The sequence below is a fragment of the Mesorhizobium sp. CAU 1732 genome, from assembly GCF_039888675.1.
In the GTDB taxonomy this organism is placed as follows: Bacteria; Pseudomonadota; Alphaproteobacteria; order Rhizobiales; family Rhizobiaceae; genus Aerobium.
This window is the reverse complement of record NZ_JBDQQR010000003.1, coordinates 1-55,252: the sequence shown is the minus strand read 5'-3', so window position 1 is coordinate 55,252 and position 55,252 is coordinate 1. Positions and strand designations below refer to the sequence as shown.

The window sequence follows — 55,252 nt, the reverse complement described above, 5'->3', positions numbered from 1 at the left end:
CTGTCGCGTCGGTGGATCGACACAGAGCTCGGCGTGCAATCGCTGACGCCGATGGATTCGATCCAGGAGCGCACGCGCATCTGGTATCAGGAGACCGGACGGCGCATTCATTTCCACCTGATCGATCTCGCACGCGACTACGAGATTCTGAAGAGCTGGCTTGCGAGCGAGCGGCCGGACGCCATCGTGCATTTCGCCGAGCAGCGCGCCGCGCCCTATTCGATGAAGAGCGACCGGCACAAGAACTACACGGTCAACAACAACGTCAACGGCACCCACAATCTGCTCAACGCGATGGTGGAGGTGGGGCTGGACGCGCATCTCGTGCATCTCGGCACGATGGGCGTCTACGGCTACTCGACCGTCGGCGCGGCCATTCCTGAGGGTTATTTGCCGGTCGGCATCGACGTGATGTCGGGCGAGACGGTCAAGCAGGATATTCTCTATCCGTCCAATCCCGGCTCGATCTATCACATGACGAAGTGCCTGGATCAGTTGCTGTTCCAGTTCTACGCCAAGAATGACGGGTTGCGGGTCACCGACCTGCATCAGGGCATCGTCTGGGGCACCCATACCGAACAGACGCGCCGGCATGTGCAGCTCATCAACCGGTTCGACTACGACGGTGACTACGGCACGGTCCTGAACCGGTTCCTCATTCAGGCGGCGATCGGTTACCCGCTGACAGTGCACGGAACCGGCGGCCAGACGCGCGCATTCATCCACATCCAGGATTCGGTGCGCTGCATCGAACTGGCGCTCAAGTCGCCGCCGACGCGTGGCGACCGGGTGAAGATTTTCAACCAGATGACCGAGACGCACCGCGTCCGTGACCTTGCCGAAATGGTTGCCCGCATCGCGGGCGGCAGCGTTGCGTTCCTGCCCAATCCGCGCAAGGAAGCGGCTGAAAACGACCTCGTGGTGAAGAACGACCAGTTCATCGAACTCGGCCTCAATCCGATCACGCTGGAGGAGGGCCTGCTGGACGAGGTGATGGAGGTCGCGAAGAAATACGCCTACCGCGTCGACCGTAGCCGCATCCCGGCCGTGTCTGCCTGGACCAAGGACATCGCGCCGACCATCGAGCGCGATCCCGAAGGGAAGCGGCTGAAGAGCGTGGGATAGCGATTTGACGTCGGTACTGCCCCTCATCCCCCTGCCGGGACCTTCTCCCCGTGAACGGGGAGAAGGGGCTTGGCTGAGCCGTATCCGCTTTCCCTTCTCCCCGTTCACGGGGAGAAGGTGGCCGAAGGCCGGATGAGGGGCAGCACCGGCCTTGCAGATATTCGCCTACGTCACCCTCGTCACCAATGCCGACTACGTTCTCGGCGCGACGGCGCTCGCGCGTTCGCTGCTGGCGACCGGCACGACAGCGGACCTCGTCGTCATGCACACGGGCGGCGTGGACGATTCACACCTTGAATCGCTCAAGGCGCTCGGCGCGAAGCTCCACCGCGCCGACCTGCTGCCGACATCGGACGCCTTCAACGCGCGGCACCAGCGCGCGAAAATCCATGCCGAGAACCCGTTTACAAAGGGCCGCAAGCCGGATTTTCACACGCCTCTCGACAATTTCGCGAAGCTTCGGCTCTGGCAACTGGAACAGTACGACCGTGTCGTGTTCATCGACGCCGACGCGATCGTGGTGCGCAACATCGATCGCCTGTTTTTCTATCCCGAATTCTCCGCCGCGCCGAACGTCTATGAAACGCTTGCCGATTTTCACCGGCTGAATTCGGGCGTCTTCGTCGCGACGCCGTCGCGCGAGACGTTCGACGCGATGCTTGCCCGGCTCGACGCGCCGGACGCGCATTGGCCGCGCACCGACCAGACCTTCCTCCAATCCTACTTCCCCGACTGGCACGGGCTGCCGGTGTTCTTCAACATGCTCCAGTATGTCTGGTTCACCATGCCGGAGTTGTGGGACTGGAAGTCCGTGCATGTCGTTCACTACCAGTACGAAAAACCCTGGGAGCGCGACCACCCAAAGGCCGCGCAATTGCAGCCGCTGATCGATCTCTGGCGATCCTGCCTTGATGGCGCCATGCCGGACGTGGATTCTCTGGAAAATCCCTCGGTCGCACGGTGAACATGCCAAAATCGCTGGTTTCGGGAGGCACGGGTTACGTCGGCCGCTTCATCGTGGACGCCCTCATCGCGCGCGGACACGAGGTGACAGTTCTAAGTCGGCGTGAGCCGCGCGCCGATCTTTTCATCGCGCCGATTCATTTCATGACGGGCGAACTCGATCCCGGCCGTGATCAATCCCACGCTTTCCAAGGCATGGATCTGTTCGTGCACGCGGCGTTCGATCATCTTCCTGGCTTGTACCGGGGCGGGGAGGGCGACGATCCCGCAAGCTTTCGCACGCGCAATGTGGATGGATCGAAGGCATTGTTCGACGCCGCCCGCAAGGCCGGTGTTGGTCGTGCCGTCTTCCTGTCGAGTCGCGCCGTCTATGGCACGCAGCCGCCCGGCGCGCGGCTTTCGGAAGAGACGAGGCCCCATCCCGATACGCTGTACGGCGAGGCCAAGCACGCCGTCGAGCGGCATCTGCGCGAGATCGGGTCGACCGAGGCTTTCGCCGGCACGTCGCTGCGCGTCACCGGCGTCTACGGTCCGGCGGGGCGCGGAAAACCCGACGACAAATGGACGCCGATCATTCGCGACTGGCTGGATGGCCGCGCCGTCGAGCCCCGCGCAGGCAGCGAAGTGCATGGCGCGGACGTTGCGGGCGCCGTCCTCGCAATCCTCGATGCGCCCGCTTCTGCCGTTGCCGGGCAGATCTTCAACGTCTCCGACGTGATGGTCGATCGCACCGACATGCTCGCCATCGTCCAGCAGGCGACGGGTCATTCTACGCCGCTGCCCCAGCCGGCGGACAGTTCGCGGATCAACGTGATGGAGACGGACAGGATCGAAGCGCTTGGCTGGCGCCCCGGCGGGGTGAAGCGCCTGCGCGACACCGTTCTCGACCTCGTGGACAAGCTGGAGCCGGCACGCAGTCGGTAGGCCGCGCTGCGTCCATCACGGAAATAGCGGCGATTGCGCCATTTGCAGATGCAGCGCGCTGCCATCGTAAGGATGCGCCTCGCACACCGCTTCGTCCAGTTCGACGCCGAGGCCAGGTTCTTTTGATGGAATGACGTGCCCGTCCTGCCATTCGATCTTCGTCTTCAGAAGGTCGGCGTGGAAGCCGTCCCACTGCTTGAGCGATTCGAGGATCAGGAAGTTCGGCAGCGTCGCCGCAAGCTGGATGTTGGCCGCGCCGACGATCGGCCCGCAATAGCAGTGCGGCGCGATCTGGATGTGGTAGGCCTCGGCCATCGCCGCGATCTTCTTCGTTTCGAGAATGCCGCCGGAGCGTCCCAGATCGGGCTGTAGGATGGTCGCGGCGCGGTTTTCGATGATGCGGGCGAACTCCCACTTCGTCGTCAGCCGCTCACCGGTCGCGATCGGGATCGACGTGCCGCGCGCCACCTGCGCCATCACTTCCGGCATATCAGGCGGCACCGGTTCCTCGAACCACAGCGGGTCGTAGGGCTCGATCGCGCGCGCCATGCGCAGCGCGCCCGACGCCGTGAACTGCCCGTGCGTGCCGAAGAGGATGTCGGCCTTCGTGCCGACCGCCTCGCGGATCGCCTTCACCATGGCGGCCGACGTCTCGATGTCGACGAGGCGTGGCTGGTGGCCGTCGAAGGCGGTGTAAGGCCCGGCGGGGTCCAGCTTCACGGCATCGAAGCCCTGTCGCACATATTCGATCGCGCATTCGGCTGCGAGGTCGGGGTCGTTGTAGACGTTCCGTCCCGAGACGTCCTCGGTGTGGACGCTGCCTTCGTGCGGGTAGAGATAGGTGTAGGAGCGCAGCGTCTCGTGCACCTGTCCGCCGAGCAGCTTGTAGACCGGCTTGCCCGCTTCCTTGCCGACGATGTCCCAGCACGCCATTTCCAGCGCGGAGACGCAGCCCATCATGGAGATGTCGGGCCGCTGGCTGAAGCCGGACGAATAGGCGCGCCGAAAGAAAGTCTCGATGTCGTGCGGGTCCTGCCCCACGAGATAGCGTCCGGCACAGTCCTCGATCATCCGGGCCGTGACATGCGGCCCGAACGTGGCGCTGTAGGCCTCGCCATAGCCATGCACGCCGCCATCGGTCGTCAGCTTCACGAAGATGAAGTATTTGCCGCCGATGCCGGGGGGAGGATTGCCGACCACCCAGGTCTTCACATCGGTGATCTTCATGGCAAATCCTCCTGTATCAGTTGGGCGCCCTTCCAACCGGTCATGATCGCGGCCGCGTTTGTGTTGCCGGAAATCACGCTCGGGAACACCGACGCATCGATCACCCGCAGGCCCTCGAGACCGTGCACTTTCAGACGCGACGACACCACCGATGACGACACATCGGATCCCATGCGCGCGGTGGAGACCGGATGATAGACGGTGCCGGAGCGTTTGCGGAAGTCGTCGATCAGCGCCTCGTCGCTGGTGATCGACGGGCCGGGCAGCACCTCTTCGTCGATCATTTTCGACAGCGCGGGCGTTGCGGCGAGCTTGCGCAGGAATTTCACGGCAGCCAGCATCTCATCGACATCGTGGTTGGTCGAAAAGGCGTTGGCGACGATCTTCGGGTGCTGGTTCGGGTCGCTGGTGCGGATCATGATCGAGCCACGGCTGGTCGGGCGGCAGTTCGACAGGCCGATCGAGAAACCTGGCCATGGGTCGGGCGACAGGATCGGGCGCTCTCCCGGCCGTGGCAGCACGGTCGAGAATGCCTGGAAATAGAGCTGCATGTTGGGCCGCGCGATCGCCGGATCGGTGCGGAAGAAGCCGCCGCCCTGGTTCATGCTCATCGCAAGCGGCCCGTTGCGCAGGAGCAGATAGCGCATGCCGACCGCCAGCTTGCCCCACCATGGCCGCAGAAGCTGGTTCAGCGTCGCGGTTCTGGCCTTGAACGTATAGTTGATGCCCTGATGGTCCTGCAGGTGCGCACCGACATTGTCGTTGCCGTGAAGCACGTCGATGCCGAGGGATCGCAGATGCTCGGCCGGCCCGACACCGGACAGTTGCAGCAATTGCGGCGTGTTGATCGAGCCTGCCGACAGGATCACCTCGCGCCCCGCGCGCGCCTGATACGTCCGTCCGTTCTTCATATATTCGATGCCGACCGCGCGTCTGCCCTCGAACAGGATCTTCGTCGCCAGCGCGTTGGTCTCGACGCGCACGTTCTGCCGCTTCATGGCGGGCCGCAGGAAGGCTCGAGCCGCCGACATGCGACGGCCGTTGCGCGTCGAAATCTGGTAGACGCCGACGCCCTCCTGCCGCTCGCCGTTGAAATCGGCGTTCAGCGGGAGATCTACCTGCTGGCCGGCTTCGAGATAGAGATTACAGAGCGGATGCACGAAGCGCCGGAGGTCGGTGACGTGAACCGGTCCGCCTTGACCGCGCCAGTCATCCGCACCGCTTTCATTGTCCTCGATCGCCTTGAAGATCGGCAGGACGTCGTCATAGCCCCAGCCGGCGTTTCCGGCATCGCGCCATTCGTCGAAATCCTCGCGCTGGCCCCTGATCCAGACCATCGCATTGATCGAGCTCGACCCGCCGAGCAGCTTGCCGCGCGGCCAATGGTCGGCGTTGCCCGCGAGACCCTGATCGGGCTCAGCCTTGTAGTTCCAATTGACCGCGGGGTCGAAGAACGTCTTGCCGTATCCGAGCGGCATCTGGACGAAGAAGCGGCGGTCCGTGCCGCCGGCTTCCAGCACCAGCACGCTGTGCCGGCCGTTCGCCGAGAGGCGCTCGGCAACGACCGACCCGGACGAACCGGAACCGACGATGATGAAATCATATTGCTGCATGAAGCTTTTGCGGTGGTCGCTCTAACCCGTTGTTCCGGGTGCAGCTTAGCCTTGGGGCCTAAGGCGCGTCACGGGCGCATTCCGTCATCGCTTGTGAAAAAAGCGACTGGCGGATAGGTCATTGTGAGACAAGAGACTGAGGGGACCATCATGAATCGCAGCGACGTCAATCCAGTGGGCGAACTCACGCTTCGCACGCTTGCCATGCCCGCCGACGCCAATGCGGCGGGCGACATCTTCGGCGGCTGGGTCATGGCGCAGATGGATCTTGCGTGCGGCATCCGCGCCGCCGAGCGGGCCAAGGGGCGTGTCGTGACGGCGGCGGTCAAGGAGATGTCGTTCGCCAAGCCGATGAAGGTCGGCGATACGCTGTGCATCTATATCGACATCACCAAGGTCGGCCGGACATCGATGACGCTGCGCGTGGAAGCCTGGGCGCAGCGCTATCTGTCTGACCTGATGGAGCGCGTGACGCATGCGGATTTCGTGATGGTCGCGCTCGACGGCGACGGAAAGCCAAAGGCCGTGCCCGCCGAGGCCTAGCGCAGCGCCTCAGGCTCTTTGCGTGTCGAAGCGCATGCGCGCACCGTTGATGCGCTCGATGTTGTCGCGTGCCCACAGACCGAGCGCCCGCACGGGAACCAGGAGTTCCCGCCCCAGATCCGTCAGCTCATATTCGACGCGGGGCGGGATGGTTGCATAGACGGTGCGGGTCACCAGTCCGTCTCGCTCCAGGTTGCGCAGCGTCGTGGTCAGCATCTTCTGCGAGATCGAGCCCACCATGCGGCGCAGCTCGTTGAAGCGCATCGAGCCGTCGCCCAGTGTCTCGACCACCAAAACCGTCCACTTGTCACCGATGCGCGAGAGTATGTCGCTGACTGCGCGGCACGCGTCGGTCTCGTGAAGGTTACTCAGTGTCAATAAAGTGCCTCCTTGTGCATTGCGGCATTGGTCTCTTATGTAGCCCCAGTATCCAACGGATACCAGTTTTATGCCGAAAGGAAGCAAAAAATGGCAAAGCCTAAGATCGGGGTCGTCATCGGCTCCACCCGCCCCGGACGGTTCGGCGACAAGCCGGCCGAGTGGATTGTCGAGCGCGCAAAGGCGCTGGGTGAATTCGACGTCGAGCTGATCGATCTGCGCGACTTCCCGCTGCCGTTCTTCGACGAGCAGACGTCGCCGGCCTATGCGCCCTCCGGCGATGAAACCGCCAAGCTCTGGCAGAAGAAGGTCGCCTCGCTCGACGGCTTCATCTTCACCGCCGCCGAGTACAATCGCGGACCGACCGCCGTTCTCAAGAATGCGCTCGACTACGCCTATACCGAGTGGAACAACAAGGCCGCCGCTTTCGTCGGATATGGTGGCGTCGGCGGCGCCCGCGCGGTGGAGCAGCTTCGCCTGCATGCAGTGGAGCTCCAGATGGCGCCCATTCGCAACGGCGTCCACATCGTCTGGGCTGACTACGCACGCATCGCCAGCGGCGAAGTGACGTTCAACGATCTGCCGCATCTGGTGCAGGCTGCCGACGACATGCTCAAGCAATTGTCGTGGTGGGTCAATGCGCTCAAGACTGCACGCGGTTCCGACAGCGCGAGCGTCAAGGCCGCGTAAGGAATAGACGGCGCGGGGGTGACCTCCCTCCGCGCCGTGTTTAACTTTTATACCTGCGGTGTCCGTTCGCGGCGGGACTTGGCCTGCTTCGCCGCAAGGACCTTGTCGATCCGCCTTCCGTCCAGATCGACCACCTCGAACCGCCATCCCTGCACGTTCACATGCTCGCCGACCTGCGGCAGGCGGTGCATATGAGCCAACATGAAGCCGGCGAGCGTATCGAAATCGCGCTTGTCGGGAACGGAAATCCCAAGCGTTTCCGCCATCTCATCCGCTTGCATGTAACCCGCAAGCAGCCATGATCCGTCTTCTCGCTCGACAGCGACCGGTTCGTCTTCCTCGATATCCGACCTGAACACACCGACGATCGTTTCCAGAATGTCGGCCGGGGTCACCACGCCTTCGAAGTCGCCATACTCGTCATGGACGAGCGCTATCGGCATTTCCGCTTCCTTGAGCGTCGCCAGAATGTCCAGCGCATCCGCATAATCGTGGACGATCGGCGCCGTCTTCACATGGGCGGACAATTCGAACGGCTTGCGATCGAGCAGCGCGGCAAGGACGTTGCGCGTGCGAACGACGCCGATCATCGTGTCGATGCTGCCGTCCGCCACCGGGATGAGCGAGTGATTGCTGTCGATGAGCTTGCGACGCATGTTGGTGCGCGTGTCGTTGACGTCGAGCCAGTCGACTTCGGTGCGTGGCGTCATGATGGCGCGAACGCTGCGATCCGCGAGGCGCATCACGCCCGCAATCATCTTGCGCTCGTCGCTTTCCACCACGCCGTGGCTCTCCGCCTCGGCGATCAGGCTCGCGATCTCCTCGTCGGTGACCTTGGTGCCGCTTTCCTCGTGCTGGCCGAGAAGGCGCAGCACCGTCCTGCCCGAAATGTCGAGCAGCCACACCAGGGGGGCGGCCACGATCGAGAGGATGCGCATGGCAGGCGCGACCTTGGACGCGACCGCCTCGGGATTGCGAAGTGCGATCTGCTTCGGCACCAACTCGCCGATGATCAGCGAGCCGTAGGTGATCGCGGCAACCACCAGTCCCACGCCAAGCGTGCTGGCCATGCCGGCGGGAACACCGTTCGCGGCGAGGAAATTCGCCAGCCGCAGGCCCAAGGTGGCGCCGGAAAACGCGCCCGACAGGACGCCGACCAGCGTGATGCCAATCTGGACCGTCGACAAGAAGCGGCCGGGATTGCTGCCGAGCTTGAGCGCGGTCGCGGCACCCGCCACGCCCTTGTCCGCCATGGCGCTGAGGCGAGATGCGCGCGACGACACCACCGCGAGTTCCGACATGGCGAGAAGTCCGTTGACGCAAATGAGAACGACAACGATAGCAATTTCAACTGTGAGCATGCCGCATAGATAGCATCGTGAAATCGGTTCGCGAATACTATTCCGCGGGTGGACTGCAATTTTTGGTGCTTCCTGCGGATTGCAGCGTCGCGACGATGGCAAAACCATCGGTGCGGTAGAGATCCCCGCCGCCATTTCGGGCGTCCTGTGTCTCGCCACGACCCTCGACGATGACTTTCGACGCGATCGCACAGACCGAGGCGAGATCGGCCATCACCAGATCGCGCTCGGCATCGACGTCCGGCCCGATGTGGTGGGTGATTTCCCCGGTGTCATGGCTGATGCCGACGCCGCTGTCGAAGCTCGCGGAGCCCAGCCAGAGCAGCGTCTCGCCGGCTTCCTGCTCGATCTGCCAGAAACGGACGTGATGGCGCTTGTCGGGGCTGACGCCATCGGGTTTCTCGAAGGCGAGATCCTGGCGGCGTCCATCGAAGATCAGCGTGCTGATCGGCGCATCCGCATAGGGCCGATCGAGCGCGACGCTCAGCCCGATCTCCAGGCTGGAGCGCAAGGTGATCGGATCGGCCGGTCGCCATCCTGCCGCGGCCATGGCGGCGAGAACCTCGGCTCGGGTTCCGACCAGCCCGACATTGATGGGATCGCCGAAAATACCCTGCGGCGTCTCGGTCAGCATGGAGGATACGGGCAGGACACGACCGGCGTCGCGGTCGGTCCAGTATCGAGGCAGCGCCAGATAGGCGACCGTGACATAGAGTAACGCCAGGGCAATGACAGTCAGCGCGATCCGACGCGTAAACCGGCTGTGACGTCTCTCGCTGGGCGCTACCGGAGGCTGATCCATCCGGCATCATACCTGAATCAGCGGCAGGCGACGTAGCCGTTCCGGCGGTTCTTGATGTCGAAGTGGAAGTGGTCCGCGTGATCGGCGTCGTAGCCGGGGCCCAGCACCGTCGTGAAGTATTGGCAGCCGCCGCTGCGCACGTTCCTCAACAGGCTCTTTTCACGGAATGCGAACCAGCCCGGCTTGCGCACGTCGATGTCGCGGCCGTTCTTGAGCTCGATGCGCATGACGTCGAGCGCGTTGCCCTTGGAGTGTTCGGACGCGACGCCACCTGAACGGCGGATGTTGCGGCAGGAGTAGCTCGAGCCCTGATGGATCGTCTGAACGCCCGACAGGTATTTCCAGCGGGCGGCAGAGGCGAGCTCGTTCTTTGTCCATGAGGCGAACGCGACGGCCATCGCGCAGGTCAGCGTCGCATGCGGCTTCATCGCGATGTTGCCGGAGAGTTGCTGGACCTGCACGGGGTAATCGATCTGGCAGGCGCCGCCGTCATTGATCGGCGCGAGATCCTTGTAGGTCACGCCCAGCCGGCGAAGCTGCTTCCTGCACGCGACTTCGTCCGCGGGCATGGACATGCCGGGTGCCGCAGGTGGTTGAAAACGCGGATAGGCCGCCATCATCGGGTTGGACGGCACCAGACGCGCGAGTCCGCGCGATTGCGACACCGACGACGTCTGCGCGCCGACATCGACCTGCGGCGTGAGAACGCTCGTCACCGAACACGACGAAAAGGCTGCCGCGCCGCCGGCGACGACAAGCGCGCTCGCGATGAAACGCAGGCGGTTTTTCAGATGCGCGTAAAGCTTCGCTACCCCGCTACGCAAAACATCGGGCATGTCGCGTTCCCTATCCCAGACCAAAACCGATGGTACGGGGCAACGGTAAAGGAAACATCAGTGCGACATTTCACGCCTGTGTTTGAAATGTGTCCTCCGCACCTGCTGGCAGAAGGCACCTATTGGCAGAAAGTGCCGCCGTTTCTGCGCTGGGCGAGATCGAAGTGGAAATGGTCGGCGTGATCCGCATCGCTGCCCGGTCCGAGCACGGTCTTGAACGGCCCGCAGGCGGCGTCCCGGATCGCCTGGATGATGCGGGTGCGGCGCGGTTCCGACCGCTTGTAGCCCTGCACGTCGATCCGCGTTCCGTCGGCAAGAATGAGCGCGCCCCAGTCCAAGGCATTGGCGAAGGCGTGTTCGGACAGCTTGTTCGTGCCGTTGCGAGGCCGGCAGACGTAAGACGATACCTGATTGACTGTCGACAGTTCCGAACCGAATTCCTTCTCCAGGATCGGGCCTGCCTGGTCCTTCACGAAGCGGGCGGTCGCTTCCGCCATGGCGCATGTCAGGACGGCCTCAGGCTCCAGCATCACGCCGTCCGGGAGTTGGCTGACGGTGATCGGGTGAGCGGCCGAGCACCCTTCCGGCTCCGAAAGAGGTGCGTGCTCCCTGAAGGTGACGCCCAGTTCGCGCAGCTTTGCCCGGCATGCAACCTCTTCGCCGGGCATTTTGGTGCTCGACGGTTTGGCGGTCACCTTGGGTTTGGGTTCCGGCTCTCGCGGGGACTCTTTGTCCACGGGCTGATCGCCATCGGCGGCAGGCTCTTTCGCGGTATCGGTCGGAAGTTCCGGCCGCTCCGAGGGCAGGGGCGCTTCCGAAGAGGGCGGGAGGGTATCGGCCTGTTCGCCCTCAGCGGGCTCCTCGCTGTCGTTGCGTGTATCGGCGTCGTCTTCGCCAGCCTCCGGCACGACTTCCTGCTTCAGATCGGGTGCTTCCATCCGCGGCGGCAGCGGACTCTCGGTCTGGGCAAATGACCCCGCCGCGCCAATGGCGAGAAGGGCCGCAACACATGGAAATCCGATGAGAAGCCAACGCCGAAGTGCAATCGTCATTGCTGCGACATGGTCCGGTGCGGTGGTCGCGGCAATGGCGATGCGCTTCACATCGCGTTACGCGGCATTTCAGGCGCCGATCGCCTCGAGCCCTTCTTCGAGCCAGTCGCCCAGCATCGGCATTCCCAGCAGGTAGGTCGAGGCGCGCCGCTTGCTGCCGCGCCCGCGCGCCTCGGCAACCGCATCCTGCCACTCCGCGACGTCGAAATCGCCGCGGCCGATCCACATGATCGCGATCAGCTCGGCCGCTTCGTCCACATTGAGGTCGTTGATGAGCGCACGAAATTCCCGCTCGGTCAGATCCTCAGATTCCTCTTCCGCCAGACCGTCATGGTGATGGGTCTCGCGCGCCTGGTCGTCGAGTTCCACCTCGTGCTCGTTGCCCGCCTCGTAGTCGTGGTTGAGCGCGGCACTGAGCGTCTTCGCTTTCAGTACGAACAGCCGCACCGTGTCCGGGTCGATCGTCAGGTCCCACTCTTTCTCGACGGGTTTTTGCAAGGCTTCGCTCCTCCGCAGTCGGCTCACCATACGGGAATTTACCCAAAACTCCACGCTAGCGGGACCCGTGCGTCGATAGCGGCCACGTGCGCCCCCCACGTCATATTGACAGCACCGCGGGCTGGCGCGAAATGGCGCGTCATTCCTCCCATGCGGATCATCTCGCCATGTCGTTCGTGCTTTCTCCCAAAGTGCTGCCGATCCTGCTGCTCGTCGGCTCCAACATTTTCATGACGTTCGCCTGGTACGGCCATCTCAAGTTCAAGACGTCGCCGCTCTACGTCGTGATCCTGTTTAGCTGGATGATCGCCTTCATCGAGTATTGCCTGGCCGTTCCGGCAAACCGCATCGGCCACGAGGTCTATTCGGCGGCCGAGTTGAAGACCATGCAGGAGGTCATCACGCTCAGCGCCTTCGTGGTGTTCTCAGTTTTCTATCTGAAGGAGGGCATCACCTGGAACCACGTCGCGGGGTTCACGTTGATCGCCGGCGGAGCGGCACTGATCTTCCGTGGTGGATGACCAAGGCGCGTTGGGGTCGAGATTTTCCACGCTACAGCAATGATTTGGCTGATGCAGCGGGATTGTTCCCTTGGGTCAGGCAAGATTCTTCGTGAAAACTGCGCCGGAATTGTTATATTTCGCCGAACAAGCAATGAACGGTTCGTTGGTCGCGGCTTCCGGACCGTTTTCTTTTTGTGCCCATTCCCCGGAATGCGGCGCTGGAAATGGGCAGAAAGGTTTTGAAATGAACAAGGTCCCGATGACGGTTGGCGGGTTCGAGGCGCTCAAGGAAGAGCTGCGCTGGCGCCAGCAGGAAGAGCGTCCGCGCATCATCGAGGCCATTTCGGAAGCCCGTTCGCATGGCGATCTTTCCGAAAATGCCGAGTACCACGCTGCCAAGGAGTCGCAGAGCCTGAACGAGGGCCGCGTGAACGAGCTGGAGGACCTGATCGCGCGCGCGGACGTCATCGACGTCTCGAAGCTGTCGGGCGAAAAGATCAAGTTCGGCGCCATCGTGGTTCTCGTGGATGACGACACCGAGGAAAAGAAGACCTACCAGATCGTCGGCGACCAGGAAGCCGACGTGAAGGCTGGCCGCATATCGATTTCATCCCCCATCGCGCGCGCGCTGATCGGCAAGGAAGTCGGCGACGAAATCGAAGTCAACGCCCCAGGCGGCGCCCGCGGCTATGAAATCCTGGAACTGCGCTGGGCGTGAGAGGGCTACAGCGCAACAAGCACGGTCTTTAGATACCGAAGCGCTTGTTCAGAACATCCAGTGCTGATCCCTTTGGCGGGGCCTCTGATTTGAGGCCTCGCAGTGCCTCGTTCCAGAGGTGCACCGTCAGCGTTCGCTCGTTGATCCGGCTCTCCAGCGAGAAGCGTGGGTCGTACATGTAATGCGCCTCGCGCGCATGGAGCGGATAGAAGACGAATGTCGGCTGAGCCTCCCAGAAGAGATCGTGCTTGCGCGCCATCGCGGTGATTGCGCGCGGGCCGAACGTTCCCCACGGAAGCCGGGCTGGCGTCGGTTTTTGACCAACAGCACGCCTCAATGCCCACTGGACCTTTCGCTTTCGCGGTAGCCATGGAGGCACGAAGCTGCGGTCGAAAAGGCCAGCAAGTTCCGCTGTCATAGCGAGCGACGGGTCCAGCGAAAGGACGGCTCCGTTGATGAAGTCCCAGCTCTCCAGACCAAAAATGACGCGGTTCGGCAGGTTCAGCGGCTTCAGGCACACGATATCGAGATCTGACCAGAGGCCTTGGCCTTGAGCTTGCAACCGATAACGGAAGTAATCGGAAGCCAATGCATAAGAGCGGGTCTTGCGGTGTCTCAGATTCTCGATTTCAGCCGCCGGTGCGACCGCGTTGGCATCGCTCATCTCCACCGCGGTCGGAACGCCCCGCACGTCGCCATAGGTGTGCAGCCTGACATGATAGCCGGCCGCCAGCCACGATGCGATCGAAAGCTGCTCGATACGGCCGAGGCTGCCACCGATCCAGAGCATGTTGACGACATTGCTCAATTTCGGTCAGCGCTTTCAGGGTTCATGAACTGAGAACGCCATGCCTCGATTGAACGGATTGGCAGTTCGATGCGTTCGGTCGGCCAGTTGTCGAGACGTGCGTCGAGGCTGCCGATCCCTTCTCTTTCAACCGTTGGGAGCTTGAAATCCCGCCCCATCTCGCGGGCGCGATTGTCGATACTGACGATTATCGCTCGCCGTCCCTTCTGCAATGCGCGTATGCCTGCGTGGAGACGCGTTCCGACATAATCGAGCGACAAATCGGACTCCAGAACGCGATCGAACGCCCGGAGCGATGGCTGGATAATCTCGATGCCCGGCATATCCAGTTCGCGAAGATAGGCGAGGTCGTGTGATCCCTGGATCCAGACCATGACCCGTGCGTAGCGCCGGGCAAGCGCGCCGATCATCGCGCGGTCGCGTTCCGGGGACTTGTGATAGTCGGTTATCGTGCAGACGACCGTGTCGGATCGCGCACCAGAGCTGACAGGCCGCCAATCGGCTGCCAGATTCCACAATGTCGGGCATCCGGTATTGGCAAGACGGTCGAAGCCACATGCTTGCAGATGCTTGACGGAATAGGAATCGCGCAGCGAATGGGCGAGGATCGGCGACAGGATACGCTTGTAGGCAAAGCGTGTTCGCAAGTCGGGAGCGGACTGGTACTGCGACCAGCCGGTTCCCATCAGCACCAGCTTCTTGTCCATTGCCGCGAGGTCGGGGAACCGCAACCGCCACTGCCTGCCGCCTGACCAGTTGGAGAACAGCAGGTTCGTGCCGCCCGCAAAAATATGGTCCGCCTTCCGAAGAAGCTTTCTTGCGTATTTGTCCGTTGCGCTGTGCGTCGGCACGCGGAACACGAAGCCGTTCGGGAAAAGGGCCGCGATCTCCGAATCGACGGATTCCATGATGATCTGGTCGCCGAGATTGTCCGATCCCACGGCGGTATCCAGGATGGCGATATTCGTCTGCCTCATGTGACCCAGCCTGCCTCCAAGTGAACGATCGCGGTGCTGAGCCTTTCGGCTATCCGTCGATCGACACAAGCCCTTCGTCCTTCACCTGCTTGATGGTCAGCGCGGTTCGCACCGTATCCACATTGGGGGCGGAGGTGAGTTCTTCGATCACGAAGGTCTGGAAGGTGGAAAGGTCGCTTGCGACGCAGTGGAGCATGAAGTCCGATTCGCCGGAAACCATCCAGGCGCGGCGTACCAGAGACCAATTGCGCGCTCGTTCCGCGAATGCCTTCAATTCGGCGTCCGACTGATGCTGAAGCCCTACGAGACAAAAAGCGACGACATCGAGGCCCAGATCTTTGGCGTTGAGCAATGCCCGATAACCGCGAATGACCCCGCTGTCCTCCAGCCGCTTGACGCGACGCAGGCACGGGGGCGCGGATATGCCGACGCGCCGCGACAGTTCGACGTTTGTCATCCTCCCGTCGTCCTGAAGTTCGCGCAGAATCTTCCAGTCGATGGTGTCCAGGGTCGATTTGGAGAGCATTGAATTCTTCGAGCCAAACGGGTTGTTCAACGCTACCTACATGACACGGCGCAGCAGGGGAAGCATGGCGCGGACTTTCGAGAAAATACGTCCTACCAAAGGATTACGCGCCTGCTAAGGCGGGTCTGGCCGTTTCCTTGCATATCCTGTTCACTAGGCAAGACATAACCCGCTCCGAGGGGATCGAAATGCTGGAAGAACATACCTGGCGTGGGGTTGCTTCAGGCGAACAGCCGGGTTGGGAATGGCGCGCCCGCATCATCGCAAAACATATCGAGCCGGGGGAACGCGTCTTCGACTTCGGCGCCGGCAATAGAAAGCTTGCCCGCTTCATCCCGCCGAATTGCATTTACACCCCGATCGACGCGGTCAATGAAATACCGGGCACGTTCGTGGTCGACTACAACACGCATTTCGCCTTGCCCGAAGGCGGGTTCTCCGTTGCCGTATGCGCCGGCTTTCTTGAGTATCTTGAGGATGTTCCGAATTTCTTCAAGAACATAAGCGCCAGTTCTCCCGGGTCGAAGATTATTTTTTCTTATCTTTTTCCCGAGAAATCACCGCCCAGGAAGGAGATGATCCTGACAAACAGATATCCGTCATTGAATGATATTCTGGATGTTGTGTCGCCCTACATCTCTTATGCGCGCGTCGTGACGGGGGTAAACAATACGTGCATCGTCAAGGCCGTGCTTGGGCGTGACGCATCGGATCATGCTTTGAGAAATTGGAGCGATCTTGAGCCGATCGACGACATATTTTTACGGACGAAGAAGCGTTTCTCCATTCGCCGGATATTTGGTTTGAGAACGTCGCGATAGTTCTCAGGCTATGAGGCCGCATAAGTTTTGACCAAAATGGCGTGTGGATGGCTCTTCTTCATCGACAGGGATTTGTCTTCCTCGAGATATAAGTCGACTGCTTTTCTGCAGCCGCCGAAGTCGTTGTAGTCGTCAACGACAATCACGCCTCCCGGGCTAAGCACTGGCGATATCGCCGACAGGCAATGATAGACGGGGTCGAACCAATCACAATCGATATGGGCCAGCGATATGTGATCGCCCGCTCCGATCTTCAGCGTGTTTTCGAACAGGCCCTTGTGCAGCGATACGCGGTCTCCATCGACCGGGATTTTGAACTCGCTGAAGCTACGCAGTACCTTTTCATAGAGGTTGTCGACGTATCCGTAGTATTCGTCGCCGCCAATTCCGACGCTCTTTCCCTGCGCGATCGTCTCGTATCGGACATGCGTGTCCTCGCCGTCGCGCTCTGTTGGAGGCGGGATCATCCCGAAAACATCGAATCCCTTGAATTTCCTCGCGCCGTCGAGTTGTCCCGCGATAAAGATCGCGCTCCCGCCGAGCGCGATGCCCAACTCGTAGAAGTCGCCCGGAACGTTGTCCCGTTTGATCCGCTTTATCTCTCGGGCGAGTGACAGGAACCGCTCATTGGCAAGATAGGTCAGTTTGGCCGCCCGGACCTGTTTCGCAAGCCGCGGCATCATCCAGCGCTGTACAAGTTTTGTGGCGGACATCGGGCGATTTTCCTCAAGCTTCTCGACACGGCGATGGCCGCTTCGCCAAGGCGCATCCGGGTATCGATTTGCCCCTTGCAATGTCCTTCTGCAACACCTTTCCCCAGCCTTTCGGCCCCGCAACAATTCGCCGCCTTGCAAGCGCCGTGCCGGAGACCCTACATGAGAGGCATTCCAGCAGGTTCTGTCGTGCCCCTTGCGGGGACGATTCGGTTCGAGAAGGCAACGTCATGACAGCGATACACGCGCCTGTTCTTATCGTCGGCTCGGGTCCGGCTGGCTATACGGCGGCTATCTACGCGGCGCGTGCCATGCTCGAACCCATCCTCATTTCCGGGATGCAGCAGGGCGGCCAGCTCATGATCACGACCGACGTGGAGAACTATCCGGGTTTCGCTGATCCGATCCAGGGGCCCTGGCTCATGGACCAGATGCTGAAGCAGGCGGAGCATGTCGGTTCGAAGATCGTCACCGATCTCGTCACCAGCGTGGACCTCGACATCAGGCCGTTCCGGCTGACGACGGATTCCGGCACGACCTACACCTGCGATGCGCTGATCGTCGCGACGGGCGCCCAGGCGAAGTGGCTCGGCATTCCGAGCGAGCAGACCTTCATGGGCTTCGGCGTCTCGGCATGCGCCACATGCGACGGTTTCTTCTATCGCGGCAAGGACGTGATCGTCGTCGGCGGCGGCAATACGGCCGTCGAGGAAGCGCTGTACCTGTCGAACCTCGCCAAGAGCGTGACCGTCGTGCATCGCCGCGACGAGTTCCGCGCCGAGCGCATTCTTCAGGAACGCCTGTTCAAGAAGGAGAACGTGACCGTTCTCTGGGACCATTTCGTCGACGAGATCGTCGGAACGGTTCAGAAGAAGCCGCTGCCGCCATCCGTCACGGGCATCAAGCTGAAGCATTCCAAGACGGGCGTCGTCACGGAGATGGCGACCGACGGCCTCTTCGTCGCGATCGGCCATGCGCCGGCCGTCGAGCTTTTCGCGGGCAAACTGAAGCAGAAGCCCAACGGCTATCTGTGGACCGCGCCTGATTCAACCGTCACGAATGTGCCGGGCGTCTTTGCTGCCGGCGATGTCACCGACGACATCTATCGTCAGGCGGTGACGGCCGCCGGCATGGGCTGCATGGCAGCGCTCGAGGCGGAACGCTACATCGCCGAGATGGACGCGCATCGCGAAGCCGCCGAGTAAAGCGCGCTCGCGACAGGTGTCGCGGGCGAGAGAGGGAAGCATTCGTCATGGCTCTCGACTGGGACAAGCTGCGCGTGTTTCACGCGGCCGCCGAGGCTGGGTCGTTTACCCATGCCGCCGAAGCACTGCGCCTGTCCCAATCCGCCATCTCCCGGCAGGTCAGCGCGCTCGAGCAGGATGTCGGGGTCGCGCTCTTCCATCGGCATGCGCGCGGGTTGGTGCTGACCGAGCAGGGCGAGATGCTCTACCAGACGGCGCACGAAGTGCTGATGAAGCTCGAGAGCGTGCGCATGCGGCTCACCGAGGCAAAGGATCGGCCGTCCGGGCCGCTGCGGGTCACGACGACCGTTGGCCTCGGGTCGGGCTGGCTCACTGAGCGCGTGCAGGAATTTCTCGATCTCTACCCGGAAATCCAGCTTCAATTGCTTCTGGCGAACGAGGAACTCGACCTGACGCTTCGCCAGGCCGATTGCGCGATACGGCTGCGCCAGCCACAGCAGCCGGACCTGATCCAGCGCCGCCTGTTCACGGTGCACTTCCACCTCTACGCATCGCCGTCCTACGTGAACAAGCACGGCAAGCCCCGGACCATCGAGGACCTCGACAACCACCGCATCGTGACGTTCGGCGAGCCGGTGCCGATCCACCTCGCCGACATGAACTGGCTCGAGACAGCCGGCCGGCCGGAAGGGTCGAAGCGATCCGCGACGCTACAGATCAACAACATCATGTCGATCAAGGCCGCAGTACAGCGGGGCGCGGGGATAGCCATGCTTCCCGACTACATGGTGGAGAAGGAAGCCGGCCTCGTGCAACTGATGCCGGAGACCGAGGTGCCGTCGTTCGACACCTATTTCTGCTATCCGGACGCGATGAAGAACCAGGTCAAACTTCACGTCTTTCGCGACTTCCTGATCGCGAAGGCACGAAGCTGGTCATATTGAGGGCGCTTCCTGCCTCTTGATGCATCACTGTGCATTGGGAATAAGCCATGCAATCCCCGCATGGGTGCAATGCAACAAGAATGCTTGTTATATGAGCAAGAAGAGCCCATATCCTAATCATCTCCCGGGCGCGTTCCTCCTCCCATTAGCGCCCGCGAGTGTTCCCCTCTGGAGGTTTGCCTTACGGCACTTCCAATAACTCAGCCGGGTCTTTCAGATCCGGCTTTTTTCTTTTTGGGCCCCTGGTCTTCCCCGCCGCCGCAGAAAGCAGCTTTTATCCGCCGCGTAACGGTGACGTGTAACCCTTGCTCACCTTTCGCAGACGCGTGCAGGCGGGTAGCGCTGTCCAAGGACGCGGCGATGCGCCGGCCTGTGGCGGATGGGGGCATCCGACGCACGCCCAAGCTGTCAGGCCGCGTCCCACTTATAAGAACCGGTTGCGATCCCGGTCGATGCGGCGGACCTGTCATAGATCGGACAACGATTATGGTCTGCGAGAAAACGGCGTCAGACCCAAGACCTGACGCCGTTTCCTTTTCCAGATGCTTCAGGCTGCCGCCGCCTTGCCGTGTGCGTTCATGACGTCGTCTGCCTGGCGGCCCGTCAGTTCCGCCATGTGGTCGAATGCGGCCGTGTAGGTCGCCACGCCTGCGGTCACTGATCGAAGCTCCACGATCAGATTGCCGATTTCAGCCTGGGGCATCGTGGCCTCGACGACGTCCCAGCCAGGCCAGCCGGGTCTGGCATCGAAGCCGAGGATTTGACCCCGGCGCTGCGGCACCAGCGCCGTCACTTTCGCTGTGGCTTCCGACGGCGTGTAGATGTCCACCTTGAGGATCGGTTCCAAAAGCACCGGCGAACACGCCGCCATGCCCTCCTTCATTCCGATCCGCGCGGCCATCTGGAATGCCATGTCGGATGAGTCGACGGAGTGGAACGAGCCGTCCGCGAGGTTGACCGCTATGTCGGATACCGGAAATCCGAGCGGGCCGGCCTTGAGGTAGCTGCGCACGCCCGCCTCGACGGACGGGATGTACTGCTTGGGCACAACGCCACCCGTGATCGTGTCGGTAAATTCGAAGCCTGCGCCGCGTGGCAGGGGCTTGATGTCGAGCACGACGTCGCCGAACTGACCATGACCGCCCGACTGCTTCTTGTGCCGGCCGCGCTGGGTCATCGATTTGCGGATCGTCTCGCGATAGGGCACCTGCGGCGGGTGCTGGTCGATGGCGATCTGGTACTTGTTTTCCAGCCGCTCGGCCGTGACGCGCAGATGCATCTCGCCGTGACCGGAAATGATCGTCTCGCCGGTGTCCTGGTTCTGCTCCATGGAGAGGGACGGGTCTTCCTGCAGCAGTTTCTGGAGACCAGCCGAGAGCTTGACGTCGTCCTTGCGCTCGCGGGAGCGCAGCGCGAGCGTATAGACGGGCGGGGACACCTGCAAAGCCGTCAGCGCAGCCGGGTTCTTCGACGTGGACAGCGTGTCCCCCGTCGCCACATCGTCGAGCTTGCCGAGCGCGACGGTTTCGCCTTCTTCGGCCGACTGGATCTTGGTCTGATCCTTCCCGAGCATGCGATAGAGACCGGACACTTTGCCGGACGCACCGCTCGACGCGAAGAGTTCGGTGGCATCGGCGATCGTGCCGGAGAGCACCCGCGCCACCGACAGCTTGCCGCCATGGGCGGTGTGGACCGTCTTCATCACGTGCAGCGTCTTTCCGCCCGGCGCGACGCCCAGCCTTGCGCGCGTCGCCTCGACATCCGGCGCGTCGTGGCGGATCGCCTTCAGGAGACGCAGAACGCCGTTGCCTTTTTCCGCGGAGCCGATCAGCACGGGCGTGATCGCGCCGTCGCGCAGATCCGCAGACAGATCGTCGAACACGGCATCCTTGGGCGGCTCGATTTCTTCCAGAAGCTGTTCCATCAGCGCGTCGTCATGATCGGCCAGGCCCTCCAGCATGGAAAAGCGCGCCTCGATCTCGCGCGCCTTCTCGTCGTCGGGGATGTCGGCCACGGTGCTTTCGGCATGCTCGCGGTAGATGTAGGCGCGCTCCAATGCCAGATCGATCGAACCGACGACGATGCCGTTGTTGCGCAGGGGGATCTGGCGCAGCAGAAGCGGCGTCGAACTCGCCGGCTGCAGCAGCTTCAGCGTATCGCGAACGCCTGCGGTCGCACGGTCGATCTTGTTCAGGAACAGCATGCGCGGCACGCCCATCCCGTCGAGCTGGCGCATGATGAGCTGCAATGCCGGGAACTTCTTCTCGTCGGTTTCGGCCACGACGATCGCAAGGTCGCATGCGGCGAGGATGGACTGCGCCTCGAAGGCGAACTCGACCGATCCGGGACAATCGACGAAGGTGATGCTCTCGCCCATGAACTGCGTGGTGGCGAAGGTCGCTTCGACGCTCATCTGGTGGGCGCGCGCCTCGGGGGCATGGTCGCCGACCGTACTGCCCGACGACACGGGGTTCTGCCTCGGGATGGCGCCGGTTCGCGCCAGGAGTGCTTCAAGAAGCGTGGTCTTTCCGCTCGCGAAGGGACCGACGATGGCGACGCATTTCGGTCCCTTGCGTCGGTCTCCGGCTCTTTTACCCATGATAACTGCCTCCTCTCACGCGTTTCCTCATGAGCGGCGGCCGGCCATCGGCCGTCGCAGGCCGTTGACGGCTCTGCGGCCGTGCGGGGCCTGACGCATCGTCACATGGAGATGCCACGAGGGCAAGGGGTGACACGCGGGGGAGGGTTCCGGATTCGCATCTGCTGGACGCCGTCGAGCGGTACGGCTATGCGAGTATCGATGAGTGCTGCGGCGGACGAAGAACAAGAACCCCTGATCGGTCTCGCGTTGATCCGCGACAGGCTGCGGCGCCTGTATCACGGGCAGTCGAAGGCCGCGCTGCGGTTTCAGCTCGCGGTCACGATTGTGGATTTGGCGATCATCGCGTTCTTCATCGCCACCCCGATCCTCATCGAGCGACCATCCTTCCTCTGGATCGACTACACCGTCGCCGCGCTGCTTGCCGCGGACCTCACCGCGCGTGCGCTCGCCTCGACCGACATCTCGCGATGGGTCCGGCAGGTCACCGTTCTGGTCGACATCTTCATCCTGGTGACGCTGCTCTTCCCGCAGTCGCTCGCCAATCTCGGCTTCCTGCGCATCCTGCGGCTCTGGTCGCTGTCACGCAGCGGCACGCTGTGGCGACCGCTCGAGAGACACGGTTTCGGAGAGTGGCGCGACACGGTTCATGCGGTGATGAACCTTTTGACGTTCCTCTTCGTCATCACCGGCTTCGTCTATACGTTCTTCTTCCGCACGGGTGCCGGCTTCGATGCCTATGTCGACGCGCTCTATTTCACGGTCGCGACCGTAACGACGACAGGCTTCGGCGACATCGTGCTGCCCGGCGTCTGGGGAAAGCTCACCTCGATCGTCACGATGATCGTCGGCATCTCGCTGTTCGTGCGGTTGGCGCAGTCCCTGTTCCGGCCGCACAAGGTGTTCTTCCCATGCCCGCAATGCGCGCTCCAGCGTCACGACGTCGATGCCGTCCACTGCAAGGCGTGCGGGCATCTTCTGAAGATACCCGACGACAGCGACTGAGCAATCAGACGACGGCCAGCCGCTTGGTGGGCGCGCCGCGCTCCAGCATCTCCTTGGGCTGCGGACGCGAGATGAAATAGCCCTGGAAGCGCGTGCATCCGGCGGCCCGCGCGAGGTCCCATTCTTCCTGGGTCTCCACGCCTTCCGCGACGATCGTCACGTTCTGGACACGCGCGATCTCGGCCAGCGCGCTGACGAAGACGCGGGCGACATGGTCGGTTCCCAGATTCTGGATGTAGCTTCGGTCGATTTTGATGCTGTCGATGGGCAGGGTCTTCAGGTAATTGAACCCGCAATGCCCGGTGCCGAAATCGTCGAGGGCGATGCGGAAACCCATTTCGCGCAGCTTGTCGAGACGCGCCAGCACGTCCGGCGTGGCGGCCGTCGCCGCGGTCTCCGTGATCTCCAGCACGAACTGGCTGGCCAGGCACCCCGTCTCGCGCAGGGTCTTTTCGAACATCGCGACCAGCTCGGTGTTCTTGAGCTGCCTGCCGGAGACGTTGATGCTGATGCGCAGGCCATCGAACGATGCGGTGTCGAGACAGGCCCGCTTGAAAACCCAGGCGCCCACCTCGTCGATCAAGCCGCTGCGCTCCGCCACGGGGATGAAGTCTCCCGGCGAGATCAAGCCGCGCACCTGATGACGCCAGCGAACGAGACCCTCCACGGCATAGGGCTTGCCATCCGCGTTGACGATGGGTTGGTAGTGCACTTCCAACTGGTTGAGGTAGATGGCGGCACGCAACTCGCGCTCGATGAACCGGCGATGGCGCTGGTCCGACAGCATCTCGGGGTCGAAGATCGTCAGGCGTCCGCGACCGTTGGCCTTGCTTTCGTAGAGCGCGGTGTCGGCGAGCAGCATCAGGTCTTTCGACTGGGACGCATGGAAGGGGGAGACAGCCGCCCCGATCGACGCGCTCATCGATATCTGCCGGCCCTCATAGCTGATGCCGTCCTGCAGCGTGTGCAGAAGCTGCGCCGCGCGCTCGCGCACCATCGCGACGTCGTCGTTCTCCAGCAGCACCGCGAATTCATCGCCGCCCAGCCGGCCGATCAGCGATTGCGGGAAATACCGGCGAAGCGACACGACGAGTTCGCACAGTGCGGTATCGCCGAAGGGATGGCCGTAGCTGTCGTTCAACTGCTTGAAATGATCGAAATCGACAAGCAGCAGCACCGTCGTGTTCGCCTTCAGCGGATTGCCGAGGCGGATGCGGAACTCATCCAGAAAATAGCGCCGGGTCAGTGCGTTGGTGAGCGCGTCGGTCTTGAGGAGCCTCTGATTTCCCTCCTCAGCGATCGCCGCCTGGCTAAGCCTGTACTGCAGCGTCATGCGCAGGTGATGCAGGATCACCATGCAGAAGACCGTCAGCCCGATGGCAATGCCGGCGAAAGCGATCTCGCCTGCTCCACGTATTCGCCAATCCAGGGCGATCGACAATCCCGTCGCCGCTGCACCTGCGGCAAGCATCGCCTGCACCGCGTGATACCCGCGCTGGCTATGCGTGCGGATACTTGAAAAAATGTCCATTGGAGCGCCCCGTTGCCCATGGAACCGACCTAGCGTGCAAGCCTTAAAGTCTGGTTTGTGCAACGCAAAAAATTGAGGGCACGATCGGGAAATCGCGCCCTCGCTGTCGGGATGAGGATGGCGGCTACTGCGCCGTGGCGTGCATGAGGGCGAGGCCCTTCGCGGTGTGCTCCGCAAAGCCCTTCCAGTAGGTGTGCTCGGGCTTGTCGGTGCCGTCCTCGTTCCTGGCGTAGACGCCTGCCTCGGCATCCTCGACCAGATCGAGATAGTCGGCCATGGCCGCGTCGCCCTTCAGGTGTCTGGCGAGGAAGGCGGTCACGAAATGCTGGGCGATGTTGTTCATGCGAACCGTGTCCCACACGGGATCGGCGTAGTGGTCGAACGGCGCCCAGCCGAGCTTTTCGGACACCTTCCACGATTCGACCGGCGCCGGAATGGGAGCGGCCGCGTTGTGGTTCGCCTTGTCGAAGGTGAGGAGGTAGCGCTCCGGCGCGTTGACGCTCATGTCGTAGAGGTCTTTGACGCCGCCTTCGTAGAGCGACGTGACGTCCGCATTGCCCGCGACATAGAAGATCGGCTTGTCGATGCCCTTCAGGCCTTCGGCGTCCCAGAAGCCCGTGTTCATGCCCCAGGGCGCAAAGGCGACGACCGCCTTGACGCGATCGTCGGGCAGGGAGGCGTAGGTCTCCGAGCCTGCGAGATGGATGGCGAGCGTCTTTTCCGGCGCGCCCCACGTGAACTCCGTACTGGTCTGCGTCACGCCGCCGCCGGCCGAGATGACGGCGCCATAGCCGCCCATCGAATAGCCGATGATGGCGGTGTTCCCGGCATCGACCAGACCGGAGAGGAAGCTGCCGTCCTCGCCGGCCATGCGCGCCATCTCGTTCAGCACGAACTTCTGGTCGAGCGCGCGGTTGACCAGCGTCGAGCCGAACGCGCCCTGATCGTTGTATGTCGAATCCGTGTGATCGATCGACGCGACGACGTAACCCTTCGTGGCAAGATTCTCCGCCAAATGACTGAGCAGGAATCGATTTCCCGGAAAGCCATGCGAAATGATGGCGAGCGGGTAGGCTTGTCCCTCTGCGGCCGGCTTGGGTTCCGCGTCGCGCGTCGCGCGGCCATGCAGCGTCACCTGCGTCTCGCCATCGCGCAGGAACACGCCTTCGTAAGGCGACGGCGTCCCGCTATCGGCTGCCGGATACCAGACCTCGACGGTCAGCGGGCGGTCATAGGTCGGCAGGTCCTTGCCTGCCTCGATCTTGAGGATGTCGATCTGGCCGGGATTGTTCAGCTCGATCGTCCGCACGCCGATTGCCAGATCGCCCTGCACGGCGAGTTCCGGTGCGTCGGGACGCACGAGGTCGATGCGGTTTTCCTGCGCCAGCACGACACCACTCATAAGTCCCGCCGCAACGGTCGCCAGCATCATGCGTTTCAACATCGGCATTGTCTCCTGATTGTCCGGGTGGTTTAGCCGACACGGTTGCACGCCCATGTGACAATGCACAACAAAAAGCCCGGCGATTGCCGGAGTCTCAGAAAAAAGCCCGACCGCAGGGCCGGGCTTTGATCGATATTCCGGTGGCCTTCGCGCCGCTCAGGTGAGCGAGCCCGTGAAACGCTGAATGCGGGTGCAGGCCTCTTCGAGCAGTTGGTCCGAGGTGGCGTAGGAGATGCGGAAATTCGGGCCGAGGCCGAAGGCCGATCCGTGCACGACCGCGACGCCTTCGGCTTCCAGAAGCTCCGACACGAAGTCCTCGTCGGTTTCGATCACCTTGCCGGACGGCGCCGTCTTGCCGATCAGCCCCGCGCAGGACGGGTAGACGTAGAACGCGCCCTCGGGCGTCGGGCAGGTGATGCCGCGCGCCTGGTTGAGCATCGAGACGACGAGATCGCGGCGGCCCTGGAAGATCGCCTTGTTCGCGGTGATGAAGTCCTGCGGTCCATTGAGCGCTTCCACCGACGCCCACTGGGCGATCGTGCAGGCGCCCGAGGTCTGCTGGCCCTGGATCATGTCCATCGCCTTGATGAGGCTCACCGGGCCGGCCGCGTAGCCGATGCGCCAGCCGGTCATCGCATAGGCTTTCGACACGCCGTTCATGGTCAGCGTGCGCTCGTAGAGCTTCGGCTCGACCTCGGCGATCGTCCTGAAGACGAAATCGCCATAGGTCAGGTGCTCGTACATGTCGTCGGTCAGCGTCCAGACATGCGGATGCTTCAGCAGCACGTCGGCGAGCGCGCGCAGTTCAGCCTCGGTATAGGCTGCGCCCGACGGGTTCGACGGCGAGTTCATCAGGAGCCACTTGGTCTTCGGCGTGATCGCCTTTTCCAGCACTTCGGCCGTCAGCTTGAAGCCGTTCTCGATCGACGTGTCGGCAAAGACCGGCGTGCCGCCGCAGATCGCCACCATCTCGGGATAGCTGACCCAGTAGGGGCGGGGGATGACCACCTCGTCGCCGGGGTTCAGCGTCGCCATGAAGGCGTTGAACAGGATCTGCTTGCCGCCGGTGCCGACGATGGTCTGTTCCGGCTTGTAGTCGAGATTGTTCTCGCGCTTGAATTTCTGCGCGATCGCCTCGCGCAGCGGAACGATGCCCGACACCGGCGGGTACTTCGTCTCGCCGCGGCGGATCGCGTCGATGGCCGCATTCTTGATGTTGTCCGGCGTATCGAAATCGGGTTCGCCTGCGCCGAGGCTGATCACGTCGCGGCCTTTCGCCTTCAGATCGCGCGCTTTCTGCGTGACCGCGATCGTCGCGGAGGGCTTTACGCGTGAAAGGGCGTCGGCGAGGAAGGCCATGTCATAAACTCCGTTGGGGAAGGCCACGTTGTGGGCCGCGGGTTTAATGTCGCATCGGCCATCGAATCGCAAGAACGAAAGCGCGTCTGGCCCATGCGATGCGCAAAGGTTCGCGACGTTTAGAAACGATAAATCCTTGCATGCGATGGTCGGGGCTTCTTCGGAAGCGGGCGGCATGGAGGAAGTCACGTGTCGCGCAGCGTCTGGCTCGCACACATCATCAGGCATGACGACCGCACGACGACCGGGGTGTGGGGCGTCTACACGCTCAAATCCGCGTTCCAGCCGATTTTCGGATTTCACGACGGCAAGCTGACGGTCGATGCCTTCGAGGGGCTGATCCGTCCCGATCGCAACGGTGACAGCGTCTCGCCGGACACCTTCTTCCGCAGCATTCCGGCCGGCGACCGGCTGCATGTCGAGACGCTGACCCGCACGCTTCATCTCTTGAACGCCGGCGCGTTCCTCGATCCGGCGACGCAGCTCTTCATCAATTTCGATCCCTCCATCTTCGGCGAGCGCGACATCGCGGAGATCGCGCTTCGCGACATGCGCCTGACGCTGCACGAGGCCGGCATCGATCCGCGGCGCGTCGTCTGCGAGGTGACGGAGCAGAAAACGAACTCGCAACAGGCGCTCAACGGTTTCGTCGCCGCGCTGCGCGACCACGGCCTCAGGATTGCCGTGGACGATTACGGCGCGGAGGATTCCGACATGGAGCGCGTCACGGCGCTCAAGCCCGATATCGTCAAGTTCGACGCGCAGTGGATCACGCGGCTGATGGATTCCCGACCGGGCTTCGCGCTGCTCAAGGTCATGGTCGACCAGTTTGCGGCACGCGGCATCAAGACGGTCTTCGAGGGAATCGAGGAACCCTGGCAGCTCGAACTGGCCGAGGAATCCGGCGCGCACATGGTGCAGGGCTACATCCTCGCCCGGCCGGAGATCGCGCCGACGAGTTTCTCGTCATTTCGCCGGGAGGGCGAAACCCCGGCAGCCCGTCAGCCGTATTCGCATGACAACCACACGGCGGTGCATGGCGGCGAGGCTCCCGGCTTCGGCGACAGGCCTGCTCTCAGGTCCGCTGTGCCGGTCCGCAAGACATTCGGACGACGCCCCTCCCGATGACGACCTTCCCTTCCGACCCCGACACCCTGATCACGCTGGACGAGATTGGTCTCGCATCGGCAAGCGTTGGCGATCACGTCCTGCGCACCGCGTTCGATCTCTGCTTCAAGATCGCCGGGGATCGCCTCGTCATCGCCGCCGTGAGCCCGCAATTGCAGGTCTTCCGCGATGGCAGGCAGATTCGCACGCAAATCTTCCTGCGGGAGATCGGCGACGGCGATCGCCGGCTGGTTCACAGGCTCGAGGTTCCGCTTCACCTGCGAAACCTGCTGCATCTCGGCATCGAGGACGTCGACCACGTCATCGACCTTAGCCGGCTCTCGCTGGACGACGATCTGCCGGCGTCCGAGATCGGCGCGCTTGTGAACAGGGTCCTTGCCGATACCGAGCTCGATCCACGGCGCATCGTCGCCCGTATCGATATCGGCAACGAGACCCAGGTGGAGCGTGCGCGCGGCGTCTTGCTCGCGCTGCAATCGCTGGGCGCGCATACGGCCGTCGGCGGCAGCATCGACGGTTATCCGCCCGTCGGGGCGATCCGCGCGCTTCGTCCCGACCTCGCTGTCCTCGACAGCCGTTGGCTGGCGCGTGTCACGGCGAAGCCGGAAGCCGTCCCACTCCTCCAGTCCCTGATCGAACGCATGCAGGATCGCGGCGCGACGGTTATGGTCGAGGGGATCGAGACGGCCGGCCATGCGGCGGCTGCGTTCGCCGCCAGCGCGGACTGGGTCAGCGGCGCGGTGCTGTCCAAACCGTCTCTTGCCGGAACGCTGGTCGAGCCACCCGTCTATCGCCTGTCCGACCTGTTGCGTGCCGGCGGGCGGCCGGTTCCGCTCGTCGGCGGCATCCGCTCCTGATTGCGAACCATCAGCGGCGCTGAAGCATCGGACAATTGTTGTGACTGGTATCGGCGCGCGGGTTGGGGAACTGTCGTGCCGTCACAGACGCAAAGGGGACCCCATGCTCACACTTTACGGAATGCCGGACAGCGGCAACTGTTACAAGCCGCGGCTGCTTCTGGCCAAGCTCGGCCGTCCGTTTCGTCATGTCGCGGTCAATTCGATTACCGGCGAAACCCGCACGGCGACCTATCTCGCCAGGAACCCCAACGGCAAGGTGCCGCTGCTGGAGTTCGAGGACGGCCGCTTCCTGGCCGAATCGAACGCGATGCTTCTCCATCTGGCGGAGGGGACCCGGTTCCTTCCGGCAGATTCCCATGAGCGGGCGCTGGTCTATCAGTGGCTCTTCTTCGAGCAGTACAGCCACGAACCGTTCATCGCCGTTCGCCGCGCTATCCTGAAATATCCCGAGCGCGCATCGCAGGCCACGCCGGATCGCATGCAGCAACTTTTCGAGGGCGGCACCAAGGCGCTCGAGGTCATGGAGAGCCAGCTTGCGAAGACGCCGTTCATCGCAGGCGACGCGCTCAGCGTCGCCGACATCGCGCTCTTCGCCTACACGCAGGACGCAGGGTTTGCCGGCTATCCGATGGACAGGTTCCCGCATGTCGAAGCGTGGCTGGAGCGGGTCCGCGCCGACGAGGGACACGTCTCGCTTGAGTGGCTGCCTTAGCTGGCGAGCGCCATCTGAAACCCGAAACGCGGGCAACGGACTTTCGGGTTTCTTTCGCTTTGGTCGCGGATGGCTGTGGAATACCCATTCCGAAATTTCACGAACGTGAAACAAAACTGTTGTCGAACTGTCATGAACCGTCGATACTCCCATTTGCGGGACCGGGTTGGGAGGACCGCGCACGCACTGTGACGCGCGTGTTCGCAGCCCGGATCTTTCGCCAACGAAATACGGGAGCGTAACATGAAGACCCAGGGTTTCGCGGTCGGCCTCGCCGCCGCAGTCACAGTTCTTTCCTCATCCGCCGCATTCGCCGTCACCGAGATTTCCTGGTGGCACGCGATGACAGGCGCGAACAACGAAGTCGTTGAGACCCTGTCGAAGGAGTTCAACGAGAGCCAGAGCGACTACAAGATCGTTCCCGTCTTCAAGGGAACCTATCCCGAAGCACTGAACGCCGGCATCGCCGCGTTCCGCGCCAACCAGGCGCCGCACATCCTGCAGGTCTTCGACGTCGGCACCGGCGTGATGATGGGCGCGGAAGGCGCGATCAAGCCTGTCGCCGAAATCCTGTCCATGGGCGGCACCGAGTTCGACAAGAGCCAGTATCTGCCCGGCATCGTGGCCTATTATTCCAAGCCGGACGGCACGATGCTGTCGTTCCCGTACAACTCGTCCTCGCCGATCCTCTACTACAACAAGGACATCTTCGAGAAAGCCGGCCTCGACGTCGACAATCCGCCGAAGACCTGGCCGGAAGTGTTCGAAGCCGCCAAGACGATCAAGACCAGCGGCGCCGCGCAGTGCGGCCTGACATCGACCTGGCTGACCTGGATCGGCCTCGAGAACTTCGCGGCCTGGAACAACCTCCAGTACGGCACCGAGGAGAACGGTCTCGCCTCGACGGACGTCGAGCTGACGTTCAACACCGAGCCCTTCGCCCGCCACTTCCAGAACTTCGCCGATCTCGCGAAGGACGACACGTTCCGCTACGGCGGACGTACGTCCGAAGCCAAGCAGCTCTTCCTCTCGGGTGAGTGCGCGATCATGACCGAGTCGTCGGGCGGCCTTGGCGACGTCATCAAGTCGGGCCTGAACTACGGTCTGGGTCAGTTGCCTTACTACGACGATCTGGAAGGCGCGCCTCAGAACACCATCCCCGGCGGTGCGAGCCTCTGGGTGTTCGGCAACAAGTCCGACGAGGAATACAAGGGCGTCGCCGCCTTCTTCGCGTTCCTCTCGCAGACCGAAATCCAGGAAAGACTGCATCAGGTCTCGGGCTACCTGCCGGTCACCATCGCGGCCTATGAGGCAACGAAGGCGTCGGGCTTCTATGACGAGAACCCCGGCCGCGAAATTCCGATCCAGCAGATGATGGGCAAGGAGCCGACCGCGAACTCCAAGGGCGTCCGCCTCGTCAACCTGCCGCAGGTCCGCGACATCGAGAACGAGGAGTTCGAGAAGATGCTGGCCGGCGACCAGACCGCTCAGCAGGCGCTCGATAACTCCGTGGAGCGCGGCAACGCCGCCATCCAGCAGGCTATCGGCAACTAAGAAAACTCCATACGAGCCCGGAGCCGCCCGCGTTTCGACGCGGGCGGTTTCGCAACATCGAGGATCGTCCGTGTCTCCACGCGTCGTGTTTCCGAACAAGGTGCTTCCCTATCTGCTGCTTCTGCCGCAGTTGGCGATTACCGCCGTGTTCTTCTACTGGCCGGCGAGCCAGGCGCTCTACCAGTCGGTGCTGCGCGAGGACCCGTTCGGGCTCAACAGCGCCTATGTCGGCCTCGCCAATTTCCAGCGCGTGCTGGGCCAGCCGAGCTACATCGCCAGCGTGCAGACGACCGCGATCTTCTCGATCGCGACGGCAGCGCTTGCGATGGTGATCGCGCTGCTTCTCGCCGTGATGGCCGACAAGGTCATTCGTGCGCGGGGCTTCTATCGCACGCTGATGATCTGGCCCTATGCGGTCGCGCCCGCGATCGCCGGCATGCTGTGGCTGTTCATGTTCAATCCCACGATGGGCACCTTCGCCTACATGCTGCGATCCGCCGGCGTCCAGTGGGACCCGCTGCTCAACGGCCCTCAGGCGATGAGCCTCGTCATCGCGGCGGCGGCCTGGAAGCAGATCAGCTACAATTTCCTGTTCTTCGTCGCCGGCCTCCAGGCGATCCCGAAATCGCTGATCGAGGCTGCCGCGATCGACGGCGCGGGCGAGACCAAGCGTTTCTGGACGATCATCTTCCCGCTGCTCGCGCCGACGACGTTCTTCCTGCTCGTCATCAACACGACCTACGCCTTCTTCGACACGTTCGGCATCATCCACGCCGTCACCGGCGGCGGGCCGGGCAAGGCCACGGAGACGCTGGTCTACAAGGTCTACAATGATGGCTTCGTGAACCTGAATTTCGGCGATTCCGCCGCGCAGTCGGTCATCCTCATGGTCATCGTCATCGCGCTGACCGCCTTCCAGTTCCGCTATGTGGAAAAGAAGGTGCACTATGGCTGAGGCTCAAGCAGTCGCGCCGCTCAAGGCGACAACGGCCGTCAAATTCGGCCGGAAGGAGGAGGGCGGGATGCTCGGCGTCAGCCGCACGTCGCGCTACATTGCGCACGCGGTCCTGATCGTCGGCATCCTGATCGTCGCGTTCCCGATCTACTACACCTTCGTCGCCTCGACGCATTCGTTGCAGACCATCCTGCGCCCGCCTCTGCCATTGCTGCCCGGAAGCCATTTCTGGGAGAACTACACGACGGCGCTCTTCGGCGGCATCGGGCGCATCGGCGGGGTCGATGTCGGGACGCTGCTGTTCAACACGACCGTCGTGGCGCTGGCGATCGCGATCGGCAAGATCGTGATCTCGATCCTGTCGGCCTTCGCGATCGTGTTCTTCCGGTTTCCGTTCCGGATGTTCTTCTTCTGGGTGATCTTCATCACCCTGATGCTGCCCGTCGAAGTGCGCATCCTGCCGACCTACAAGGTGATGGTCGATCTGGGGCTCATCGACACCTATACCGGGCTGACGCTGCCCTTGATGGCGTCCGCGACGGCGACGCTGCTCTTCCGGCAGTTCTTCCTGACCATTCCCGGCGAACTGGTCGAGGCCGCGCGCGTCGACGGTGCGGGACCGTGGCGGTTCTTCAAGGACATCCTGCTGCCGCTGTCGCGCACGAACATCGCGGCGCTGTTCGTCATCCTCTTCATCTATGGCTGGACCCAGTATCTCTGGCCGCTGCTCGTCACCAACCGCAACGACATGAACACGATCGTCATCGCGCTTCGCAAGATGATCTCGTTCGCAGACGCCGATACGCAGTGGCACCTCGTTATGGTGACCTGCATCCTGGCGATCCTGCCGCCGATCCTCGTGGTCGTGCTCATGCAACGCTGGTTCGTGAAGGGCCTCGTCGAAACCGAGAAGTGAGAAGCGTACGCCCATGGCGACTGTTGAACTCAAGGACGTAAGAAAGACCTATGGCGGCGTGGTGGAGGCCGTCAAAGGCGTCTCCATCTCGATCCCGGATGGCCAGATGTGCGTGCTCGTCGGGCCGTCCGGCTGCGGCAAGTCCACGCTTCTGCGCATGGTCGCGGGGCTGGAGGAGATCACCTCCGGCACGGTCTCGATCGGCGACAGGATCGTGAACACGCTCGGGCCTGCCGAGCGCGATATCGCGATGGTGTTCCAGAACTATGCGCTCTATCCGCATATGAAGGTCTACGACAACATGGCCTACGGCCTGCGCAATCGCGGCATGGCCAAGGACGAGATCGACAAGCGCGTGCGCGACGCGGCCGCGACGCTCGGCCTGGCCGACTATCTCGAACGCAAGCCCAAGGAGCTTTCGGGCGGCCAGCGCCAGCGCGTCGCCATGGGCCGCGCGATCGTGCGCAGCCCGAAGGCGTTTCTCTTCGACGAGCCGCTCTCGAACCTCGATGCCAAGCTGCGCGGCCAGATGCGCATCGAGATCAAGAGCCTGCAGCGCGCGCTCGGCGTCACCAGCATCTACGTGACGCATGACCAGGTGGAGGCCATGACGCTTGCCGATACGCTGGTCGTCATGAACCAGGGCATCGCCGAGCAGATCGATACGCCGATGGCGATCTACGAGCGGCCGGCATCGATCTTCGTCGCGGGCTTCATCGGCTCGCCGGCGATGAACCTGCTGGCAGCCGAAGGCGGGGAGACCGCCAAGGGCCTGACGCTCGCTGGCGGCGGCTCCATCAAGCCGCGCGACACCGTTCTTCCCGAGCACGGGCGGCGGGTCCTGTTGGGCGTCCGCCCCGAACATCTCACGCTGGTGAGCGATCGCAACAACGCCGATGTCGAGCTCAAGGTCACGACCATCGAGACCTTGGGCGCCGATACGCTGGCGCATGGCTATCCGGTCGATGCCGACGGTCGTTCGGGCGAGCTGGTCGCGCGGCTGCCGGGCAGCGCGCGCATATCGGAGGGCGATGTGCTGCCGTTCGCAATCGGACCGGGCATGGCGCATATCTTCGATGCGGAAACCGGCCGGCGCGTCTGATCGCCGTTGGGTCCAACGCTATCGCATACGGAAACGGCGAGCGTAGCAGCAGCGTCATACCCCCACCCCTAACCCCTCCCCACAAGGGGGAGGGGAACCTTGATGCCATCGCACATTGGCAGGCGTAGAAGACAAGCTGTTCGCTTACAGAATCCCCCTCCACCTTGTGGGGAGGGGTAAGGGGTGGGGGTTGCTCCCTATGCGACAACCCTACTTAGGGTTTGTCAGGCGACGTGTTTCCAACTGTGCGAATGAGCCGGCGCGAGCGTGGAGACTACGTCGTTCAACGCGTCGATGTCGATGTAATAGAAGCGCGAGAGATGTACCGCGATCTCGTCGCTGTCGAACCCGCGCGCAATCAGAAATTCGGCTGCGACGGTCAGCTCCGCACGCTCCGTGAGGCGTCGCTTGGCGCAGTCATCGGAAAGGGTTTGCATGGTCGATCCCTGTGTTCTGTCGGTTTCGTTATGACGCAACGCGCACACGATGCCCGGTAACCTCAAAGGAACGCGGGGACACAGGACGGACACTTCCGGATACGACAATTCGCTCAATCGAAGCCGCGAATCGCATGACCTGATTATGGCACGGCTTGCCGTCCGCACAAGAAGCGGAGAATTGCGCACCAGTTTCGCGCAAGTTCGTCGAGGTGGCCTTCGTCAGAAGGCGAACGTTGCCTGGGCTGGTTCAGGCGGTCCGACGCGGACGCCTTCATGAGCCAGAAGACGCTCCTTGGTCACGGCGCCGCCGGGAGCGGAGAAGCCGCCGATCTTGCCGCCCGCAGCAACGATGCGGTGACACGGCACGACAAGCGGCATCGGGTTGCGCCCCAGCGCCTGTCCCGTTTCGCGCGCCATCTTCGGGAAGCCGGCTCTCTCGGCCAGTTCGCCATAGGTGACGACGTCGCCGAAGCCGAGTTTCAACGCGGCCGCGTAGATCGCCCGGCGGAAGCCGTCGATACCGCTGAGATCGAGAGGCATGGCTGCGAGATCAACCGGCTCGCCCTGTGCGTAGCGGGTGATGCGTTCGACGGTCTCCGCCACGAAATCGGGCAGGGGCGAACCCGTCCCGTCGCCGTCGCCCGACGTGAAACCCCATTTGGCGACATGGCGCATGGCGGCCTCATGCGTCGCCTCCGGCAGTGCCACGTGGGTCAGGCCGGCGCCGCTCCACGCAAGCGCGAAGAAGCCGAGCCGGGTTTCGAAGACATGATGGCCAGATGCGGTGCTCATGGGGGCGCTCACTGAGGATCGAGCCTGCCACATTAGCACGCTTCATGCGCCGAACAAAGCACGAACGTCGCGCCCGCGGAGGCTCCTGACAAGTCCGCCGCGACGGCCGGCGGTCGCGACATGCTAACGCCGCGTTAACGTCTGCCGTTGCCTGACGGCGCGGCTTCGGCTATGAGCGAAACGGGTGGGACCACGAAACGACGATGAAGGCGCGGCCTTGCCTGCATTTCGCTTGACACTGATGACCATGGGATTGCTTGGCGCCGTTGCGCTCGGCGGGTGCACGACGGCCGAGATGGCCTCGATCGAGGCATCGTCCCAACTGTCTTTCCCGGCCGATCCCGAATTGCCCGAAACCGTCGCCGAAGTGCCGACGGTCATCGCGCGCGCCGAGCCGGCCGTCGCGGAGACCGAGGCGGTCGCGGTCGCCTCCGCCGAGCCGCAGGCCGCACCGGCCGTGGCCGAACAGTCGTTTGCGGGGCCGACGCCGACGAGTGCCGCCGCCGCCAATCCGGTTTCCGACGTCCTCGTTGCAAAAAAGGTCGCCGCGCGCAGTCCCGAGCTCGACGCGCTGATCGCCCAATATGCCAGCCTTCACGGCATTCCCGAGGACCTCATGCGCCGCGTCGTGAAGCGCGAGAGCACATTCAACCCCGCAGCGCGCAACGGGCCCTATTGGGGCCTCATGCAAATCAGGCACGATACCGCGCAGGGCATGGGCTACCGGGGCCCCGCATCCGGCCTGCTCGATGCCGAGACCAATCTCAAATATGCCGGCAAGTATCTGCGGGGCGCCTACCTCACGGCTGCCGGTGACCCGGATCAGGCGGTTCGCTTCTATTCGCGCGGCTATTATTACGACGCCAAGCGCAAGGGCCTGCTCGAGGAGACCGGCCTGCGTCCCGCGCGCAAGCGCATGACCGCGCCGGAAAGCACTGTCGCGAGCGCCTCCGAGCAGCAGCCCGTGCCGACCCCGACCTTCGCGCCGGCACCACCCGTGGCGGCTTCGGCGGCGTCGGGTCTCGGTTTCAGCGAATAGCATCAGCCTCCTACGCCTATCGGTGACGTTGCAGCGCGTGGCGTCGCGCGGGATGCTCGCCGCCTGAACCGAGGTGGTGGGTTGGCCTGGATCGCGACGGCATTGCTGGCGCTCTTGTGCGTGGGCATTCTGGCTCACGGCCTCGCCGTGCGCGGACGCTTCTACGGATTTCCCTTTCTCGCAGCCGGCATGTTCGTGACCTTCGTGCTGCCGCAGGCGCCGGGTATCCTGAACGATTATTTCGTGCCGCACGACATCATGGCGCCAGCGTTGTTCTTCTCGGCGCTGTGCCTCGCCATGTGCTGGGCAGGCTGGGCGATCGGCACGCGGAGCAGCCCGACATGGGATTTGATGCTCGACGAAGGCCGGCTGTTGAAGGCCGCCGCCCTCCTGTCGGTCGTCGGCGCCTATTTCTTCTACAAGCTCGGCGCCCTGCCGGACGAGCAGCGCCTGCGCGGCTTCCTGACGGGTGCGGCCGTCGCGTATCTGTTCTTCGCCAAGCTGTTGACCTACGGCCTCGCGATCGCGGTGCTGTGCTATGCGCGCCGCCCCTCGAAGCTGGCACTCGGCATCATCCTCTTCGACCTGATCTTCTACTTCGATCGCATCGTGCTGGCGGGGCGGCGCAGCGACCTGTCCGAACTGCTGCTGATCTTCGCGCTGGCCTTCTGGTTCCAGAGGCGATGGGCGGCACCGCGGATGGCGGTGCTGGCGGGGCTCTGTTTCGCGATGGTCGGATTGCTCGGCGCGGGCGAATATCGCGAGTCCGTGCACTACAACACCGAACGCGACTGGTCGGCCGTTCTCGACATCGACCTCGAGGCCAACTGGAACAAGCTCCTGCGGGAGGGCGGGCCCGAAGTGCGCAACCTCGCCTATGCGATGGACCATCTCTCCACCAACCAGACGTTCGATCTCGGCATGTCGCATTGGAACAGCCTCGTCCACACCTACGTGCCGGCGCAACTGTTCGGCGACACGTTCAAGACCTCGCTCTACCTCGACCTGCCGCCGGAGTTCCCGTTCGGCTACGCCTCGGCGTCCGGCAGCACCTCGACCGGCATGCTCGATGCCTTCGCCTCGTTCTGGTATTTCGGTTGCCTGAAGTTCCTTCTGGTCGGCATGAGCCTGGGCTGGATCTACACCGCCGCGATGCGGGGCAACACGACGATGCAACTGCTCTACATGCTGTCGGCCACGCCGGGGATGCTGGTGGTCACGCATTTCACCAACGAGATCGTCATCTCCTGGGTGCATATCGCCGCCTTCGTCGCGCCGGTGATCGTGTTCGCGACGATGCGCACGCCGCGTCGGCGACCGCTGCCGATGCCGGCGCTGTCTGCTGCGTAAACCGCGTGCGGCGTGTTGCGTCATGAGGTGTCGGGCGGCGCCAACGCCTCGATGGCGAAGTGATGAAGATCGGCGAGGATTTCATCGACGTCCCGGGCGGGCGGACGGCTGAAGCCGGGCGGGCCACCGGGCTTCAAGGGCGACAGGCGGCACGGGCGGCCATCGGCGCTTCGCCGATCGCGCCGCGCCCGCCACCGCGCCAGACGCCGTGCATGCTTCGGCAGGTCGTCGAGCACGGATGCAATCGCGTCAAGCCTGAGGCCGAGCCGCGTCGCATCCAGCACATCGTCGGGCGAGGGCGGCAGGGGAAGCCGATGCCGCGCCGTGGCGCCGGGGACGCAAATGCGCGGGGCGGCATGCGCCGGGACGCGCCGGGCGCGGCTGGTGCGTGGCAGGCGGATCGGATCGAGCAGCGGCAGCACATGCGCGCGGGCGGCGCGGGGTTTGGGTGCGGCGGCCGGCCTGGCCGAGAGGCGGTCGGCGGACGGCATGACGACGGCGATGCCGAGGCTGCGAAGCAGGGGCGCGACCGGTTTCGGCCGCGGCTTGCGCGGCCGCGCGGGCGACAAAGTCACGACGAGGCCACGCGCAGCGATGACGATCAGCCGCCTTGCCGCGGCTTCCACCGGGCGCAGCAGCCGCAACACGGCGCGGTGGAGATGGCGGGGCAGGGTCGGGCGGCCGTCCTGAGCTGCGCCAAGCCCGGCCAGAGCGACGAGCATGGCAAGGACGCGCCGCAGCGCTTGCCCGTTCCTCTCGATCGCCGCAGTCCAGTCCATCTCCATCCCTCCTGCCGTTCAGCTTCGCGAGTGTCGCGCGGGTTCGGGGGGAGGTGGATAGATTTTTTTTGGAGCGGAGCAATCCGTGCGGGGATGTGCGCTGAGCAGGGCCGGATGACGGCTGGGCGCACACCTCTCCGCTTCGTCCTGCTCGGGCTTCACCCGAGCATCCATGCCTCGGCCTGTGACGCGGGACTGGAGGGCTCAGAGGCGGGCGCTTTCCTTCCGCGCGATCATTTGTATGCGCCGTCGAGGCATGGATCCCCGGGTCTGCGCCTCCGCTTCGCTCCGGCTCCGCCCGAGGATGACGAAGGTGGGTGAGGGGGCTGATAGCCTTGATCTACAAATGGAAGGTTGGGTTTGGCGGCATGGATGTGCCGGAGGCGAAACGCCTGAAGGGCGTTGAGGACGAGAACGCGCGCCTGAAGCGGAATGACGCCGCCTCCTTACATTGTCCGGCCCTGATCTTGACCGTGGCCAAGTCATCATCCACAATGTGGATGATTTGACCACATCATTGATCGCCGCCTTCGTCTGCGATGTCAAGCGCATCACCAACGCCTGCTCTTAGCGTGTGGGCGAGTTCGGGTGAAGCAGCAGGACCGAGTTGACAAACTGCATTCGATTGGGCGATTATCTGAATGTGGGCATTTAATCCACAATATGGGCAATTTTAAGTTGGGTGTTTCCGGCGATTGGAGGAATTGCCGGAACGCGGATGATGCAGCCGCCAGCACCGATTTCAGGGAGGTAATCATGCCGAATTGGCCAAAGCCATCTGCGCGTTGTTTCGATGCCACCGCTGCATGCGGTGGCGTTGCGGTGACACGCGACTAGCACTGCCTGCGGCGCGCAGAGCCCTTCATCATATCTTTCAGCCCATCATCGCGCGAAAGTCGAAATGCACATTATCAACTATCTGACGACCATCAATTTCGGAGCCGGTGCAATCGGTTCCTTGTCCGCCGCTCTGGGCGAACTTGGCGTGTCGCGTCCACTGGTGATCAGCGATCATGGCATCAAAGCCGCTGGCCTGCTCGACACGCAAAACACCGCATTTCTTTCCGCAGCGCCGGTCTTCCTCGATGTTCCGGCAAACCCGACCGAGAGCGCCGTCATGGCTGCTCTGGCGGTCTACCGTGAGAACGGGTGCGACGGTGTCGTCGCGATCGGCGGCGGTTCGCCGATCGATCTTGCAAAGGGCGTCGCGCTCCTCGCCACCCACGAAGGCGGGCTTGAGCAATATGCCGCCATCCTCGGCGGCATTCCGAAAATCACCGCCGCAGTCGCGCCTCTCATAGCCGTTCCGACGACGGCTGGAACTGGCTCGGAGGTCGGGCGTGCCGCTCTCATCACGCTGGACGACGGCCGAAAGCTGGGCTTCATCAGCCCCTATCTCATTCCACGCCGCGCCATATGCGACCCTGAGCTTACGCTCGGCCTGCCGGCGGGCCTGACGGCGGCTACTGCTCTCGACGCCTTGTCGCACTGCATCGAAACCTACCTGTCGCCGCGCTTCAATCCGCCGGCGGAGGCGATCGCAACGGATGGCTTCGTCCGCATCTGGAACGCGCTGCCGCGCGCTTTCGCCAATGGCGCCGATATCGACGCTCGCACGGAATTGATGATGGGCGCGCTGCAGGGCGGATTGACCTTCCAGAAGGGCCTCGGCGCCGTCCATGCGCTGAGCCACGCCCTTGGAGGGCTGAAGGAGCTCAAGCTGCATCATGGCACGCTCAACGCGATCCTCATGCCGCCCGTTTTGCGCGTGAATGCCGAGCTGCCTGCTGCGGCGGCCAAGATTGCGCGGCTCGAAACGTCGGTCGGGTTGAAGGGCATTTCGCTGGCGAATGCGCTGGACACGCTCAACCGCGATCTTGGCGTGCCTGCGAAACTGTCCGCGCTCGGTGTGACGCGCGATGTTTTCGCCTGGACCTGCCAACGCGCGCTTGCCGATCACAGCCATCAGACGAACCCGCGCGATCTGACGGCGGACGACTATGCCGCGATCCTTGAAAGCGTGATGTGAAGGACGCCATGAGGCCCATAGCCATCATAACGGGCGTAGGCCACGGCATCGGTGCCGCCGCCGTGTCGGGCGGGCTTTAGAAGAGGCGCAAGCAAGCGTCGAAACGCAACAACGGAAGGCCTGCAGGAGAAACAGGAAATTCGTCAGCATCGGAAATGGCCGATGCGACACAGTCTTTATCGGGAGGAGAAGCAAGATGAAAATAGTGAAAAGCCTAGCAGCCGCGATGCTGCTTTCCACGGTCGCCGTGCCGGCATTGGCCGAATACCCCGACCGCCCGCTGACGCTTTACGTCGCGTGGGGCGCAGGCGGCGGAACCGATGCGGTGGCGCGCGTCATCGCGGTTGGTCTTGAAAAGGAACTGGGCCAGTCCGTGAATGTGGTGAACCGCACGGGTGGGTCGGGCGTGGTCGGGCACACGGCCATGGCGGATGCCGAACCGGACGGGTACACGATCGGTCTCGCCACGACCGAAGTCAATCTGATGCACTGGCTGGGTCTGACCGACCTGACATATGCTGTGTACACGCCGCTGGCCCTGATGAATGAGGACCCCGCCGGCGTGCAGGTGTCGGCAAACTCCGAATACCAGACGGTCAACGATCTGCTGCAGGCGATCCAGGATTCCCCCTCCGGGACGTTTCGGGCCACGGGAAGCGGTCAGGGATCGAGCTGGCACGTGGCGATCGCGGGCATGCTGAACGCTGCGGACATCGATCCGACCAAGGTCATCTGGGTGCCCAGCGAGGGCGCGGCGAGCGGCCTTCAGGAACTGATGTCGGGCGGTACCGATATCGTTCCGTCGTCTCTGGTGGAAGCGCGCGGGTTGATCGACGCCGGACGTGTGAAATCGCTGGCCTATATGAGCAGCGAACGCTCCAAACTGTTCCCGGATGTGCCGACGCTCGCCGAAGAAACCGGCTCGGACTGGGCGTTCGGCGCATGGCGCGGAATCGTCGCACCGGCCGGTCTGCCCGATGATGTCAGGGACCGTTTGATCACGGCTCTGGATGCCGTCTACCAGAGCGAGGAATATCATGAGTTCATGAACGCTCAGGGCTTCGGTACGAGCTACCTTGGCGGTGACGAGTTCGGAACATTCCTGCAAACGATGGACGCCAGCTTCGGCGAGACGATGAAAGCCATCGGCCTGGCGGAATAGCCGTCGCAAATCCGTAGGCAGGTCGTGGTTCCGCTGCGGCCTGCCGCTGTCATATTGTGAGGTTCTCTCATGCGATTCAGCGATGCAGCGCTCGGAGCCATATTCCTCGTCATGGGAATCTCCCTGGCCTGGTATTCTTACGGGCTCCCGTCGATACCGGGACAAAGCTACGGCGCGGCGACCTTTCCGCTGCTGATATCGGCGGGCATCGTGGCTTGCTCGGCGAAACTTCTCTTCGCGGGCATAAGGCAAGGCCGCGAGCCGCTGGTCTATCTGTCTGACGAGATCAGAAATCCGCGCGCTGTGTTCGGCGTGACCGCAATCGTCCTTCTCGTGATCGGCTACATCTTCTTTTCGCGCAGATTGGGCTTCATACCGAGCGCCATCATCGTCACCTTCGCGATGTTCCTCATTTTAAAGGTGCATCCGCTCAAGGCTCTCATTCTTGCAATCGTCGCGGCTTTGGCTTGCGACTTCATCTTCAGAACCATGCTTCTCGTGCCCTTGCCGTTCGGCATCGTGCCGCGACTGCCCTGGTAGGGGACGGCTGCGATGGATGTCATCATTCAGGCTTTCGGTCTCGTCACCACATGGAACGTGCTGCTGACGGTGCTTGCCGCCTCGATATTCGGAATTTTCGTTGGGGCCGTGCCCGGCCTGACCGCCACGATGGCGACGGCCATGCTCGTGCCGCTGACGTTCTTCATGGAACCCGTCGCGGCCGTCGGCGCGATGGTCGCGTGTTCGGCCATGGCGATTTTCGCCGGCGATATTCCAGGCGCTCTGCTTCGCATTCCAGGCACCCCAGCATCCGCAGCCTATGTCGAAGATACCTATCGTCTCACGCGGCAGGGGCAGGCCGAACTCGCTCTTGGCGCATGCGTGCTGTTTTCAGCGATGGGTGGGCTCTTCGGCACGCTGGTGCTGATTTTCGCCGCTCCGACGCTGGCCGAATTCGCGATGAGCTTTTCCACGCCGGAATATTTCTGGATGGCGCTTCTGGGGCTGACTTGCGCCGTCTTCATGGGCACGTCCAGTCCGGTCAAGGGGCTTATCAGCCTGTTTCTCGGCCTGACGATCGCAAGCGTCGGTCTCAACAATCCCGCCGGGGTGCCGCGTCTGACATTCGGTTCGACCGATATGCTGGCCGGCATCGACTTCATCCCGGTCATGATCGGTATCTTTGCCATCTCCGAAGTGCTGCGCACCGTGATTGACGGCGGAAGCGGCTGGGAGCAGGCACCGAAGGCGGTGGGCAACATTTTCCGCCACTGGGGCTTCATGCTCAAAACCTATTGGCGCCAACTTATTCGAGGCAATGTCACCGGAACCGCCATCGGCATCTTGCCCGGGGCAGGGGCGGACGTTGCCGCCTATGTCAGTTATGCCGTCAGCCGACGTTTCTCGAAAACGCCGGAGAAATACGGCAAAGGCCATATCGAAGGCGTGGTCGAGGCATCCGCGGCGAACAACGCCTCCCTTTCCAGCGCCTGGGTGCCCGCGCTTGTTTTCGGCATTCCCGGCGACACGATCACGGCCATCGTCATCGGTGTCCTCTACGTCAAGGGCATGAATCCCGGCCCGACGCTGTTCCTGTTCAATCCGCAGACGATCTATGCCGTTTTCCTGATCTTCATCCTCGCCAATCTGATCATGGTTCCGCTGGGCTGGGCGCTCATCAAATTCTCGAAGAACATCCTGCTCATCCCGAAATCGGTGCTGATGCCGCTGATCCTGATCTTCTGCATTGTCGGGGCCTTCGCCTCCAACAACGCGGTTTACGGAGTCACGATCATGCTGATCTTCGGCGTGGTCGGCTATCTGATGGAAGAGAACGGGTTCCCGATCGCGCCATGCGTGCTTGGAATCGTCATCGGTCCGCTCCTGGAGAAAAACCTGATTTCGACACTGATCAAGTCACAGGGGAACCTCATCGATTTCGTCAATCGGCCCGTCGCCTTCGCGCTTTTCGCGTTCTTCTGTCTGGTCTGGCTATCGATCATCTATTCGTGGGGCAAACCACGGAAGCATGACGACGTGCCAGCCAGCACATGAGTGCTGCCGAGAGCTCCCGCCAGGTGGAGCCCGGAAAAGATCGAGTGGAGTGGGGTGGGGGAGGCATGCCTGAGTTGAGTGAATGTTATACCGAGATCACATCTTCTCAGTTGTCGGAAGAGCGAATGCTGCAATACTGCGGTCGACCAGGTCTCTACGGCGATCGCCACTAAGGAGTTTTGCTGTTCGGGCCCCGATCCACACAAGCCCGAACGCGCTGGTCTAAAATACGAGGAGGAGAACGTAATGACAGTCAACCGACGCTCAGTGCTGAAGGGCGCTGCTGGAATAGCCGCCGCAGGGGTGGGCAGCAGCATTTTCCAGGTGAACATTGGCAATGCCGCGAACGGGAATGTAGCCGATGTCGTCGTTTTGGGTTGCGGCTCGGCGGGTCTTGCCGCCGCAGTCGCCGCCGCAGAGGCAGGCGCGTCGGTTATTGTCCTCGAGTCGCAACCGCACATTGGGGGACGTGGCGTCGTCAGCTCGGGCAACATTCCCCTGGGAGGCGGAACCCCTGCCCAGATGGCGGCCGGCATCATGGACACGCCAGATCTCCTGTTTCGCGATCTTACCGACTGGTCCATCGTCCAGTCGAACGGCTTTCCGAGCTACCGCTATAACGATCGCGAGGTCATCCGGGCATTTGCCGACATCAACGTCACCATTTACGACTTTCTGGTCCGCCATGGCGTCAGGTGGACGAGAAACACGCCCGACAACGTCGGCGCCAATGAAACCGGCAACTCCGTCAACCGGATGATGCACACGGCGATCATGGACTACCCCTCGGTCCGGACCGGCTTGCAGGTAGCCCCGGCACAACGGCTGACGACGTCTCAAGGGCCCGGCTTCATATATCCGCTGGAGGCCGCAGCAAAAGCACGTGGCGTGAAGATCCTGCTGAATCACCGTTTGCAGTCGCTGCACCGGATGCAGCAGGGCGTGACCGGGATCAAGGCCACGTATCAAAACCGCACCGTCAGCATTCAGGCACGCAAGGGCGTAGTGATCGCGACCGGCGGCGGAAACGGGAATGTGGAATACCGCCGAATGTTCGACCCACGGCTCACCGCGGAGTACTGCGGCGTCGCCGGCGAGCCCTATTCCTTTCAAGACGCCAGCGGCATACTCGCCGGGCTGAATGTCGGCGCGGGTCTCGCGGGCACGTACAACCAGACCGGAGAGTTCGGCACCAACATCACCAAGCCAAGCCGCATCGGAACGCGGTACAACTACTCGTTCCTGGAGTGGTTGCCCACCAGCGTTGTCTTCCCGCTTGCGAAAGCCAGGGGGCTAAGCGTCAACAACTTCCAGGACGTTATCCATGTCAACATGATCGGGAAGCGGTTCTACGACGAAACGGGAGGTCAATTCGGCACGAACAGCGCTGGCTCGGTCAACCCGTACACTCAAGGCAGCTACCTGAACGCCAAGAACATCACATACAACCCACAAAACTGGATCAACGCCGCTATGGCTGGCATCGGCGACGGCCACAACGGCGGTGGCCCGATCTGGGCCATATTCGATGAAACTACCAGGGCCCGCAGGAATTGGAACGTGGCGCCACCCTTTGTCGATCCTGACGGATTCTTCTTCCAGGCAAACTCGCTGGAGGAGCTCGCAGCGAAGATCGTCATGCCGTATCAGCGGGTTCCCATGCCGGCAAGCAACCTGGTCCAGACGGTGACGCGGTACAACAGCTTCGTTGATGCGGGTGCCGACGCCGACTTCGGCAAACCGACACCCCAATTCAAGATCCAAACGGGGCCCTTCTATGCCGCCTGGTCGACGCCGGTGATCCACGACCCCCGGTCCGGCCTGCGCATCAACGCCGCAAGCCAGGTCCTCGACTTTGCCGGTCAGGTAATTCCCGGCCTCTACGCCGCCGGAGAAGCCGCTGGCGGATTCAGTCAGCACGGGAACGGTCGCGCTCTCGCTCAGGGCTACATCGCAGGAAAGCACGCAGCCCTCCGTCCGTATAGCTAGGACTAGAACTCTCAACAACAGTCCCGCCAGGCCTCTCGGTCCGGCGGGACTATCTGTTCCTCGGACCCGAGGCCAGTGATCTCAGCGCCGGTGGCATGGGGCCGGCGATCAGCGTCGCCCACAGCGCTGGCCGACGCGGCCGCGCCGGCCTGATGCTCAGGACTGGCGATGGACCAATTCGTCGATCAGCAGTTTGGCGACGGGCGGGATCGGCGCCCCCTTGCGGGTGACGAGCTCATAGGCCTCGCTTCGCGACGCCAGGGCCAGCGGCAGGATGCGCGTCATCTGCCGGTGCGCGAAGAACTGCGCGACTTCGATCGACACCAGGGCCACGAAGGACGGGTTGGCCTGCAGCAGCGCCAGCGTCGCAAAAGCGGAGGTCGTCTCGAGCAGGTGTTCCGGGAACCGGATCCCGCAATCGCGGTATTCGCGTTCGAGCAGGAGCCGCATCGGCATGTTCGCGCGGTATACCACCCATCGGTATGGCACCAGTTCCTGCAGAGTGAGCTTCTTCGCGTGCCGCAGCGGATGGTCGACGTTCGCGATCACCGCGAGCGTTTCATCCTGGAGCTTCACGCTGTCGTAGACCTGCGGCGCCTGGCTGATGGTCGTGCGGCAGATCGCCAGGTCGAGCCGACCGGCGTCGAGCTGGGCCAGCAGGGCGGCGCTGGTGTCCTCGACGATCTCGACGGACAGGTCGGCCTGCCGCGCAACGAGCGCGGAGACGGCATCGGTGAGCAGCGGCACCGCGCCCATGATGACGCCGGCCGCCACCCGCCCGCCCTGGCCGCGCATGATTCCGACGATCTCGTCGCGCAGGTGCGCGAGATCCGTCTGGATCAGGCGCGCATAGCGGATCACGCAATGGCCGACGGCATTGGGCTCCAGGCCCCGGTTGGTGCGAACGAACAGCGGCGTGCCGAAGGTCGTCTCGATCTCCTGCAATGCCTTGCTCGCGCCCGGTTGCGTCAAGGCGACCTGCTGCGAGGCCTTCAGGAGCGAGCCGTTCTCGCCCAGCGCGACCAGGAGCCGCAGCTGTTTCAGGTGGAGCCTGGAAATGATCGAGTGGAGCGGTGGGGTCATGCCTGAGTTGAGTGAATGTTATACCGAGATCACATCGACCGCAAGGATTTCAAATACCGCAAGGATTTCAAATGAAGATCGTTGATCACCTGCGCCAAGCTCAACGGCGTCGATCCGCAAGCCTGGCTTGCCGATGTTCTCGCCCGCATCCGGCTTCATGCGCTGCTGCCGTGGTACAGCCCTGCGAAGTTCAGGAGCCGATGCCGTAGCGCTGCAGACACGGCGCGAGCGCGTCGGCCGCGCCGCACCGCGCGGGCAGCTCGACGCGCAGCCGCGCATAGGCCCATTGCCGCCAGGGACGCGGAGAATTGCCGGATATCTCGATGCGGACGAGTGACGGCAGGCGATTGGTGCTTGTCCATTCGGGGCTGAGCGCGGCGTCCGTTCCGGCATAGCTGAACGACAGCTTCAGATCGCCGCGCATCAGCGGAAGATCCTCCCCACCGCCGCTCATCATGAAATCGCGGCGGGCACGAATGAGGGCGTCGTCGGATCCGGCCCGACCCATCGAATAGGTGATGTCATCAAGTCCCGCACGCGGCTCGTAGCCGAGCGCCGGGCGCACGAAGGTGACCGCATCGGCATGGCCGGTGAAGCGGACCGCAGCGGCCTGTTGCGCGTTGGAATAGCCGGGCTGCGCGGCCTCCAGATCCTCCACCATCCGGTCGAGGATCACGGCCACCGTGTCCTCCTGCCCGCCTCTGGCGATCATCCCATGCCACTGGCGCAGCCAGGTTCCGGTGTAGAGCGCCAGCCCGCCAAACAGCATCGTCGCAAGCACCAGCGAAGCCAAAGCCTCGATCAGCGTGAAGCCGGCCCGGGCGCTGCGTTTCCTCGTCATTGCAGCTTGCCGAGGCGCACGGTCTGTATGACGTCGTCACCTGATCCGTCGGTGCTGCGAACGGTGACGGAGTAAAGCTGCCATCCGGCCCGAGCCAGCGCCGAAGCGCGTTCGAAGCGGTATGGCTCCACGATGACCGTGTAATCCCCGATCACGCGCCGGCCCGTCCGCAACTGGTCGAGGGTCATCGCGACCGCCATGGCCGCCTGCATGCCGACACGGCGCTCGGTCGATCGCTCCAGACCCGCGAACGCGCCCGCGGTGCCCGTGATCATCCGCGCGATCGGAACGATCAGCAGCACGGCGATGGCAAGCGAGGCCAGAACCTCGATCAGCGTGAAGCCGCGTCTGCGCCGCGCTGTCATTTCGGGCTCATTTCCACGCGACCGGTCAGCCAGTCGACGCGCAGGTCGATCGCCCGGCCGCTGGCGGACAGTGTCATGACGCCCCCGCAGGACCGTCCGTCGGCAAGGAAGCGCAAGGCTCTGGTTCCGCCTCGTATGGGACACCGGTCCGACGTGACCCAGTTCAAGGCTACCCCGTCCCTGATCGAGATCGCATTGGCGCCATCCACCTGAATGCGATTGTTTCCCGGATCGACCGCTACGTCGACGACGCTGCCCGTGGTCAGGGCCTTCGCTCTGCCCTTGCGGAACTCCCCGCTGATGCGAACCGCCTCGCCGGAAAGCTCGGCAGCCCCGACGGTGTAACGCGGGCGCGGCATCAGCACGAAGGCCGCGAGGGCGAAGATCGCGAGCGCCGCGACCACATCGAGCAGCACGACGCCGCGCTGCGCCGTTTTTCGGTTGCTGTTGCCCCCAGGGCTAGTCGGACACATTGGAGCCGCGCCCACCGGGTCCATCGGCTGTGATGTTGAACGTCTTTCCGTCGCTCGCGTATTTGTATTCATTGCCCCACGGGTCGAGCGGAACACTCTCGCCGCGCAGGTATGGCCCGTTCCAGACCTGAATGGTCGAGGGCTTGCGCACCAGGGCTCCCAGGCCCTCGGCCTGCACCGGATAACGGCCGACATCTATGTAGAAGATGTCGAGCGCGCTGGAGAATGCCTCGATCTGAAGTTTGGCGGCACGCTCGCGCGAGTCGGACAACTGCGCCAGAACACGAGGTCCTACGAGCGCCGAGATCAGGCCGATGATGGCCAGAACGACCAGCATCTCGATCAGCGTGAAGCCCGCCCTGCGGCGCCGGGCACGCTTGCGCTGCGTGAGATGGGAATCAACTGCGAAATGTACGCTCATGCACTCTGGCTCCTATCGGACCATATCGTTGAAGGACATAAGAGTGGACATGATCGACACGATCATACCGCCGATCAAAATGCTGATGGTTGCCACCGCCGCAGGGCCGACGAGCCCGACGATACGCGACAGCGAACGCTCCAGCCGTACTTCATAGAAGTCGGCGACACGATAGGCCAGACCTGCGAGTTCGCCACTCTGCTCGCCGAGCCTCAGCATGCGCACCGCCAGCGGGGGAAGCTGGAGGATTTCGAGCGCATGGCCAAGCCTGTTCCCGTGCCGCAGGGCGTCGGATGCCTGCTGCGCGCGTGCCCGCGCAGCCTCGCCGTGATCGATGGTATCGCTGATGAGTTTGAAAGCCACGGGAACCGCCACGCCCGTTTCGACCATGATGCCGAGGAGACGGGCGAACCGCCCGGTCCGATAGCTGCCCGGTATATCCGACAGAAGCGGAAGCTTTTTGGCGAAACCCCAGAGCCATGCCGAAAGAAGGCCCCGCCGTGCCGCCACGAAGCCCAGCAATACGAGTACCGATGCCCCAAGCAGAAGGAGAAGCCCGTAGTCGCGCAGGAAAGTCGAGACCGCGAACATCGCCACCATCACCGTGTCCGTGTTGCCGCCCTGCATGATCATCGGTTCGAACTGAGGAACGACCCCTACCAGAAAGAAGACCAGTACGCAGATCGTGCCGGCAAACAGGACCGCCGGATACCGAAGCGCCTCGCTGACCTTGACTTGCAATGCCTCGAAACTCTGGCGCTCCTCCACGATGCGCGACAGGAGGGTGGGCAATTTGCCGGAGCTCTCCGCGACACGAATCATTGCGACCTGGAACGTCGGGAACAAGGCAGGCCAGGCCTCCATCGCACTGGAGAATGACTTGCCCGACGCCAGGTCGGTGCGAATGCCGGCAACGACGGGTTGAAGCCTGCCGCTGTCGAATTCCTTTTCCATGATCGCCAGCGCCTCGTCGATCCGGATTCCCGCATTCAGCATGATCGACAGATCGGAGAGCAGCCGCGTGACAGCCGCCGGCGGTATCCGGGTCGTAAACAGCGGTGCGCGTGATGCAGACCGCACGCTCTGTTCGACACTGACCGGGATCAGCCCGCGCGCCCCGAGCTTCTGGACGGCATCGTCGGAATCGGACGCATCGATCCGCCCGAGTTCGAGACGACCCTCGCCATTCAAAGCCTTGTATGCGAATGCCGTGGAGCCCATGGAGGCCGAACTTCCTAACTGTGCGCCTGGTGTTCGAATGCAAGCGCGTCATCGCCTTGTTGCAGCGTTCTGAGGCCGAACATGCGCCAATCGCGAGCTGGGATACGGATCACCCCCCGGATCCATGATTATCGGCTTCTCCATATGGATCAACCCCGGGCTCCGTGTTCATCCACTGCTCCGACGGAACCATTTGTTGACCGCTCGCCTCATCGGAAAAACGCAGCGAGGCGCGTCCTCCCGCTCCGTCGAGCTTGACTTCAAACTGGCCGACTACCTTCAGGGTCCAACCTTCCCGGCTTTCCCCCGTGCGCAGCGTGAAGGCCGCCATTTCGAACGGGCTGGTGAAGGTCGCGCTGTTAAGCCTTGCCGACCGCACGATGCCAACCAATTGCCAATCGGGCGCCGCGGCAGGCGGCGGCTCGGGTTCGGGCTCTGGCTCGGGCTGCACGACGACAGGTTCCGGCTCGGCGGCAACGAATGCGATCGGAGCAGTCCGGTCCGGCGAGAACAGCGGCCGATCCCGAAGCGCCGCATAGTCGCTCAGCGGGCGCTCCCTGACCGACAGCCTTTCCGTGCCGAAGGACAGGCTCGAAGAAGCCGCGACGGCGGCGAGCATCAATGTCGCGCGCAGCAGCGTTGTCATGACTGGGGGTCCTTCTCGCGGAAGGCGGAGAGCGAGACGTTCAGCGACAGCGGTCGATCCAGGGAACTTGAGGTCTGATCTCCCCCCAAATCAACCCGGCGGTTCAACCGAAGCCGGAAGCTGTCGACGATCATGACGGGCGAACCTGCCTCGATGGCATATAGGAGATCTGGCAGCGATTGTTCCATGACCTCGATATCGACGGTCAAACGAACGCGTTCCAAGGACTCCAACTGAGGACCGTCTGTGATGGCGATTTGCCCGTCCGTGGGAATGTCGACGCGCCTGATAACGGCGCCCACGCGTTCCACGCGGTCGGAAAGCAGGCGCTGGAACTCGGCCGAGACGAGCCCGCTGGTTTGGGAATCGAGAAGTATCCTGCTCCCGCCAAGGTCCAGCGCCGGCGTTTCGCCCTGTTGAACCGGGGAATTGGACGCCTTGCTTTCGAGCAATGCGGCACGTTCCTCATAGAGCGCCAGCGTTTGCGCTTCCGCGCGCCAGGACAGGAGAGTGTCGGCGACGAGCACCAGAGTTGCGACGAACAGCAGGGCAATGACCATGAGCGATTGAAGCCGCGTGTCGCGCCATAGTGTCGTCGGCCTCATCGCAGCGAGCTTCCCGTGCGGATGAGCGGGCGGGTGTCGACATCGAACTCCGAGGTGACGCCATCCTCGCCGCGCAGAGCCGGTCCGACCAGCTTGCTGTCTTCGAAACGACCCGACGATTCCAGCGCGGTCAGCACTTCCGGTACGTCGATCGTCCGCCCCAAAAGACGCATGCGCCCATCGGCGAAAGACACCTCCGTGGCATAGGAGTGCGTGGGCAACGCCTGAGCCAGGTCGTCCAATGCTGCAAGCGCGCTCACGGCGTCTTCCTTGATATTCAGCGCGGTCTGCTCAGGCGCGCTGTCAGCCTTGTACGGAGTCGCCGCGAGCGTGATCGCCTGCCGCGCCTTTTCGGCCCGGGCCTCGACGGCAGCGCGGCGCTCGGCATAGCTGTCCTTGATCAGCGGCCGCGCCGCCAGCGCCGTGATGGCCGCCACGACGCTGATGCCCAAAACTCCGGCGAGAAGAAACTTTATCCGGCCACGGGTCCCGGAGCCCTGTTGCCGGTGCGTCGACACGGTCACTGCACCGCCTTCGGGAAACGGCGCCGAGATCAAGACCTGGCGGGCCTCGGTCACATTCAGGCATGCCAGGGCAGCAGCGACGCGCGACCTCGGAACGATCGCGACGGCGACCGTCATCTGCCGGGCTTCGCGGTCGATCTCGAGCACCCTGTGGCCGAAATAGATGTCGGAGACAGGCAATGGCGAAAGCGCGCCCATTCGCGATGCAACGATACCCTCGACGTGGCTGGCAGCCTCCATCGGCAGTTCGATCCGGCGCGCGATCACCCAGCTCTCGGGGATGCCGAGATGGACCGTCTTTCCGTTCACCGCTGTACGCAATGCAGCGGGCGGCTGCGCGTCTGGAGAAATCGGCACCGACAGGGGAGCAGACGGCTTTCGGCTCGACGCCGGCCTGATTTCAAGCGCGCTCCCGTCATCAGCGACCGACACGATCACGCGGCTGCCGGATTTGACGCGCGCGAGTTCATCGAGCAGGGAGGCCGGTCCCGCGATCCAGTCATCCATGCTGCGGATCGCCGCGGTGAAAGGAGAAGCCATTCCGGTCAAACCTCGGAGCGGAAGCCGGAACAGGATCCGGAGTTCCGTTGCCGCGTGAAACTAATCATAGCGCATCCTCAGGCCCCTGTTCCAGATCAATCACAGTCTTCGCCCATCGGGCACCGATCTCGACAGCAGACCGGGACGACCACCTTGGCGGAGTTGCAGAAGCTGTCGGCAATTGACCTCGACTTCGATTTCGACAGACATCGGCTTCTCTGCCTGTCGAGCAATTCGGCCCCAAGCCGGAGCTGTCCTAGATCGCCGTGCATCCTGACGGACGCACGAGTGGCGATCTATCTCTTTGTTTGAGCATCGGAAGAACCCGAAAACCGCAGGCCACTTTTCGGTCCGATGCTCTAATGATTGTCGCGCGGCACGCCGCTGGTGACGGCGATGTTCTGGTACTTCACCGCCGGCTTCAGAACCATTCCCTCGGACAACTGGTCGACCATCGACCGTTGGATCTCCTGCCACGGTGTCTGATGCTTCGGATATGCATAGCCGCCCTCGCTTTGCAGGTCGACGCGACGGCGCTTGATCTCGTCGTCCGACACGAGGATGTCGGCGGTCCCCTTGCGCAGGTCGATGCGTACCCGGTCACCCGTACGCAGCAGCGCAAGGCCACCACCGACGGCCGCCTCGGGCGAGGCGTTGAGGATCGATGGAGAGCCGGAAGTGCCGGACTGACGGCCATCGCCGATGCAGGGCAGCGAGTGGATGCCCGCCTTCAGCAGGTAGGCCGGCGGCTGCATGTTCACGACTTCGGCGCCGCCGGGATAACCGACTGGGCCGGCTCCGCGCATGAACAGGATGGTATTCTCGTTCAGGCCGAGTGACGGATCCTCAATGCGATGGTGGTAGTCTTCCGGACCGTCGAAGACGGCGGCGACGCCCTCGAAGGCATCGGGGTCTTGCGGATTTGACAGATAGCGGTCGCGAAACTCCGGCGAGATGACCGACGTCTTCATGATTGCGGAATCGAACAGATTGCCTTTCAGGTTGATGAAGCCGGCATCCTTCCTGAGCGGATTGGCCACGGTACGGATGACCTTGCCGTCGAGATTCTCCGCCGCGGCGCAATTGTCGCCGATCGTGCGGCCGTTGGCGGTCATGGCTCCGGGGTGCGGCAGCAAGCCGGCCTTCATCAGCTCTGCCACCACGGCCGGCACACCGCCCGCATGATGATAGTCCTCGCCGAGATATTCACCGGCCGGCTGGAGATTGACGATCAGCGGAACGTGGTGACCGACCTTCTGCCAGTCATCGACGGTCAGCGACACGCCGAGATGCCGCGCGATCGCGTTGAGGTGGATCGGCGCATTGGTCGAGCCGCCGATGGCAGAATTGACGACGATGGCGTTCTCGAAGGCTTCCCGCGTCATGATATCGGAGGGTTTCAGGTCCTCGCGCACCATGTCGACGATGCGCTTGCCGGTTTGGTAGGCGATCTGGCCGCGCTCGCGATAGGGTGCTGGAATGGCGGCGGAGCCCGGCAACTGCATGCCGAGCGCCTCGGCCAGCGAGTTCATCGTCGTCGCCGTGCCCATCGTGTTGCAGTAGCCGACGGACGGCGCCGATGAGGCGACGATGTCCATGAACTGGTCGTAGTCGATCTCTCCTGCCGCCAGCCTTTCGCGTGACTTCCACACGACCGTGCCGGAGCCGGTGCGTTCGCCCTTGTGCCAGCCGTTCAGCATCGGGCCGACGGACAGCGCTATGGCTGGAATGTTGACGGTGGCCGCGGCCATCAGCAGCGCCGGGGTGGTCTTGTCGCAGCCGATGGTCAGCACGACGCCATCCAGCGGATAGCCATAAAGCAACTCGACGAGAGCGAGATAGGCGAGGTTGCGGTCGAGCGCGGCGGTGGGCCGCTTGCCTGTCTCCTGGATCGGGTGGACCGGGAATTCCAGCGGTACGCCGCCGGCGGCCACAATGCCGTCGCGCACGCGCTTGGCGAGCTCGATATGATGCCGGTTGCAAGGCGACAGGTCCGAGCCCGTCTGGGCGATGCCGATAAGCGGCTTTCCGGACTGTAGTTCTTCGCGGGTCAGCCCATAGTTCAGATAGCGTTCGAGGTAGAGCGCCGTCATGCCGGGATTGTCCGGATTGTCGAACCACTCGCGCGAGCGCAGCCGCTTCGCGTCATTGATCTTGGACATTCACACCTCCCAGAACGACCGTTTAGCCATCGATATGGCATCGGCAATTGTCGGACAAGTACCTCCAGCAAAAAATGTGGACAAGTTGTCCATTTTGTGGATTGTAGGAAAATCTTGAGCGATACGGCAGGCGCGCAGATGCGCCGTATGCCGGGGAGGGGTAGTCAAGCGTGAGTCAGATCATCTTCATTCCTGCCGAGGGCGGCTCGGGCGAGCCCCGTGTCGCCGCATCGCCGGATACGGTGAAGCGGCTGATTGCTTTCGGTTTGTCCGTTGTGGTGGAAGCGGGGGCGGGCGACAGTTCGCGGATACCCGATTCCGACTATCAGGCGGCAGGCGCGACG

General features: G+C 63.0%; 55 protein-coding genes and 2 pseudogenes (1 of these 57 cut by a window edge). 28 read left to right on the top strand and 29 right to left on the bottom strand.

The annotated features are described in order from the left end of the window. From AAFN55_RS21905 to AAFN55_RS21895, 3 genes are all read left to right on the top strand, one after another. Nucleotides 1–1,125: the 3' portion of an NAD-dependent epimerase/dehydratase family protein gene (locus tag AAFN55_RS21905; protein WP_347801118.1), read on the top strand. Its footprint begins 96 nt before the window's first position; only the last 1,125 of its 1,221 coding nucleotides appear in the window; its start codon lies off the left edge, out of view; the stop codon is at nt 1,123–1,125. A gap of 151 nt (nt 1,126–1,276) precedes the next feature. After that, nucleotides 1,277–2,089 carry a glycosyltransferase gene (locus AAFN55_RS21900; RefSeq protein ID WP_347801117.1) on the top strand — a complete coding sequence of 271 codons (813 nt, stop codon included), beginning with the start codon at nt 1,277–1,279 and terminating at the stop codon, nt 2,087–2,089. Nucleotides 2,090–2,091: 2 nt separating this feature from the next. After that, nucleotides 2,092–3,012: an NAD(P)-dependent oxidoreductase gene (locus tag AAFN55_RS21895; RefSeq protein WP_347801116.1), complete on the top strand. Its 921-nt coding sequence runs from the start codon at nt 2,092–2,094 to the stop codon at nt 3,010–3,012. 15 nt (nt 3,013–3,027) lie between these two features. Here the strand turns inward: AAFN55_RS21895 and AAFN55_RS21890 are convergent, their stop codons facing one another. Continuing rightward, complete coding sequence (locus AAFN55_RS21890) at nt 3,028–4,239, bottom strand: mandelate racemase/muconate lactonizing enzyme family protein (RefSeq protein WP_347801115.1); 1,212 nt, start codon at nt 4,237–4,239, stop codon at nt 3,028–3,030. Next, entirely contained in the window at nt 4,236–5,852 is a 1,617-nt protein-coding gene (locus AAFN55_RS21885; RefSeq protein WP_347801114.1) for a GMC family oxidoreductase N-terminal domain-containing protein, read from the bottom strand. The genes AAFN55_RS21890 and AAFN55_RS21885 overlap by 4 nt, the downstream gene beginning before the upstream one ends. Before the next feature lie 147 nt (nt 5,853–5,999). Between AAFN55_RS21885 and AAFN55_RS21880 the strand changes: the two genes are divergently transcribed. Further along, nucleotides 6,000–6,395 carry an acyl-CoA thioesterase gene (locus AAFN55_RS21880; protein WP_347801457.1) on the top strand — a complete coding sequence of 132 codons (396 nt, stop codon included), beginning with the start codon at nt 6,000–6,002 and terminating at the stop codon, nt 6,393–6,395. Nucleotides 6,396–6,404: 9 nt separating this feature from the next. Here the strand turns inward: AAFN55_RS21880 and AAFN55_RS21875 are convergent, their stop codons facing one another. Beyond that, on the bottom strand, nt 6,405–6,773 hold the full coding sequence (locus AAFN55_RS21875; RefSeq protein WP_347801113.1) for a helix-turn-helix domain-containing protein: 369 nt from the start codon (nt 6,771–6,773) through the stop codon (nt 6,405–6,407). 90 nt (nt 6,774–6,863) lie between these two features. On the opposite strand from AAFN55_RS21875, the gene AAFN55_RS21870 reads away from it, so the two are divergent. Further along, the gene (locus AAFN55_RS21870) at nt 6,864–7,463 is read left to right on the top strand and encodes an NAD(P)H-dependent oxidoreductase (protein WP_347801112.1); all 600 of its coding nucleotides are present in this window, start codon (nt 6,864–6,866) and stop codon (nt 7,461–7,463) included. Nucleotides 7,464–7,510: 47 nt separating this feature from the next. Here the strand turns inward: AAFN55_RS21870 and AAFN55_RS21865 are convergent, their stop codons facing one another. The 5 genes from AAFN55_RS21865 to AAFN55_RS21845 all read right to left on the bottom strand — a co-directional run bounded on the left by AAFN55_RS21865 (nt 7,511) and on the right by AAFN55_RS21845 (nt 12,012). Beyond that, on the bottom strand, nt 7,511–8,824 hold the full coding sequence (locus tag AAFN55_RS21865) for a hemolysin family protein (protein ID WP_347801111.1): 1,314 nt from the start codon (nt 8,822–8,824) through the stop codon (nt 7,511–7,513). Nucleotides 8,825–8,861: 37 nt separating this feature from the next. Continuing rightward, nucleotides 8,862–9,626: an LssY C-terminal domain-containing protein gene (locus tag AAFN55_RS21860; RefSeq protein WP_347801110.1), complete on the bottom strand. Its 765-nt coding sequence runs from the start codon at nt 9,624–9,626 to the stop codon at nt 8,862–8,864. A gap of 17 nt (nt 9,627–9,643) precedes the next feature. Continuing rightward, nucleotides 9,644–10,462, bottom strand: coding sequence for an extensin family protein (locus tag AAFN55_RS21855; protein WP_347801109.1), 819 nt, complete (start codon nt 10,460–10,462; stop codon nt 9,644–9,646). 119 nt (nt 10,463–10,581) lie between these two features. Further along, a complete protein-coding gene (locus tag AAFN55_RS21850; RefSeq protein WP_347801108.1) occupies nt 10,582–11,514 on the bottom strand; it encodes an extensin family protein in 933 nt (310 codons plus the stop codon). Nucleotides 11,515–11,583: 69 nt separating this feature from the next. Further along, complete coding sequence (locus tag AAFN55_RS21845) at nt 11,584–12,012, bottom strand: DUF3775 domain-containing protein (RefSeq protein WP_347801107.1); 429 nt, start codon at nt 12,010–12,012, stop codon at nt 11,584–11,586. A gap of 167 nt (nt 12,013–12,179) precedes the next feature. Between AAFN55_RS21845 and AAFN55_RS21840 the strand changes: the two genes are divergently transcribed. After that, the gene (locus AAFN55_RS21840) at nt 12,180–12,533 is read left to right on the top strand and encodes a DMT family protein (RefSeq protein ID WP_347801456.1); all 354 of its coding nucleotides are present in this window, start codon (nt 12,180–12,182) and stop codon (nt 12,531–12,533) included. 226 nt (nt 12,534–12,759) lie between these two features. Then, a complete protein-coding gene (greA, locus tag AAFN55_RS21835) occupies nt 12,760–13,233 on the top strand; it encodes a transcription elongation factor GreA (RefSeq protein WP_347801455.1) in 474 nt (157 codons plus the stop codon). A 28-nt stretch (nt 13,234–13,261) separates the two neighbouring features. Here the strand turns inward: greA and AAFN55_RS21830 are convergent, their stop codons facing one another. The 3 genes from AAFN55_RS21830 to AAFN55_RS21820 are packed head-to-tail and all read right to left on the bottom strand — an operon-like array spanning nt 13,262 to nt 15,544. Next, nucleotides 13,262–14,023, bottom strand: a complete 762-nt coding sequence (locus AAFN55_RS21830) for a hypothetical protein (protein WP_347801106.1) — start codon at nt 14,021–14,023, stop codon at nt 13,262–13,264. A 14-nt stretch (nt 14,024–14,037) separates the two neighbouring features. Continuing rightward, nucleotides 14,038–15,018, bottom strand: a complete 981-nt coding sequence (locus tag AAFN55_RS21825; protein ID WP_347801105.1) for a polysaccharide pyruvyl transferase family protein — start codon at nt 15,016–15,018, stop codon at nt 14,038–14,040. Between the two features lie 49 nt (nt 15,019–15,067). Then, the gene (locus AAFN55_RS21820) at nt 15,068–15,544 is read right to left on the bottom strand and encodes an Lrp/AsnC family transcriptional regulator (RefSeq protein ID WP_347801104.1); all 477 of its coding nucleotides are present in this window, start codon (nt 15,542–15,544) and stop codon (nt 15,068–15,070) included. 188 nt (nt 15,545–15,732) lie between these two features. On the opposite strand from AAFN55_RS21820, the gene AAFN55_RS21815 reads away from it, so the two are divergent. Next, nucleotides 15,733–16,365 carry a methyltransferase domain-containing protein gene (locus AAFN55_RS21815; RefSeq protein ID WP_347801103.1) on the top strand — a complete coding sequence of 211 codons (633 nt, stop codon included), beginning with the start codon at nt 15,733–15,735 and terminating at the stop codon, nt 16,363–16,365. Between the two features lie 8 nt (nt 16,366–16,373). On the opposite strand, the gene AAFN55_RS21810 is transcribed toward AAFN55_RS21815, so the two are convergent. Then, nucleotides 16,374–17,078, bottom strand: a complete 705-nt coding sequence (locus tag AAFN55_RS21810) for a TylF/MycF/NovP-related O-methyltransferase (protein WP_347801102.1) — start codon at nt 17,076–17,078, stop codon at nt 16,374–16,376. 230 nt (nt 17,079–17,308) lie between these two features. Between AAFN55_RS21810 and trxB the strand changes: the two genes are divergently transcribed. Then, nucleotides 17,309–18,283: a thioredoxin-disulfide reductase gene (gene trxB / locus AAFN55_RS21805; protein WP_347801101.1), complete on the top strand. Its 975-nt coding sequence runs from the start codon at nt 17,309–17,311 to the stop codon at nt 18,281–18,283. Nucleotides 18,284–18,330: 47 nt separating this feature from the next. Beyond that, nucleotides 18,331–19,227, top strand: a complete 897-nt coding sequence (locus AAFN55_RS21800) for a LysR family transcriptional regulator (RefSeq protein WP_347801100.1) — start codon at nt 18,331–18,333, stop codon at nt 19,225–19,227. A 547-nt stretch (nt 19,228–19,774) separates the two neighbouring features. Here the strand turns inward: AAFN55_RS21800 and AAFN55_RS21795 are convergent. After that, nucleotides 19,775–21,826: an elongation factor G gene (locus AAFN55_RS21795; RefSeq protein WP_347801099.1), complete on the bottom strand. Its 2,052-nt coding sequence runs from the start codon at nt 21,824–21,826 to the stop codon at nt 19,775–19,777. 201 nt (nt 21,827–22,027) lie between these two features. Between AAFN55_RS21795 and AAFN55_RS21790 the strand changes: the two genes are divergently transcribed. Next, entirely contained in the window at nt 22,028–22,831 is an 804-nt protein-coding gene (locus AAFN55_RS21790; RefSeq protein ID WP_347801098.1) for a potassium channel family protein, read from the top strand. A gap of 4 nt (nt 22,832–22,835) precedes the next feature. On the opposite strand, the gene AAFN55_RS21785 is transcribed toward AAFN55_RS21790, so the two are convergent. The 3 genes from AAFN55_RS21785 to AAFN55_RS21775 form a co-directional block, all read right to left on the bottom strand. Beyond that, entirely contained in the window at nt 22,836–24,362 is a 1,527-nt protein-coding gene (locus AAFN55_RS21785; protein ID WP_347801097.1) for a bifunctional diguanylate cyclase/phosphodiesterase, read from the bottom strand. Between the two features lie 124 nt (nt 24,363–24,486). Then, nucleotides 24,487–25,806 (bottom strand): dienelactone hydrolase, encoded by a 1,320-nt coding sequence (locus AAFN55_RS21780; RefSeq protein WP_347801096.1) that lies wholly within the window; start codon nt 25,804–25,806, stop codon nt 24,487–24,489. Between the two features lie 156 nt (nt 25,807–25,962). Next, nucleotides 25,963–27,165 (bottom strand): pyridoxal phosphate-dependent aminotransferase, encoded by a 1,203-nt coding sequence (locus AAFN55_RS21775; protein ID WP_347801095.1) that lies wholly within the window; start codon nt 27,163–27,165, stop codon nt 25,963–25,965. A gap of 189 nt (nt 27,166–27,354) precedes the next feature. Here AAFN55_RS21775 and AAFN55_RS21770 point away from each other — a divergent pair, with 189 nt between their 5' ends. From AAFN55_RS21770 to ugpC, 7 genes are all read left to right on the top strand, one after another. Then, the gene (locus tag AAFN55_RS21770; protein WP_347801094.1) at nt 27,355–28,293 is read left to right on the top strand and encodes an EAL domain-containing protein; all 939 of its coding nucleotides are present in this window, start codon (nt 27,355–27,357) and stop codon (nt 28,291–28,293) included. After that, nucleotides 28,290–29,150, top strand: coding sequence for an EAL domain-containing protein (locus AAFN55_RS21765; protein WP_347801093.1), 861 nt, complete (start codon nt 28,290–28,292; stop codon nt 29,148–29,150). Before AAFN55_RS21770 ends, AAFN55_RS21765 begins: the two co-directional genes overlap by 4 nt. A 103-nt stretch (nt 29,151–29,253) precedes the next feature. Continuing rightward, a complete protein-coding gene (locus AAFN55_RS21760) occupies nt 29,254–29,865 on the top strand; it encodes a glutathione S-transferase family protein (protein ID WP_347801092.1) in 612 nt (203 codons plus the stop codon). A gap of 243 nt (nt 29,866–30,108) precedes the next feature. Beyond that, the gene (gene ugpB, locus AAFN55_RS21755; RefSeq protein WP_347801091.1) at nt 30,109–31,419 is read left to right on the top strand and encodes a sn-glycerol-3-phosphate ABC transporter substrate-binding protein UgpB; all 1,311 of its coding nucleotides are present in this window, start codon (nt 30,109–30,111) and stop codon (nt 31,417–31,419) included. Between the two features lie 70 nt (nt 31,420–31,489). After that, entirely contained in the window at nt 31,490–32,374 is an 885-nt protein-coding gene (ugpA, locus tag AAFN55_RS21750) for a sn-glycerol-3-phosphate ABC transporter permease UgpA (RefSeq protein ID WP_347801090.1), read from the top strand. A 67-nt stretch (nt 32,375–32,441) separates the two neighbouring features. Beyond that, entirely contained in the window at nt 32,442–33,290 is an 849-nt protein-coding gene (gene ugpE, locus AAFN55_RS21745) for a sn-glycerol-3-phosphate ABC transporter permease UgpE (protein ID WP_347801454.1), read from the top strand. Nucleotides 33,291–33,303: 13 nt separating this feature from the next. Further along, nucleotides 33,304–34,392 carry a sn-glycerol-3-phosphate ABC transporter ATP-binding protein UgpC gene (gene ugpC / locus AAFN55_RS21740; protein WP_347801089.1) on the top strand — a complete coding sequence of 363 codons (1,089 nt, stop codon included), beginning with the start codon at nt 33,304–33,306 and terminating at the stop codon, nt 34,390–34,392. Nucleotides 34,393–34,616: 224 nt separating this feature from the next. On the opposite strand, the gene AAFN55_RS21735 is transcribed toward ugpC, so the two are convergent. Both AAFN55_RS21735 and AAFN55_RS21730 read right to left on the bottom strand, forming a co-directional pair. Further along, entirely contained in the window at nt 34,617–34,829 is a 213-nt protein-coding gene (locus AAFN55_RS21735; protein ID WP_347801088.1) for a hypothetical protein, read from the bottom strand. A gap of 222 nt (nt 34,830–35,051) precedes the next feature. Further along, nucleotides 35,052–35,624 (bottom strand): methylated-DNA--[protein]-cysteine S-methyltransferase, encoded by a 573-nt coding sequence (locus tag AAFN55_RS21730; protein WP_347801087.1) that lies wholly within the window; start codon nt 35,622–35,624, stop codon nt 35,052–35,054. A 241-nt stretch (nt 35,625–35,865) separates the two neighbouring features. Between AAFN55_RS21730 and AAFN55_RS21725 the strand changes: the two genes are divergently transcribed. Together AAFN55_RS21725 and AAFN55_RS21720 are read left to right on the top strand one after the other, a co-directional pair. After that, on the top strand, nt 35,866–36,663 hold the full coding sequence (locus AAFN55_RS21725; RefSeq protein ID WP_347801453.1) for a lytic transglycosylase domain-containing protein: 798 nt from the start codon (nt 35,866–35,868) through the stop codon (nt 36,661–36,663). 81 nt (nt 36,664–36,744) lie between these two features. Then, nucleotides 36,745–38,013 (top strand): hypothetical protein, encoded by a 1,269-nt coding sequence (locus AAFN55_RS21720; protein WP_347801086.1) that lies wholly within the window; start codon nt 36,745–36,747, stop codon nt 38,011–38,013. Between the two features lie 20 nt (nt 38,014–38,033). Here AAFN55_RS21720 and AAFN55_RS21715 read toward each other — a convergent pair whose 3' ends face one another. Continuing rightward, complete coding sequence (locus AAFN55_RS21715) at nt 38,034–38,792, bottom strand: hypothetical protein (RefSeq protein ID WP_347801085.1); 759 nt, start codon at nt 38,790–38,792, stop codon at nt 38,034–38,036. A 335-nt stretch (nt 38,793–39,127) separates the two neighbouring features. Here AAFN55_RS21715 and AAFN55_RS21710 point away from each other — a divergent pair, with 335 nt between their 5' ends. From AAFN55_RS21710 to AAFN55_RS21685, 6 genes are all read left to right on the top strand, one after another. Next, nucleotides 39,128–39,301: a hypothetical protein gene (locus AAFN55_RS21710; protein WP_347801489.1), complete on the top strand. Its 174-nt coding sequence runs from the start codon at nt 39,128–39,130 to the stop codon at nt 39,299–39,301. A gap of 392 nt (nt 39,302–39,693) precedes the next feature. Continuing rightward, entirely contained in the window at nt 39,694–40,821 is a 1,128-nt protein-coding gene (locus AAFN55_RS21705; protein ID WP_347801084.1) for an iron-containing alcohol dehydrogenase, read from the top strand. A gap of 196 nt (nt 40,822–41,017) precedes the next feature. Continuing rightward, entirely contained in the window at nt 41,018–41,983 is a 966-nt protein-coding gene (locus AAFN55_RS21700) for a tripartite tricarboxylate transporter substrate binding protein (protein ID WP_347801083.1), read from the top strand. A 69-nt stretch (nt 41,984–42,052) separates the two neighbouring features. After that, the gene (locus AAFN55_RS21695; RefSeq protein WP_347801082.1) at nt 42,053–42,523 is read left to right on the top strand and encodes a tripartite tricarboxylate transporter TctB family protein; all 471 of its coding nucleotides are present in this window, start codon (nt 42,053–42,055) and stop codon (nt 42,521–42,523) included. A gap of 12 nt (nt 42,524–42,535) precedes the next feature. Next, on the top strand, nt 42,536–44,038 hold the full coding sequence (locus AAFN55_RS21690) for a tripartite tricarboxylate transporter permease (protein ID WP_347801081.1): 1,503 nt from the start codon (nt 42,536–42,538) through the stop codon (nt 44,036–44,038). 246 nt (nt 44,039–44,284) lie between these two features. Further along, entirely contained in the window at nt 44,285–46,027 is a 1,743-nt protein-coding gene (locus AAFN55_RS21685) for an FAD-dependent oxidoreductase (RefSeq protein ID WP_347801080.1), read from the top strand. Nucleotides 46,028–46,183: 156 nt separating this feature from the next. Here the strand turns inward: AAFN55_RS21685 and AAFN55_RS21680 are convergent, their stop codons facing one another. Further along, nucleotides 46,184–47,110, bottom strand: coding sequence for a LysR family transcriptional regulator (locus AAFN55_RS21680; RefSeq protein ID WP_347801079.1), 927 nt, complete (start codon nt 47,108–47,110; stop codon nt 46,184–46,186). A gap of 78 nt (nt 47,111–47,188) precedes the next feature. Between AAFN55_RS21680 and AAFN55_RS21675 the strand changes: the two are divergent. Next, nucleotides 47,189–47,284: pseudogene (locus AAFN55_RS21675) on the top strand (transposase domain-containing protein); the annotation flags it as partial. 16 nt (nt 47,285–47,300) lie between these two features. Here AAFN55_RS21675 and AAFN55_RS21670 read toward each other — a convergent pair. The 9 genes from AAFN55_RS21670 to AAFN55_RS21630 all read right to left on the bottom strand — a co-directional run bounded on the left by AAFN55_RS21670 (nt 47,301) and on the right by AAFN55_RS21630 (nt 54,908). Further along, on the bottom strand, nt 47,301–47,951 hold the full coding sequence (locus tag AAFN55_RS21670; RefSeq protein WP_347801078.1) for a prepilin-type N-terminal cleavage/methylation domain-containing protein: 651 nt from the start codon (nt 47,949–47,951) through the stop codon (nt 47,301–47,303). Continuing rightward, entirely contained in the window at nt 47,948–48,316 is a 369-nt protein-coding gene (locus AAFN55_RS21665) for a prepilin-type N-terminal cleavage/methylation domain-containing protein (protein ID WP_347801077.1), read from the bottom strand. Before AAFN55_RS21665 ends, AAFN55_RS21670 begins: the two co-directional genes overlap by 4 nt. Then, entirely contained in the window at nt 48,313–48,732 is a 420-nt protein-coding gene (locus AAFN55_RS21660) for a hypothetical protein (protein ID WP_347801076.1), read from the bottom strand. Before AAFN55_RS21660 ends, AAFN55_RS21665 begins: the two co-directional genes overlap by 4 nt. A 43-nt stretch (nt 48,733–48,775) precedes the next feature. After that, on the bottom strand, nt 48,776–49,210 hold the full coding sequence (gene gspG / locus AAFN55_RS21655) for a type II secretion system major pseudopilin GspG (protein ID WP_347801075.1): 435 nt from the start codon (nt 49,208–49,210) through the stop codon (nt 48,776–48,778). 12 nt (nt 49,211–49,222) lie between these two features. Continuing rightward, nucleotides 49,223–50,431 carry a type II secretion system F family protein gene (locus tag AAFN55_RS21650; protein ID WP_347801074.1) on the bottom strand — a complete coding sequence of 403 codons (1,209 nt, stop codon included), beginning with the start codon at nt 50,429–50,431 and terminating at the stop codon, nt 49,223–49,225. Between the two features lie 109 nt (nt 50,432–50,540). Continuing rightward, on the bottom strand, nt 50,541–51,077 hold the full coding sequence (locus AAFN55_RS21645) for a hypothetical protein (RefSeq protein ID WP_347801073.1): 537 nt from the start codon (nt 51,075–51,077) through the stop codon (nt 50,541–50,543). After that, complete coding sequence (locus AAFN55_RS21640) at nt 51,074–51,637, bottom strand: GspMb/PilO family protein (RefSeq protein WP_347801072.1); 564 nt, start codon at nt 51,635–51,637, stop codon at nt 51,074–51,076. Before AAFN55_RS21640 ends, AAFN55_RS21645 begins: the two co-directional genes overlap by 4 nt. A gap of 41 nt (nt 51,638–51,678) precedes the next feature. After that, nucleotides 51,679–52,746: a PilN domain-containing protein gene (locus tag AAFN55_RS21635; protein WP_347801071.1), complete on the bottom strand. Its 1,068-nt coding sequence runs from the start codon at nt 52,744–52,746 to the stop codon at nt 51,679–51,681. Nucleotides 52,747–53,105: 359 nt separating this feature from the next. Continuing rightward, nucleotides 53,106–54,908: an IlvD/Edd family dehydratase gene (locus AAFN55_RS21630; protein ID WP_347801070.1), complete on the bottom strand. Its 1,803-nt coding sequence runs from the start codon at nt 54,906–54,908 to the stop codon at nt 53,106–53,108. 170 nt (nt 54,909–55,078) lie between these two features. Between AAFN55_RS21630 and AAFN55_RS21625 the strand changes: the two are divergent. After that, nucleotides 55,079–55,252: pseudogene (locus tag AAFN55_RS21625) on the top strand (NAD(P)(+) transhydrogenase (Re/Si-specific) subunit alpha); the annotation flags it as partial.

What these genes read in the sequence shown, in the direction of transcription:
- AAFN55_RS21690 (WP_347801081.1), top strand. Translation starts at nt 42,536, where the DNA reads ATGGATGTCATCATTCAGGCTTTCGGTCTCGTCACCACATGGAACGTG.
- AAFN55_RS21765 (WP_347801093.1), top strand. Translation starts at nt 28,290, where the DNA reads ATGACGACCTTCCCTTCCGACCCCGACACCCTGATCACGCTGGACGAG.
- AAFN55_RS21665 (WP_347801077.1), bottom strand. Translation starts at nt 48,316, where the DNA reads ATGACAGCGCGGCGCAGACGCGGCTTCACGCTGATCGAGGTTCTGGCC.
- AAFN55_RS21885 (WP_347801114.1), bottom strand. Translation starts at nt 5,852, where the DNA reads ATGCAGCAATATGATTTCATCATCGTCGGTTCCGGTTCGTCCGGGTCG.
- AAFN55_RS21650 (WP_347801074.1), bottom strand. Translation starts at nt 50,431, where the DNA reads ATGGGCTCCACGGCATTCGCATACAAGGCTTTGAATGGCGAGGGTCGT.
- gspG (WP_347801075.1), bottom strand. Translation starts at nt 49,210, where the DNA reads ATGAGCGTACATTTCGCAGTTGATTCCCATCTCACGCAGCGCAAGCGT.
- AAFN55_RS21685 (WP_347801080.1), top strand. Translation starts at nt 44,285, where the DNA reads ATGACAGTCAACCGACGCTCAGTGCTGAAGGGCGCTGCTGGAATAGCC.
- AAFN55_RS21790 (WP_347801098.1), top strand. Translation starts at nt 22,028, where the DNA reads ATGAGTGCTGCGGCGGACGAAGAACAAGAACCCCTGATCGGTCTCGCG.
- AAFN55_RS21715 (WP_347801085.1), bottom strand. Translation starts at nt 38,792, where the DNA reads ATGGACTGGACTGCGGCGATCGAGAGGAACGGGCAAGCGCTGCGGCGC.
- AAFN55_RS21825 (WP_347801105.1), bottom strand. Translation starts at nt 15,018, where the DNA reads ATGAGGCAGACGAATATCGCCATCCTGGATACCGCCGTGGGATCGGAC.
- AAFN55_RS21820 (WP_347801104.1), bottom strand. Translation starts at nt 15,544, where the DNA reads ATGCTCTCCAAATCGACCCTGGACACCATCGACTGGAAGATTCTGCGC.
- AAFN55_RS21640 (WP_347801072.1), bottom strand. Translation starts at nt 51,637, where the DNA reads ATGGTCATTGCCCTGCTGTTCGTCGCAACTCTGGTGCTCGTCGCCGAC.
- AAFN55_RS21780 (WP_347801096.1), bottom strand. Translation starts at nt 25,806, where the DNA reads ATGTTGAAACGCATGATGCTGGCGACCGTTGCGGCGGGACTTATGAGT.
- AAFN55_RS21680 (WP_347801079.1), bottom strand. Translation starts at nt 47,110, where the DNA reads ATGACCCCACCGCTCCACTCGATCATTTCCAGGCTCCACCTGAAACAG.
- AAFN55_RS21785 (WP_347801097.1), bottom strand. Translation starts at nt 24,362, where the DNA reads ATGGACATTTTTTCAAGTATCCGCACGCATAGCCAGCGCGGGTATCAC.
- AAFN55_RS21850 (WP_347801108.1), bottom strand. Translation starts at nt 11,514, where the DNA reads ATGACGATTGCACTTCGGCGTTGGCTTCTCATCGGATTTCCATGTGTT.
- trxB (WP_347801101.1), top strand. Translation starts at nt 17,309, where the DNA reads ATGACAGCGATACACGCGCCTGTTCTTATCGTCGGCTCGGGTCCGGCT.
- AAFN55_RS21730 (WP_347801087.1), bottom strand. Translation starts at nt 35,624, where the DNA reads ATGAGCACCGCATCTGGCCATCATGTCTTCGAAACCCGGCTCGGCTTC.
- AAFN55_RS21860 (WP_347801110.1), bottom strand. Translation starts at nt 9,626, where the DNA reads ATGGATCAGCCTCCGGTAGCGCCCAGCGAGAGACGTCACAGCCGGTTT.
- AAFN55_RS21725 (WP_347801453.1), top strand. Translation starts at nt 35,866, where the DNA reads ATGACCATGGGATTGCTTGGCGCCGTTGCGCTCGGCGGGTGCACGACG.
- AAFN55_RS21775 (WP_347801095.1), bottom strand. Translation starts at nt 27,165, where the DNA reads ATGGCCTTCCTCGCCGACGCCCTTTCACGCGTAAAGCCCTCCGCGACG.
- AAFN55_RS21645 (WP_347801073.1), bottom strand. Translation starts at nt 51,077, where the DNA reads ATGACAACGCTGCTGCGCGCGACATTGATGCTCGCCGCCGTCGCGGCT.
- AAFN55_RS21705 (WP_347801084.1), top strand. Translation starts at nt 39,694, where the DNA reads ATGCACATTATCAACTATCTGACGACCATCAATTTCGGAGCCGGTGCA.
- AAFN55_RS21670 (WP_347801078.1), bottom strand. Translation starts at nt 47,951, where the DNA reads ATGACGAGGAAACGCAGCGCCCGGGCCGGCTTCACGCTGATCGAGGCT.
- AAFN55_RS21815 (WP_347801103.1), top strand. Translation starts at nt 15,733, where the DNA reads ATGCTGGAAGAACATACCTGGCGTGGGGTTGCTTCAGGCGAACAGCCG.
- AAFN55_RS21840 (WP_347801456.1), top strand. Translation starts at nt 12,180, where the DNA reads ATGTCGTTCGTGCTTTCTCCCAAAGTGCTGCCGATCCTGCTGCTCGTC.
- AAFN55_RS21735 (WP_347801088.1), bottom strand. Translation starts at nt 34,829, where the DNA reads ATGCAAACCCTTTCCGATGACTGCGCCAAGCGACGCCTCACGGAGCGT.
- AAFN55_RS21700 (WP_347801083.1), top strand. Translation starts at nt 41,018, where the DNA reads ATGAAAATAGTGAAAAGCCTAGCAGCCGCGATGCTGCTTTCCACGGTC.
- AAFN55_RS21855 (WP_347801109.1), bottom strand. Translation starts at nt 10,462, where the DNA reads ATGCCCGATGTTTTGCGTAGCGGGGTAGCGAAGCTTTACGCGCATCTG.
- AAFN55_RS21890 (WP_347801115.1), bottom strand. Translation starts at nt 4,239, where the DNA reads ATGAAGATCACCGATGTGAAGACCTGGGTGGTCGGCAATCCTCCCCCC.
- AAFN55_RS21870 (WP_347801112.1), top strand. Translation starts at nt 6,864, where the DNA reads ATGGCAAAGCCTAAGATCGGGGTCGTCATCGGCTCCACCCGCCCCGGA.
- AAFN55_RS21760 (WP_347801092.1), top strand. Translation starts at nt 29,254, where the DNA reads ATGCTCACACTTTACGGAATGCCGGACAGCGGCAACTGTTACAAGCCG.
- AAFN55_RS21895 (WP_347801116.1), top strand. Translation starts at nt 2,092, where the DNA reads ATGCCAAAATCGCTGGTTTCGGGAGGCACGGGTTACGTCGGCCGCTTC.
- ugpE (WP_347801454.1), top strand. Translation starts at nt 32,442, where the DNA reads ATGCTCGGCGTCAGCCGCACGTCGCGCTACATTGCGCACGCGGTCCTG.
- AAFN55_RS21635 (WP_347801071.1), bottom strand. Translation starts at nt 52,746, where the DNA reads ATGGCTTCTCCTTTCACCGCGGCGATCCGCAGCATGGATGACTGGATC.
- AAFN55_RS21830 (WP_347801106.1), bottom strand. Translation starts at nt 14,023, where the DNA reads ATGCTCTGGATCGGTGGCAGCCTCGGCCGTATCGAGCAGCTTTCGATC.
- AAFN55_RS21695 (WP_347801082.1), top strand. Translation starts at nt 42,053, where the DNA reads ATGCGATTCAGCGATGCAGCGCTCGGAGCCATATTCCTCGTCATGGGA.
- ugpC (WP_347801089.1), top strand. Translation starts at nt 33,304, where the DNA reads ATGGCGACTGTTGAACTCAAGGACGTAAGAAAGACCTATGGCGGCGTG.
- AAFN55_RS21630 (WP_347801070.1), bottom strand. Translation starts at nt 54,908, where the DNA reads ATGTCCAAGATCAATGACGCGAAGCGGCTGCGCTCGCGCGAGTGGTTC.
- ugpB (WP_347801091.1), top strand. Translation starts at nt 30,109, where the DNA reads ATGAAGACCCAGGGTTTCGCGGTCGGCCTCGCCGCCGCAGTCACAGTT.
- AAFN55_RS21795 (WP_347801099.1), bottom strand. Translation starts at nt 21,826, where the DNA reads ATGGGTAAAAGAGCCGGAGACCGACGCAAGGGACCGAAATGCGTCGCC.
- AAFN55_RS21865 (WP_347801111.1), bottom strand. Translation starts at nt 8,824, where the DNA reads ATGCTCACAGTTGAAATTGCTATCGTTGTCGTTCTCATTTGCGTCAAC.
- AAFN55_RS21800 (WP_347801100.1), top strand. Translation starts at nt 18,331, where the DNA reads ATGGCTCTCGACTGGGACAAGCTGCGCGTGTTTCACGCGGCCGCCGAG.
- greA (WP_347801455.1), top strand. Translation starts at nt 12,760, where the DNA reads ATGAACAAGGTCCCGATGACGGTTGGCGGGTTCGAGGCGCTCAAGGAA.
- AAFN55_RS21810 (WP_347801102.1), bottom strand. Translation starts at nt 17,078, where the DNA reads ATGTCCGCCACAAAACTTGTACAGCGCTGGATGATGCCGCGGCTTGCG.